The 57,671-nt window shown below is 42.3% G+C and carries 52 protein-coding genes (2 of these 52 only partly in view); 22 read left to right on the top strand and 30 right to left on the bottom strand.

The genetic code is table 11. From position 1 onward, the window contains the following. Together polA and GJU82_RS13585 are read right to left on the bottom strand one after the other, a co-directional pair. On the bottom strand, window positions 1-2,746 hold the 5' portion of the coding sequence (gene polA / locus GJU82_RS13590; protein WP_153632644.1) for a DNA polymerase I. It extends 44 nt beyond the left edge of the window; the window shows 2,746 of its 2,790 coding nt (coding positions 1-2,746); its start codon is at window positions 2,744-2,746; the stop codon falls past the left edge of the window. Window positions 2,747-2,901: 155 nt separating this feature from the next. Further along, window positions 2,902-3,204, bottom strand: coding sequence for a helix-turn-helix transcriptional regulator (locus GJU82_RS13585; RefSeq protein ID WP_153632643.1), 303 nt, complete (start codon window positions 3,202-3,204; stop codon window positions 2,902-2,904). Window positions 3,205-3,505: 301 nt separating this feature from the next. Here GJU82_RS13585 and GJU82_RS13580 point away from each other — a divergent pair, with 301 nt between their 5' ends. Continuing rightward, a complete protein-coding gene (locus GJU82_RS13580) occupies window positions 3,506-4,486 on the top strand; it encodes a polyprenyl synthetase family protein (protein ID WP_153632642.1) in 981 nt (326 codons plus the stop codon). Window positions 4,487-4,540: 54 nt separating this feature from the next. Here the strand turns inward: GJU82_RS13580 and deoC are convergent, their stop codons facing one another. The 3 genes from deoC to dtd are packed head-to-tail and all read right to left on the bottom strand — an operon-like array spanning window position 4,541 to window position 6,212. Then, window positions 4,541-5,413 (bottom strand): deoxyribose-phosphate aldolase, encoded by an 873-nt coding sequence (deoC, locus tag GJU82_RS13575; protein ID WP_153632641.1) that lies wholly within the window; start codon window positions 5,411-5,413, stop codon window positions 4,541-4,543. Window positions 5,414-5,423: 10 nt separating this feature from the next. Continuing rightward, the gene (locus GJU82_RS13570; protein WP_228488704.1) at window positions 5,424-5,759 is read right to left on the bottom strand and encodes a nucleotide pyrophosphohydrolase; all 336 of its coding nucleotides are present in this window, start codon (window positions 5,757-5,759) and stop codon (window positions 5,424-5,426) included. Then, window positions 5,760-6,212: a D-aminoacyl-tRNA deacylase gene (gene dtd, locus GJU82_RS13565; protein WP_153632640.1), complete on the bottom strand. Its 453-nt coding sequence runs from the start codon at window positions 6,210-6,212 to the stop codon at window positions 5,760-5,762. It lies immediately after the preceding gene. A 104-nt stretch (window positions 6,213-6,316) separates the two neighbouring features. Between dtd and GJU82_RS13560 the strand changes: the two genes are divergently transcribed. Next, entirely contained in the window at window positions 6,317-7,297 is a 981-nt protein-coding gene (locus GJU82_RS13560) for a lipoate--protein ligase (protein ID WP_153632639.1), read from the top strand. Between the two features lie 27 nt (window positions 7,298-7,324). Here the strand turns inward: GJU82_RS13560 and uvrC are convergent, their stop codons facing one another. From uvrC to hemW, 7 genes are all read right to left on the bottom strand, one after another. Next, complete coding sequence (uvrC, locus tag GJU82_RS13555) at window positions 7,325-9,157, bottom strand: excinuclease ABC subunit UvrC (RefSeq protein ID WP_153632638.1); 1,833 nt, start codon at window positions 9,155-9,157, stop codon at window positions 7,325-7,327. A gap of 9 nt (window positions 9,158-9,166) precedes the next feature. Further along, window positions 9,167-9,700, bottom strand: a complete 534-nt coding sequence (locus tag GJU82_RS13550; protein WP_228488703.1) for an adenine phosphoribosyltransferase — start codon at window positions 9,698-9,700, stop codon at window positions 9,167-9,169. Window positions 9,701-9,768: 68 nt separating this feature from the next. After that, complete coding sequence (gene mnmG / locus GJU82_RS13545; RefSeq protein ID WP_153632637.1) at window positions 9,769-11,655, bottom strand: tRNA uridine-5-carboxymethylaminomethyl(34) synthesis enzyme MnmG; 1,887 nt, start codon at window positions 11,653-11,655, stop codon at window positions 9,769-9,771. 12 nt (window positions 11,656-11,667) lie between these two features. After that, window positions 11,668-12,090 (bottom strand): rRNA maturation RNase YbeY, encoded by a 423-nt coding sequence (gene ybeY / locus GJU82_RS13540; RefSeq protein WP_153632636.1) that lies wholly within the window; start codon window positions 12,088-12,090, stop codon window positions 11,668-11,670. A 2-nt stretch (window positions 12,091-12,092) separates the two neighbouring features. Next, entirely contained in the window at window positions 12,093-12,503 is a 411-nt protein-coding gene (locus GJU82_RS13535) for an ATP-binding protein (RefSeq protein ID WP_153632635.1), read from the bottom strand. Beyond that, complete coding sequence (locus GJU82_RS13530; RefSeq protein WP_153632634.1) at window positions 12,493-15,771, bottom strand: hypothetical protein; 3,279 nt, start codon at window positions 15,769-15,771, stop codon at window positions 12,493-12,495. Before GJU82_RS13530 ends, GJU82_RS13535 begins: the two co-directional genes overlap by 11 nt. A gap of 37 nt (window positions 15,772-15,808) precedes the next feature. Next, entirely contained in the window at window positions 15,809-16,936 is a 1,128-nt protein-coding gene (gene hemW / locus GJU82_RS13525) for a radical SAM family heme chaperone HemW (RefSeq protein ID WP_153632633.1), read from the bottom strand. 32 nt (window positions 16,937-16,968) lie between these two features. On the opposite strand from hemW, the gene GJU82_RS13520 reads away from it, so the two are divergent. Next, entirely contained in the window at window positions 16,969-17,355 is a 387-nt protein-coding gene (locus tag GJU82_RS13520; RefSeq protein ID WP_153632632.1) for a VanZ family protein, read from the top strand. Here GJU82_RS13520 and GJU82_RS13515 read toward each other — a convergent pair. The 3 genes from GJU82_RS13515 to GJU82_RS13505 form a co-directional block, all read right to left on the bottom strand. Then, window positions 17,352-17,798, bottom strand: coding sequence for an Rrf2 family transcriptional regulator (locus GJU82_RS13515; protein WP_153632631.1), 447 nt, complete (start codon window positions 17,796-17,798; stop codon window positions 17,352-17,354). The two genes, GJU82_RS13520 and GJU82_RS13515, sit on opposite strands and share 4 nt — an antisense overlap. Beyond that, the gene (locus GJU82_RS13510) at window positions 17,795-19,174 is read right to left on the bottom strand and encodes an LUD domain-containing protein (protein WP_153632630.1); all 1,380 of its coding nucleotides are present in this window, start codon (window positions 19,172-19,174) and stop codon (window positions 17,795-17,797) included. The genes GJU82_RS13515 and GJU82_RS13510 overlap by 4 nt, the downstream gene beginning before the upstream one ends. A 657-nt stretch (window positions 19,175-19,831) precedes the next feature. After that, complete coding sequence (locus GJU82_RS13505) at window positions 19,832-20,731, bottom strand: IS1595 family transposase (protein WP_153631109.1); 900 nt, start codon at window positions 20,729-20,731, stop codon at window positions 19,832-19,834. A 161-nt stretch (window positions 20,732-20,892) separates the two neighbouring features. Here GJU82_RS13505 and GJU82_RS13500 point away from each other — a divergent pair, with 161 nt between their 5' ends. Both GJU82_RS13500 and ruvB read left to right on the top strand, forming a co-directional pair. Further along, complete coding sequence (locus tag GJU82_RS13500) at window positions 20,893-21,297, top strand: response regulator (protein WP_228488702.1); 405 nt, start codon at window positions 20,893-20,895, stop codon at window positions 21,295-21,297. A 56-nt stretch (window positions 21,298-21,353) separates the two neighbouring features. Next, window positions 21,354-22,379 carry a Holliday junction branch migration DNA helicase RuvB gene (ruvB, locus tag GJU82_RS13495; RefSeq protein WP_153632629.1) on the top strand — a complete coding sequence of 342 codons (1,026 nt, stop codon included), beginning with the start codon at window positions 21,354-21,356 and terminating at the stop codon, window positions 22,377-22,379. Between the two features lie 57 nt (window positions 22,380-22,436). On the opposite strand, the gene GJU82_RS13490 is transcribed toward ruvB, so the two are convergent. After that, on the bottom strand, window positions 22,437-23,516 hold the full coding sequence (locus GJU82_RS13490; RefSeq protein WP_153632628.1) for a glutaminyl-peptide cyclotransferase: 1,080 nt from the start codon (window positions 23,514-23,516) through the stop codon (window positions 22,437-22,439). Between the two features lie 288 nt (window positions 23,517-23,804). Between GJU82_RS13490 and GJU82_RS13485 the strand changes: the two genes are divergently transcribed. The 5 genes from GJU82_RS13485 (at window position 23,805) to GJU82_RS13465 (ending at window position 29,688) form a co-directional block, all read left to right on the top strand. Further along, window positions 23,805-25,274, top strand: coding sequence for an oligosaccharide flippase family protein (locus GJU82_RS13485; RefSeq protein ID WP_153632627.1), 1,470 nt, complete (start codon window positions 23,805-23,807; stop codon window positions 25,272-25,274). 83 nt (window positions 25,275-25,357) lie between these two features. After that, window positions 25,358-25,792: a dUTP diphosphatase gene (gene dut / locus GJU82_RS13480; RefSeq protein WP_153632626.1), complete on the top strand. Its 435-nt coding sequence runs from the start codon at window positions 25,358-25,360 to the stop codon at window positions 25,790-25,792. Window positions 25,793-25,828: 36 nt separating this feature from the next. Further along, window positions 25,829-27,598, top strand: coding sequence for a lipopolysaccharide assembly protein LapB (locus GJU82_RS13475; protein ID WP_153632625.1), 1,770 nt, complete (start codon window positions 25,829-25,831; stop codon window positions 27,596-27,598). A 176-nt stretch (window positions 27,599-27,774) separates the two neighbouring features. Further along, complete coding sequence (locus GJU82_RS13470; protein WP_194831059.1) at window positions 27,775-28,482, top strand: DUF4292 domain-containing protein; 708 nt, start codon at window positions 27,775-27,777, stop codon at window positions 28,480-28,482. A 3-nt stretch (window positions 28,483-28,485) separates the two neighbouring features. Further along, a complete protein-coding gene (locus tag GJU82_RS13465; RefSeq protein WP_153632623.1) occupies window positions 28,486-29,688 on the top strand; it encodes a murein hydrolase activator EnvC in 1,203 nt (400 codons plus the stop codon). A 13-nt stretch (window positions 29,689-29,701) separates the two neighbouring features. Here GJU82_RS13465 and GJU82_RS13460 read toward each other — a convergent pair whose 3' ends face one another. Next, window positions 29,702-30,400: a Crp/Fnr family transcriptional regulator gene (locus GJU82_RS13460; protein ID WP_153632622.1), complete on the bottom strand. Its 699-nt coding sequence runs from the start codon at window positions 30,398-30,400 to the stop codon at window positions 29,702-29,704. A 102-nt stretch (window positions 30,401-30,502) separates the two neighbouring features. Between GJU82_RS13460 and GJU82_RS13455 the strand changes: the two genes are divergently transcribed. From GJU82_RS13455 to folK, 4 genes are all read left to right on the top strand, one after another. Beyond that, window positions 30,503-30,793, top strand: coding sequence for an OsmC family protein (locus GJU82_RS13455; RefSeq protein WP_153632621.1), 291 nt, complete (start codon window positions 30,503-30,505; stop codon window positions 30,791-30,793). 77 nt (window positions 30,794-30,870) lie between these two features. Continuing rightward, window positions 30,871-31,590: an SDR family NAD(P)-dependent oxidoreductase gene (locus GJU82_RS13450; RefSeq protein WP_153632620.1), complete on the top strand. Its 720-nt coding sequence runs from the start codon at window positions 30,871-30,873 to the stop codon at window positions 31,588-31,590. A 73-nt stretch (window positions 31,591-31,663) separates the two neighbouring features. After that, window positions 31,664-32,014 carry a dihydroneopterin aldolase gene (locus GJU82_RS13445; protein ID WP_153632619.1) on the top strand — a complete coding sequence of 117 codons (351 nt, stop codon included), beginning with the start codon at window positions 31,664-31,666 and terminating at the stop codon, window positions 32,012-32,014. Further along, window positions 32,011-32,388: a 2-amino-4-hydroxy-6-hydroxymethyldihydropteridine diphosphokinase gene (gene folK / locus GJU82_RS13440; protein WP_153632618.1), complete on the top strand. Its 378-nt coding sequence runs from the start codon at window positions 32,011-32,013 to the stop codon at window positions 32,386-32,388. The genes GJU82_RS13445 and folK overlap by 4 nt, the downstream gene beginning before the upstream one ends. A 22-nt stretch (window positions 32,389-32,410) precedes the next feature. Here folK and GJU82_RS13435 read toward each other — a convergent pair whose 3' ends face one another. Then, entirely contained in the window at window positions 32,411-33,589 is a 1,179-nt protein-coding gene (locus tag GJU82_RS13435; RefSeq protein ID WP_153632617.1) for a DUF6051 family protein, read from the bottom strand. A 337-nt stretch (window positions 33,590-33,926) separates the two neighbouring features. Between GJU82_RS13435 and GJU82_RS13430 the strand changes: the two genes are divergently transcribed. The 4 genes from GJU82_RS13430 (at window position 33,927) to GJU82_RS13415 (ending at window position 39,557) form a co-directional block, all read left to right on the top strand. Beyond that, complete coding sequence (locus GJU82_RS13430; RefSeq protein ID WP_153632616.1) at window positions 33,927-34,784, top strand: LytTR family DNA-binding domain-containing protein; 858 nt, start codon at window positions 33,927-33,929, stop codon at window positions 34,782-34,784. Between the two features lie 96 nt (window positions 34,785-34,880). Continuing rightward, on the top strand, window positions 34,881-38,321 hold the full coding sequence (gene ileS, locus GJU82_RS13425) for an isoleucine--tRNA ligase (protein ID WP_153632615.1): 3,441 nt from the start codon (window positions 34,881-34,883) through the stop codon (window positions 38,319-38,321). Window positions 38,322-38,414: 93 nt separating this feature from the next. After that, complete coding sequence (locus GJU82_RS13420; protein WP_153632614.1) at window positions 38,415-38,792, top strand: TraR/DksA C4-type zinc finger protein; 378 nt, start codon at window positions 38,415-38,417, stop codon at window positions 38,790-38,792. A 114-nt stretch (window positions 38,793-38,906) separates the two neighbouring features. After that, entirely contained in the window at window positions 38,907-39,557 is a 651-nt protein-coding gene (locus tag GJU82_RS13415) for a lipoprotein signal peptidase (protein WP_153632613.1), read from the top strand. A gap of 223 nt (window positions 39,558-39,780) precedes the next feature. Here the strand turns inward: GJU82_RS13415 and GJU82_RS13410 are convergent, their stop codons facing one another. The 8 genes from GJU82_RS13410 to GJU82_RS13375 all read right to left on the bottom strand — a co-directional run bounded on the left by GJU82_RS13410 (window position 39,781) and on the right by GJU82_RS13375 (window position 50,363). After that, complete coding sequence (locus GJU82_RS13410) at window positions 39,781-40,239, bottom strand: toxin-antitoxin system YwqK family antitoxin (RefSeq protein WP_153632612.1); 459 nt, start codon at window positions 40,237-40,239, stop codon at window positions 39,781-39,783. Between the two features lie 335 nt (window positions 40,240-40,574). Continuing rightward, a complete protein-coding gene (locus tag GJU82_RS13405) occupies window positions 40,575-40,931 on the bottom strand; it encodes a carboxypeptidase-like regulatory domain-containing protein (protein ID WP_194831058.1) in 357 nt (118 codons plus the stop codon). A 315-nt stretch (window positions 40,932-41,246) separates the two neighbouring features. Continuing rightward, window positions 41,247-41,723, bottom strand: a complete 477-nt coding sequence (locus GJU82_RS13400) for a hypothetical protein (RefSeq protein ID WP_153632610.1) — start codon at window positions 41,721-41,723, stop codon at window positions 41,247-41,249. 12 nt (window positions 41,724-41,735) lie between these two features. Further along, a complete protein-coding gene (locus GJU82_RS13395; RefSeq protein ID WP_153632609.1) occupies window positions 41,736-44,567 on the bottom strand; it encodes a TonB-dependent receptor in 2,832 nt (943 codons plus the stop codon). 149 nt (window positions 44,568-44,716) lie between these two features. Next, window positions 44,717-46,438: a hypothetical protein gene (locus GJU82_RS13390; RefSeq protein WP_153632608.1), complete on the bottom strand. Its 1,722-nt coding sequence runs from the start codon at window positions 46,436-46,438 to the stop codon at window positions 44,717-44,719. 350 nt (window positions 46,439-46,788) lie between these two features. Beyond that, window positions 46,789-47,025 (bottom strand): hypothetical protein, encoded by a 237-nt coding sequence (locus GJU82_RS13385; protein ID WP_153632607.1) that lies wholly within the window; start codon window positions 47,023-47,025, stop codon window positions 46,789-46,791. Then, a complete protein-coding gene (locus tag GJU82_RS13380) occupies window positions 47,006-47,275 on the bottom strand; it encodes a hypothetical protein (protein ID WP_153632606.1) in 270 nt (89 codons plus the stop codon). The genes GJU82_RS13385 and GJU82_RS13380 overlap by 20 nt, the downstream gene beginning before the upstream one ends. Before the next feature lie 838 nt (window positions 47,276-48,113). Beyond that, window positions 48,114-50,363, bottom strand: a complete 2,250-nt coding sequence (locus tag GJU82_RS13375; RefSeq protein WP_153632605.1) for an inorganic phosphate transporter — start codon at window positions 50,361-50,363, stop codon at window positions 48,114-48,116. 198 nt (window positions 50,364-50,561) lie between these two features. On the opposite strand from GJU82_RS13375, the gene GJU82_RS13370 reads away from it, so the two are divergent. From GJU82_RS13370 to GJU82_RS17205, 3 genes are all read left to right on the top strand, one after another. Continuing rightward, window positions 50,562-51,614: a cell wall metabolism sensor histidine kinase WalK gene (locus GJU82_RS13370; protein ID WP_153632604.1), complete on the top strand. Its 1,053-nt coding sequence runs from the start codon at window positions 50,562-50,564 to the stop codon at window positions 51,612-51,614. Window positions 51,615-51,694: 80 nt separating this feature from the next. Further along, window positions 51,695-52,396, top strand: a complete 702-nt coding sequence (locus tag GJU82_RS13365; protein ID WP_153632603.1) for a response regulator transcription factor — start codon at window positions 51,695-51,697, stop codon at window positions 52,394-52,396. Window positions 52,397-52,476: 80 nt separating this feature from the next. Next, the gene (locus GJU82_RS17205) at window positions 52,477-52,917 is read left to right on the top strand and encodes an SPOR domain-containing protein (RefSeq protein WP_194831057.1); all 441 of its coding nucleotides are present in this window, start codon (window positions 52,477-52,479) and stop codon (window positions 52,915-52,917) included. Between the two features lie 178 nt (window positions 52,918-53,095). Here the strand turns inward: GJU82_RS17205 and rpoN are convergent, their stop codons facing one another. Together rpoN and asnS are read right to left on the bottom strand one after the other, a co-directional pair. Beyond that, on the bottom strand, window positions 53,096-54,553 hold the full coding sequence (rpoN, locus tag GJU82_RS13355; protein ID WP_153632602.1) for an RNA polymerase factor sigma-54: 1,458 nt from the start codon (window positions 54,551-54,553) through the stop codon (window positions 53,096-53,098). Window positions 54,554-54,670: 117 nt separating this feature from the next. After that, on the bottom strand, window positions 54,671-56,110 hold the full coding sequence (asnS, locus tag GJU82_RS13350) for an asparagine--tRNA ligase (RefSeq protein ID WP_153632601.1): 1,440 nt from the start codon (window positions 56,108-56,110) through the stop codon (window positions 54,671-54,673). Window positions 56,111-56,278: 168 nt separating this feature from the next. On the opposite strand from asnS, the gene GJU82_RS17560 reads away from it, so the two are divergent. After that, the gene (locus GJU82_RS17560; RefSeq protein WP_228488701.1) at window positions 56,279-56,626 is read left to right on the top strand and encodes a hypothetical protein; all 348 of its coding nucleotides are present in this window, start codon (window positions 56,279-56,281) and stop codon (window positions 56,624-56,626) included. A gap of 303 nt (window positions 56,627-56,929) precedes the next feature. Here the strand turns inward: GJU82_RS17560 and GJU82_RS17555 are convergent, their stop codons facing one another. Both GJU82_RS17555 and mgrA read right to left on the bottom strand, forming a co-directional pair. Further along, window positions 56,930-57,265 (bottom strand): DUF255 domain-containing protein, encoded by a 336-nt coding sequence (locus GJU82_RS17555; protein ID WP_228488700.1) that lies wholly within the window; start codon window positions 57,263-57,265, stop codon window positions 56,930-56,932. Window positions 57,266-57,473: 208 nt separating this feature from the next. Next, on the bottom strand, window positions 57,474-57,671 hold the 3' portion of the coding sequence (gene mgrA, locus GJU82_RS13340) for an L-glyceraldehyde 3-phosphate reductase (protein ID WP_153632600.1). The gene runs 792 nt beyond the window's last position; the window shows 198 of its 990 coding nt (coding positions 793-990); the start codon falls outside the window, past its right edge; the stop codon is at window positions 57,474-57,476.

Genomic DNA, 57,671 nt, shown 5'->3' with positions numbered 1-57,671 from the left:
TCAGTGGTACTTCGAGCTCAAACGCGTGTTCCATTTCCTGTTTTACCAGTTTTTTCAACACATCCAACTCATCTTTTCGCGCATCGAAGTTCAATTCGTCATGCACCTGTAGGATCATTTTCGATTTGAGCCCTTTCTCCTGCATTTTCCGGTGAATATTGATCATCGCTACTTTGATGACGTCCGCGGCTGAACCCTGAATCGGTGCATTGATGGCATTTCGTTCGGCTACGCCGCGTACCACCGCATTGCCCGAATTAATATCCGGCAGGTAACGCTTCCGGCCCATCAGGGTCTCCACGTAGCCTTTTTCGCGGGCATTGTGAATCTGTTCATCCATGAACTCTTTCACCCGGCTGAAATTCTCAAAATAGCCGTCAATAAGCTGTTTCGCTTCCGTTCTGGGAATATTCAGCCTTTGCGATAACCCGAAGGCTGAAATACCGTAAATGATGCCGAAATTGGCCGTTTTGGCCTTCCGGCGCATGTCGGATGTAACTTGATTTAACGGAATACCATAAATCTTCGCCGCCGTGGTTGCATGAATGTCCTCGCCATTGCGGAATGCTTCAATCATAGCTTTATCGCCCGAAATGGCTGCCATAATCCGCAATTCAATCTGGGAATAGTCGGCAGAGAGATAGACATGTTGGTCGTCCGACGGCACAAATGCTTTCCGGATTTCCCGACCGTTTTCATCCCGGATGGGGATATTCTGCAGGTTCGGATTATTGGAACTCAAACGCCCGGTAGCCGCAACTGCCTGGTTGAACGAAGTATGAATTTTTCCCGTACGGGAATTGATCAACTTGGGCAAGGCTTCCACGTAAGTACTCAACAATTTTTTCAGCCCCCGGTACTCAAGTACCTTTCTAACAATTTCGTGCTTATCCTGCAGCTTGGCCAATGTTTCTTCGTTGGTTGAATACTGCTTGGTTTTGGTCTTCTTCGCGTTGCTGTCCAGGTTCAGCTTTTCAAACAAAATTACGCCCAGCTGCCTGGGCGATGAAACATTGAATTCCTCACCAGCCAATTGATGAATATCTTTTTCCAGTGTAATGATTTGTTCACGGAGTTTTTCCGCGTAAGCGTCAAGCGCTTCTTTGTCGATTTTTACACCGGCCTGTTCCATGGCAACCAACACTTTCAGTAATGGCATTTCTACTTCGCGGAAAAGCTTTTCGACGCCGGTTTTATCCAGTTCTCGGGCCAGAATCGGTTTCAATTGCCAGGTAATATCCGCGTCTTCTCCCGCATATTCTTTTATTTGAGAAACCGCCACATCACGCATGGAGTGCTGGTTCTTTCCTTTTTTGCCAATCAGTTCTTCGGTAGCCACTTTCTTGTAGCCAAGGAACAACTCGCTCAGGTAATCCAGGTTATGGCGCAATTCCGGTTGAACCAGGTAATGCGCTATCATGGTATCGAAGATTTCTCCTTTTACCTCAATGCCGTAATTGCCCATTACCAGGATATCGTATTTTAGGTTTTGCCCGATTTTCACAATCCGTTCATCGGCAAAAATGGAACGGAATTCATCCACCAGTTCCTGTGCCTTTTTCTGATCGCCCGGAACCGGGACATAAAAGGCTTCGTGATCTTTCCAGGAAAAAGACATGCCGACCAATTGCGCATTGTGTGGATCGATATCAGTCGTTTCCGTATCGAAACAAAACTCTTTCAACACACACAAGTCGGCACGCAAATCGGCACGCAATTCCGGTGTATCCATCAGGAAATACTCGTGATCTGTTGAATTGATATCTGAAATATTTTCCGGCGCCATTTCCGGTTCCTGCGAAGATACAGGTAGGCCAAACAGCGTTCCCTGCCGGAAGTTATTATCCTGTTGAACCGGTACTTCTTCACCCAAAATGCGTTTGCCCAATGTGCGGAATTCCAGCTCACTGAACAAGTCCCTCAGCACATTCTTGTCCGGCCCGGTGCGCACCAGGCCATCCGGCGTTGCACCCAACGGAACATCCAAAATAATTTTCGCCAGTTTTCTGGAAATCCGAACCTGTTCTTCGTTTTCCACCAGGCGCTCTTTCTGTTTGCCTTTCAGTTTGTCGATGTTTTCATAAACGCCATCGATACTCGAGAAATCAGCAATCAGTTTCATGGCTGTTTTGGGACCAATGCCGGGACAACCGGGAATATTATCTGCCGTATCGCCCATCAATCCAAGAATATCGATTACCTGTTCGGGCTTTTCAACCTGGAAATTCTCGCTCACCTCTTTCAGTCCCCATACTTCCAAATCGTTTCCGCTACGTTTGGGTTTGTACATGAAAATGTTTTCCGAAACCAGCTGTGCGTAGTCTTTATCGGGTGTTACCATGAAAACTTTGTACCCTTCTTTTTCAGCCGATTTGGCCAACGTTCCGATCACGTCATCGGCTTCGAAACCTTCGCGTTCGACAATCGGAATGTGATAAGCTTCGATCAGCTGACGGATGTAAGGAATGGATTTCCGCAAATCTTCCGGCATCTCTTCGCGGTTGGCTTTGTACGGCTCGAACATCTCGTGCCGAAAAGTCGGTGCTTTCAAGTCGAAAGCCACCGCAATGTGACTGGGATCTTCCTGTTTCAGAATTTGCTCCAGGGTATTCAAGAATCCCATAATGGCCGAGGTGTTTAACCCTTTGGAGTTGTAGCGCGGATTTTTGATGAACGCAAAGTAAGAGCGGTATATCAGTGCGTATGCATCGAGCAGGAACAGTTGTTTCTGATTTTTTTCGGCCATCGTCTTAATTTTCTTGAGTTATCGGATTGAAGTTACTGTAAAGTCCCTGCTTTGTCAAGTATTTCAGCAAGGCTCAGATGGCCAAATCTACGGAAAGTTAAAGCAAAAAAAAACCGCCCCCGGTAAACAGGGCGGCGGTAATCGCAATTCGCTGTTTATTCGTCGCAGGTACACTGGTCAATACAATCAACCAGTTTACTCAGACTTTCGTGTTTAAGAAAGTAGAAGGTATTTTTGCCATCGCGCTGCGAGCAAAGCACACCTTTATCTTTTAAAATTCCCAAGTGGTGCGAGGTTGTAGACTGTTCAATTCCGAGTCGTTCGTGAATTTCGGTTACGGTAAGTTTCGTGTCCCCCTCTAAAAAGCTGAGAATGGCTATGCGCATAGGGTGCGCAATTGCTTTCAACATATTGGCAGCTTTTTCCAGTTTTTCGCTTTCAAGTTCAGTTATATTCATCTAAAAAGCATTTTAACAAGTTATCATTCAGGTTACGTAATATATATCATCAAGAAATGCAAATATATAAATATATTGTGCTGGTGTCACCTCCCCGATACCTGGGGAACTGTATAATTACTTTCCAGAATAAGAAAAATATATTATAAAACATTGAATATCAAAGCTTAACATTTATTAATAAAAACATTCTATTTTACTGTTAATCAGTAATTTAGAAAGTTTCAAAACAAGTTTACGTTCGCAGATCAAATTAATTCTTACCTTTGGACGTTGCGGATTATAAGGATAGTAGATAAAGATGCCAACTGTTTCGATTGATCAAATAAAGAATCCAATAGCCGAAGAGCTTAAAGGTTTCGAGCCGTTTTTCCGTAAGTCGACGAAAACGGATATTCCCCTGCTCAACTCGATTATCAACCATATTCTAAGGCGCAAGGGTAAGCAGATGCGCCCCATGCTGGTTTTTCTAACAGCCAAGCTGAACGGAACGTTCAATACCCGGACCTATCATGCTGCCCTGACCATCGAATTGCTGCACACGGCTACGCTGGTACACGATGATGTGGTTGATGAGTCATACCAGCGCCGTGGATTTTTCTCGGTAAATGCCATCTGGCGGAATAAGCTGGCTGTTTTGGTTGGTGATTTCATCCTGGCCAAAGGAATGCTATGGTCCATCGAGCACGAGGATTACGACTTTCTTCAATTGATTTCGAAAGCCGTAGGCGACATGAGTGAAGGCGAAATTCTTCAGATTGAAAAAGCCCGGAAACAAGACATAACCGAAGGGGTTTATTTTGAGATTATCAGGAAGAAAACCGCCTCGTTGCTGGCTACAAGCGCTGCTGTTGGCGCCAGTTCGGTGACAACCGATAAGGAAGTTATTTCGCGGATGTGGCAATTAGGCGAATTTGCCGGGATTGCCTTCCAGATTAAAGATGACTTGTTTGATTACGAAAAGACCAACCTGGTGGGTAAACCTACCGGGAATGATATTCGGGAGAAAAAAATGACACTCCCGCTCATTTATGCTTTGAGCCAATCGAAAAACGGAGAAGCGAAGAAAATTCAGAAGATCGTTAAGAAGCGCATTAAATCAGCAGAAAATATCGAGGAAGTCGTCAATTTCGTGAAAGCAAACGGCGGAATTGAGTATGCTCACCAGGTGATGCTCGATTACCGGGACAAAGCGCTGAATATTTTGGCTGATTACCCCGAATCAGACGTTAAAACGGCACTTCGGCAATACATCTACTACATTACCTACCGAAATAAATAAACCCCGTAAAAGCGCCTGAATGACATTTTACGGGGCATCTATCTTTTTCAGAAATCAGAAGTATTTCACTTCTTCTCCTACTAATTCCGTCAACACCCTGTTCGCCAGTCGGCTTGCTCCAATCCGGAAAAGTTTGTTATTCATCCACTCCTCACCCAGCACCTGGCCGACAACCGTCAGGTATTGCAACGCTTCGTCGGCTGTTGAAATTCCGCCGGCAGGCTTGAATCCCACTTTTCGTCCGGTTTCTTCGTAATAGTGACGAATGGCCGTTGTCATTACCCAGGCTGCTTCCAATGTCGCGGCCGGTTCCATTTTCCCGGTAGACGTTTTGATGAAATCAGCGCCGGCATGCATCGCAATCAAGGAAGCTTTCCAAATAGCTTCCGGCGTTTTTAACGCTCCCGTTTCCAGGATTACCTTCAAATGAGCATCGCCGCAGGCTTCTTTCAATTGCTTGATTTCATCGAACACAAATTCGTAATTCCCGGCCAGGAAATCCCCAATGGAAATAACAATATCGATTTCGTCAGCACCCATTTCAACTGTCTTTTTCGTTTCCATCACCTTCACATCGGTAAATGTCATGGAAGAGGGAAAGCCGGCTGAAACCGCTGCTATATTTACGCTTTCTGCTTTCAGGTTTTCCCGGACTACCGGAACAAGCTTCGGATAAACACAAATGGCACCTACATTGGCGAGACCTGGGAATTGTATACTGAAATTGGAAATATTGTCGGCAAATTGTTTCCCGCGTGCTTCTGTATCCGTTGAATTCAATGTTGTCAGGTCAATACAGGAAAAAGCCAGTTCCAACATTTCGTCATTCCTTTTTTCTGCATATTTATTTAGCACATTTTCAATGGCTTGTTTTACTTCTTCGCCCGCAAATTTGCGATCGAAACCGTTGATGGATTTCATTTCCATATCTTTATGTTTATAATTTTTTATTGTTCTTATGTCGTTCACTATCGCGAATTGTCTTCTTTTCCAGATTTTTCCGGAACGCAGATGTAATGTCCACTCCGGTTTGATTGGCCAAACAAAGTAACACCCAAAGCACATCGGCCATCTCGTCGGCTAATTTACTACTATCCTCTCCTTTCTTGAATGACTGATCGCCATATTTTCTAGAAATGACGCGGGCCAGCTCCCCCACCTCTTCCGCAAGGATAACCATATTGGTCAGTTCGCTAAAATAGCGGACGCCGTACGTTTTGATCCAGTCGTCAACCTTTTTTTGTGCCTCCTGCAGTGTCACCTGTTCTTCCATTTATTCCTTGTTTTTCGTATCAATTAAAATGGTTACCGGTCCGTCATTCACCAACTCGACGTCCATGTGTGCGCCAAATTCACCGGTTTGCACTTCTTTACCCAAATCCTTCGATAATTGTTCCACGAAGGCTTTGTACCTCGGAACTGAAATTTCCGGTTTGGCGGCTCTGATGTATGACGGCCGGTTTCCTTTCTTCGTCTTCGCGTAAAGTGTAAACTGACTAATCACAAGTATCTCTCCATCAATGTCTTTAACAGAACGATTCATTACATTATTGTCATCATTAAACACCCGTAATTGAGTAATTTTATTACTCAGCCATTGAATATCTTCTTGTCCGTCAGCCCCTTCAATTCCCAACAAAACAAGTAACCCTTTATTAATAAATGACTTAACATTTTCATCAATGGTTACTGAAGCCCGGCTAACCCGCTGAATCACTGCACGCATAATACCTTTGAATTTTGGAGCCCTAATTTAAGGATTTACCGCTGTATAGAGCAAGATTAAGCACAAAACCCTATTTTTGCCGGCATATTGATAAAATTAGAGCTATGTATTACCTGGTTTCATCGTCGAACAACCCGTATTTCAATATTGCATCGGAAGAATATTTGCTGAAGAATTTCACCGATGAGTTCTTCCTGTTGTACATCAACGAGCCATCCATTATCGTTGGTAAGCACCAGAATACGCTTTCGGAAATCAATCTGGATTATGTTGAAGCCAACGGAATCAAAGTGGTTCGGCGGTTGTCGGGCGGCGGTACGGTTTTTCATGATTCCGGGAACCTGAATTTCTGCTTTATCCGGAATATTGCCACCAATGAGGATATTTCGTTTACACGCTTCACTCAACCCATTGTAAATGCCTTGGCCACCCTTGGTATTGAAGCAACATTTTCGGGCCGGCACGACTTACTCGTGAAAGGCAGAAAAATATCGGGTAATGCGATGCATGTTTACAAAAAACGCGTTTTGTCGCACGGAACATTGCTTTACAATTCCCAAATCGGGACAATTTCACGTGCGCTGAAATCAAACCCTTCTTATTTCCAGGATAAGGCCGTAAAATCAAATCGATCGCGGGTTGCCAACATCTCCTCATTTCTTTCTTCTCCTCCTTCGATTGAAGCATTCACACAGCAGATTTTGGCACATATCCGTGAAGTTAATCCCCATGCAAAACCATATACTTTTTCCAGCGAAGATTTAGCTGCCATTGGACAATTACAAAAGGAAAAATTCGGAACATGGAAATGGAACTATGGCTATTCGCCGAAATATGTATTCCAAAAAGACGGGTTGGTTTCAGGCGGACCAGCATCACTAAGCCTAAAAATAGAGAAAGGCAGGATTAAAACGGTGGAATTGAGGTGTGAGATTTTATCAGTTGAATTGGTGAAAGTTCTATCCGGGAAATTGATGGATACCTTCCACGAACGAAACGATATCAGAGGGAAACTACAGCAGTTTTTTGAGGAAAATAATCTGAAGAAAATAAAACTGGGGGAATTACTGAACCTTTTCTTTTAGTTTAACTACTAAAAATTCACGTAATATTTATTTATTAGTTGATTTACTGCTATTTGAATTAAAAAAAGAAATTATCTTTTCAGCTTTTGACCGCCCAATTATCCCCGCTATTTTTTCTATCGAACGGCTTTTTATCTGCTCCAGCGACTTAAATTCCTTCAAAAGTGCTTCAACCGTTTTAGGGCCGATGCCCGGAATACTATCCAGTTCAGATTTAATAAAACCAGCAGAACGCTTATTCCGGTGAAAGGTAATTCCGAACCGGTGGGCTTCGTCGCGCAGGCGCTGAATGATCTTTAAAGTCTCCGAGTTTTTATCCAGGTAAATGGGAATGCTGTCACCCGGGAAGAAGATCTCCTCCAACCTCTTGGCAATTCCAATAATGCTGATTTTTCCCCTTAACCCAAGTTTTTCCAATGCATTTAAGGCAGCGCCCAGCTGTCCTTTCCCCCCATCAATCACGATTAGTTGCGGCAAATCTTTCTCCTCGTCCAACAATCGACGGTAGCGACGAAAAATAATTTCCTCCATTGAGGCAAAATCGTTGGGACCTTCCACTGTTTTTATATTGAAATGCCGGTAATCTCTTTTGGCTGGCTTTCCATTTCGAAAAACAACACACGATGCCACCGGGTAATTTCCCTGGATATTGGAATTATCGAAACATTCGATGTGAACCGGCACTTCCTTCAATCGCAGATCGATTTTCATCGTCTCCATAATCCGGTCTACTTTATTCTGTGGATTGCGAAGCGATTGCTGTTTTCGTTTTTCCAACTTATAAAAACGTGCATTTTTCTGCGAAAGCTCTAACAATTTTCGCTTATCGCCACGCTGTGGAACCGTAAAATTGATTTGACCAAAACCGGTGTCAGGGAAAAAAGGAACCACAATTTCCCGCGCATTAGAGAATACTTTTTGCCGGATTTCGACAATCCCCAGCGCCAATAATTCCTCTTTCGACTCATCAAGCCGCTTCCGCATTTCGATGGTGTGCGATTGAATAATCGCCCCGTCGACAACTTTTAGGAAATTAACGTACCCAAATTTCTCGTCTTCATCGAAAGAAAATACATCCAGGTCCGTGATGGATGAACCAACAATCGTCGATTTACTGCGGTATTTTTCGAGAATGTCGAATTTTGATTTTATTTCTGCAGCTTTCTCGAATTCATACAAAGAAGCATACTCATCCATGACTGATTGAAGGTGCGATGTGACTGAATTCAGATTTCCTTTCAGGATATTTTTAATCTGGTCAATCATTTCGTTGTACTCCCCTTCTTCCTGAAGCCCCTCACATGGCCCTTTACAATTTCCCAAATGATATTCCAGGCAAACTTTGTAATTGCCTTTCGCAATATTATCCTGCGCCAGATTATAGCCACAGGTCCTGATAGCATAAAGCTGTTTTATTACATCCAGAATGGTGCGCACCATTCCCACAGAAGTGTAGGGGCCGAAGTAAAGAGAGCCATCGCGCACTACCCTTCGGGTGGAAAACACCCGTGGAAAAGGTTCATTCTTGATACAAATCCAGGGATATGATTTATCGTCCTTGAGAAGGACGTTGTAGCGTGGCTGGTACTTCTTGATGAGATTATTTTCCAGTAGAAGGGCATCTTCTTCAGTCTCGACTACGACATGCTGAATATCTTCAATCTTACGAACTAAGATTGCTGTTTTCCGATTGTCGTGGTGTTTGGAAAAATAGGAGGAAACCCGTTTTTTAAGGTTTTTGGCCTTACCTACATAAATAATTTTCCCTTCGGCGTTGAAATACTGATAAACCCCGGGAGATTCAGGAAGTACCCGAACCAATTCTTTCAACCGTTCGTTCCGCAGGTTTTCCTCACTCATATTCTCTACTTAAAAATGAATCAATGACCAAACCGGTACTTGTTCATCGATCTTCCCACTCCCATTCAGCAAATCTAATTCAACGAAAAAATTAGCAAAAATTTTCTTCACACCAAACTTACGGACCAAATCAATGGTAGCACCAACCGTTCCACCAGTAGCCAGTAAATCGTCGTGAATTAAAACCACATCATCCGGAGAAAGCGCATCGGTATGCATTTCCAGTGTGTCGGTTCCGTATTCCAATTCATAAGATTGTTTATACGTTTTGGCCGGCAATTTGCCAGGTTTACGAACCGGCACAAAACCGGCGCCTAATTTATATGCCAAAGCACTGCCCAAAATAAATCCGCGAGACTCTACTCCCACAATTCGTGTTACCCCGAGATTGCGATAATGAGCGGCAGTCTCCTCCACAATAAAGCGGAAGAGATCAGGCTTTTTAAATGCAGTGGTTATATCTTTAAACTGAATTCCCGGCTTCGGAAAGTCGGGAACATTTCTGATAGATGCTTGTACAACATCCAAATTAATTTTTGTCATTTCAACTCTTTAATTGTAGGAAAACGAATAAGTCTGCAATATCTTTTCTTTATGTTCCACGTGGAACATCATCGTCCTAATAGCACCAAAAGTACATTGATATCACTAGGCGAAACACCTGAAATCCGACTGGCTTGTCCAATGGTGCCGGGTTGAATCCTATCCAATTTCTGTCGCGCTTCGGTCGACAAAGATTCAAGGGACATGTAATCAAATTTACGTGAAATATCAATATTTTCGAGACGGTTTAACTTATCTGCAATTCCTTTTTCTCTCTCGATATACCCAGAATACTTGATTATAATCTCGGCAGACTCCATTATTTCGTCTCTCCTATCTTCAGGCAAATTATCATACAATACCGTTAAGCCGCGAACTGCCCCAATGAAATCAAAAATCCGAAGTTGCGGACGCAGCACCAAATTATACAATTTTGTCCCTTGTTTCAGCGGCGCTGTACCTTTTGATTCGAGGAGATCGTTAATATATTGCGGCTTGATAGAATAGTCTTTACAAAATTCAATTAACTTATCCCGCAATGAAATTTTCTCTTGCATCAAAGTATAACGTTTCCCGCCGGCCAGGCCAAGTTTGTATGCTTTTCCAGTTAATCGAATATCAGCGTTATCCTGCCGAAGAAGAATTCTATACTCTGCGCGACTGGTGAACATGCGATAGGGCTCATCAACGCCCTTAGTTACCAGATCATCTATCAGCACGCCGATGTATGCCTCGTTCCGGCTTAACGTGAACGGGTCCCTACCTGCAATCTTCAGATGGGCATTAATCCCTGCAATCAAACCTTGAGCAGCTGCTTCCTCATAACCCGTCGTTCCATTAATTTGTCCGGCAAAATACAAGTTAGCGACCATCTTGGTCTCAAGTGTATGATGAAGCTGCGTCGGATCGAAATAGTCATATTCAATGGCATAACCAGGCCGAAGTATCCGCGCATTCTCCAATCCTTTCACTTTGTGGATGGCTTTAACCTGAACGTCCCACGGCAACGACGAAGAAAATCCATTTAGATAATACTCTATGGTACATTCTCCTTCCGGTTCCAAAAATAATTGATGCTCCTCCTTATCTGCAAACGTAACCAGCTTAGTTTCAATGCTCGGACAATATCTTGGACCCCGGCCTTCGATACTTCCATCAAATAACGGCGAAAAAGCAAAACCAATTGAAAGTTCTTCGTGAACTTCCTTGTTGGTATAGGTAATAAAACAACTCTTCTGCCTTAATGCAGTATTATCAGATTCCGGGAGATAACTGAATTTTCCATGGTTGCCATCTCCAGGCTGCTCTTCCAATTTTGAAAAATCAATTGAACGACCATCGATTCGAACCGGCGTTCCAGTCTTCATCCTTCCCACCTTAAAACCAAAATCGAAAAGCTGGGCAGACATACCTTTTGAAGAAGGTTCTGAAATACGTCCTCCCTCAATTTGAGTTTTTCCGAAGTGCATTAAACCATTTAAGAAAGTACCGTTTGTCAAAATAACCGCCTTCCCAAAAAATTCTACACCCAACTCAGTCCGCACGCCGGAGACCTTATTTCCATCAAAAATCAGGTCTTTTACGGTTCCCTGCCAGAAATCCACGTTCGGAATCCCCTCCAAAACGGTTCTCCAATTCTCTGAGAACCGCATCCTGTCGCACTGCGCCCGGGGGCTCCACATTGCAGGCCCTTTAGAGCGGTTTAACATTCTGAACTGAATTGTGCTTTTATCAGTGACAATTCCCATATAGCCACCAAGTGCATCTATTTCCCTAACTATCTGCCCTTTAGCAATACCTCCAACAGCCGGATTACAGCTCATTTGTGCAATCTTATTCAGATCCATAGTAATCAATAAAACTTTCGAACCCAAATTTGCCGCTGCTGCTGCAGCCTCACTACCGGAATGTCCGGCCCCTACTACAATCACATCATATTTTGGCAAGATTGTCATTATTTCTTAAATTTAAATATTATGATAATCTAATATTGACGCATTTTCCTGTTGCGTCATCACTTCCTGATCGGCTTCTTTTTTATCTTTAAATCCAATCAAATGAAGAATGCCATGAGAAATTACCCTTAACAATTCTTCCTCATAAGAAACATTAAACTCAATAGCATTATCAGCTACCCGAACGACGCTGATAAAAACATCGCCGGAAATCGTATTCCCTTCAGTATAATCGAACGTAATGATGTCCGTTAAATAATCATGACCGAGATATTGCTTGTTTACCTCCAACAGATACGAATCGCTGCAAAAAATATAACTAATCTCACCAACTTCCTTTTCATGCTTGCCAGCAATAAAAAGGAGCCATTGTTTTACGCGTCCAGTATCGAGATGGGGCAACTCCACATCCTCATTGTAAAACTCTATATTCACAGCTAAATACGGATTATTAATTTAACGATATTACCTTTACCAATAACCTGAAAATCATCGCAAAGGTTTTTAATAAAGAATATTCCCCTTCCATTCTCTTTTGTTAAATTATCGCCACAGGTAGGATCGGCAATACACTCGGGGTCAAAACCATTTCCCTCATCTTCAATAAGAACCTCAATAATAGAGTCTTCTACCGTCAACCCAATCTTAACTTTTTTACTGTCATCAAATTTATTCCCATGCACAATAGCATTCTCAACAGCCTCCAGCAACGAAGTTTGAAAAGAAAAATACGTATCACAATCAAGCGAAAGTAAATCACGCATCTCATAACAAACCTTCAGGCATGTCTTCAATTCTTCAATGCGCGAGTCAATCTGCAGTTGCCGTTTGATTATACTATTGGCCATTAATATTCTTAAGATAAGAATTAAACTTTTTGCGATAGAAATAGCTCATTCTCCACGTTGAACCTGACATTATGTCAAACTCATTTCCACTCTTCCCTTCGATTCCAAAATAGCTTTCCGGATGGCTAACCATTTGCCTTTTAGCTACTTGCGACCCTCGTTCATTATCAGAATTTCGCTGAATTTTGGCATTTTGCGCATCCAATAAATGTTCAAATATAAGATTTTGTCTGTTAACTGTCTGTTGGGTAACCTTTTTACTTAACAAATCATTTCGATTCTGATCAAGTAACCGTTGGGCCTCCTTTAATTGAGACTCGACATCCGGGCCTAAACCACCTTTCAACACCTGTTCACGAATAGCCTGTTGAAGAATTTCCTGCTGCATCAACATTTTCCCAATTTGTATATTTCCCGGTTGCACGCCATTCTTCAAATCATTCATCATACTTTGCATTTGCTTCTTCAACTTATCCTGGATAGCCTTTACGCCGGGTGCCGAACTACTATTTCCACCTGGTTTATTGCTACTTCCATCACCAGGCCGCGCATACTTCATCATGTTCATAACCTGCTGAAGCGCTTCCGATAAGTAAAGCGCCAAATTATTGGCGGTTGCCATTGAAAATTGCTGATTTACCCTTCCTTTCGCGTATTGACCCTCTTCCAGATTGGAAAGCGCTTTGTCCGTATAAAACTTCCAGTCGAGGGACTCTTTACCGATTTGCGCATTAATTTGCGGCGCCTGTTTCGACAATAGATAAAGTGTGTCCCGCAGTTGAGCTTCGTACAGCCCAAGATTCTTCTGCATATCAAGGTAGCTTGTCAAGGAAGGATCCAACGCCGAAACACCAGTCATATTCAACATCAATTTTTCCTGCTGAAAAGAAAAAGTCAGAATATTTTCAGCCAAATACTGTAAGCGTCTGATTTGAACCCAATCAACCTCTATTTGAGAAGACAACATACCCTGATTCAAATTATCAGCCATTTGCTTTAATGAGCGTGCTATACCTTCGGAAATTTCACTTTTCTTCCGTCGTTTCCCGTTTCCATCCAAATCAGAAAGAACATTCAAATCTTTACTGATTTTATCCTGCAAAGAACCTGATTTAATAATTGAATAAGGTCTGTCCAACTCATCATTTTGTTCCGCAACTGAATCCAGCGCTGAAAAAGCCTGATGAATATCTTCGCTTTGCCGTTGTAATAAATTCCTCAGTGAATCGCGCGTCGTATATGAAGAACGCTTAACCTCATCAGAAAATTTTTGCTGTCTTTCTGCCAACTTTTCCAGATTATTCCGGATACCGTGAATGGATTTTTCAACCTCCATTTTCTTCAACATCGCAATGCTGCGGTCCAACTGCTTATTCAGGTCTTCCAACCGATAATTAAGATCTTTTGTTAACTCATCAAATTTCTTCTGATCAAACTGGTTAAGCAACGAATTAAATTCATCAAACAATTTCTTCAACTCGTCGGAATACAACTGGTCCATCAACTGTTCGACCAGTTTCTGCTTCTCCAACAGGGCAGGAGATAATTGAGAAAAATTTTTGGAGAGATTATTCAGCCGGCGGTTCTCTTTACTCACATTTTGCATCAGTTGTTGAAGTTCCCCGCCCTGCTTTTTGATTCCCGCGGCTATTTGCTTCTTCTCCCAATCGGTTAACTGACCACTGAGCATTTGTCTGCGCATTTTCTCAAAATCCTGCTGAATATTCCGGGTTACCTCTTTTCCTTCATTTAAGTTTTCCTGAAGCCGGCTATATCCTTCTTTATTTTGCAACTCAATTTCTTTAAACCCTGGAAAGCGAAAAGTGAAAACCTTACTTTGTTTCTCTTTAAAGTGATTTAATACGTCATTATCAGCAACTGTAAACCAATATTGATAAACGTCAGGTTTCATGCTGATGAAATTATATCCATAGAAGAAATCCTGTGGGTTTTGATTAGGATAAATAGCAACATTTAAACTTGAATCTATATCACCGCCGGCAACATGAAATTTAACATTATTAATACCATAATCATCGGATATACGGCCATGAAAATAAAAGGAAGTAAGATTGACTGTATCCTGCACTTGATTTACTGCAATAATAGGCGGCCCATCATTCAAAACTTTCAGGTTATACACTAAGCCGTCGCTTTTAAAATATTGATTGCTTGCGCGGAAAAAATATTCCATTGGTGAAATGACCGAAGAATCCACGCTAAACGTATTCTTCCCTTTTTCTTTCATCGGTTTTAACAACTGCCCAAAGGACAGGAACGCAGAATCGGCATCAACAGAATTAACTGTCCAAAAAACATGGCTGCCGGAAGGAATTTCAGCATCTCCCTGATTTTCCAAAGTAAACTCATTTAAACCGGTATATTTGGGCGGGACAACCTCCAATGCAAACGAACGAACAATGGGCACCGACAAACATCTGACATGGTATACACCGGAGTAACAGCTACCGCCATTTAATTGAAACTGTAAATCATGGTACACATTACTGATAGAATAACTAAACGAACCATCTTCATTAGCCTTCATCGCCATCTGATTTCCATTCATAACGACATTGAGGTGCCCCGGAAAGTTTCTGCCTTGCAATCGTACCGCAATTTTTAGTGAACTGCCTTTTTTAACAGCAAGCGAATCATTCAATAAAACAAAGGTAAAATCAGGGGCAGGAGAAAACTCCTCAAGGTAATGCGTATACTGAAAGCACCCTTTGGAAACAAAATTTGGCTTAACTATAACAACCAATAACGCAAAACCCATTAAAAAAAACAGACTCCATTTTTCGAACCGGGGTAAGGCAAAACGAAAAGCATCTGCCAAAGGAAACCTTTTGACGATATCCAACTTTTGTTGAATACTGGCCTCCAGTAAATCATTAGCATCTTCATTACCGACATATGCATCGACCAATTCCAACATATTAAGAAACCGATCCGCTAACGCTGGAAAATGAAATTTCAGAATATTATTAATCTCCAACCGGCTGACACCCGAAATAAATCCGAATCGCCAGGCCAAAGGCCTGATAACCCATAAAATAAACAGCACAAGAGAAAGAAAAATAAAGAAGTAAAAAAGGAATGTACGCAACCAGGAATCAAAGTAGTAAACGTGCTGTAATCCAATGAAAAGAAAAAACAATCCAACCATTGCAACAACGAACCGAACTAGTCCCAATAATATCTTATTGCGGTAGTAATGGTTGCAAAGCGCCTGGTAAATTTCTTGTATCTCCCTCCAATCCTTCATTGCACCAAAATTTCACTTTACCAACTAAGTTAATGAATCATACGTAAAAGAAATCCTCCATAATCCGATCGGAAACAAAAATTCCTTTTTCAGTCAAACGTACGACTTGATTTTCGATATAAACCAAATCGGAACCAATATACTTATCCAGCTTTTGCTTAAAGTAGGCTGCCAAGACTTTGTTATATGTTTCCTCAATTCTCGTTACTTCAATTCCCCAAATCGTCCGTAAAGAGGTAATAATATATTCGTTATACCGATCAACTTCACTCAATTCCTCAATTTCGAAAAACTGCTCATTCCGGTTAATCAACTGAACGTATTCCGGATTACTCCTTATGTTCCACTGTCGGGACTTTCCGTCGTAGCTATGAGCGGCTGGCCCGATACCCAAATATTTTTGCCCTTTCCAATAAGCCGAATTGTGGCGTGAATAAAAACCTCCCTTAGCGAAATTACTCACTTCATAATGTTCGTAACCAGCTTTCTTTAATGCCTTGATGAGATATTCATACTGCCCGAGACTAACTTCATCCGGAACCTCACTTAATTTTCCGTCCTTTAACCGTTGATACAACACCGTTCCCGCATGGTAAGTAAGATGATATGCGGACAGATGTTCCACATCCAAATCTATCACCATATCAACTGAACGCTCCCAGGCTTCTTTACTTAAACCGGGAATACCGTATATCAGATCAACCGAGATATTCTGAAATCCCGCTTCTCTGGCCAGCAAAACAGATCTTATTGCCTGTTGCGCATCATGACGCCGATTTAAATACTTCAGAATTTCCCCATCGAAACTCTGTGTTCCGATGCTCAACCGGTTAAAACCTGATTTCTGTAAATCAAACAAATACTTTTGATCTAAATCATCAGGATTAGCCTCAAGTGTCCATTCCGCATCTTCATTAACTTCGAATATATGCCTCACCAAATTTTGAGTTTTCGTCAGGTATTCAAGATCCAACAGCGACGGTGTCCCGCCCCCAAGATAAACAGTATCGACTGCTTCTGGACCTAAATAATTCTTCCTGAGGGAAAGCTCTTTAAATTCTGCTTCCATAACACCAGGTAAGTCCGCCAGGCGGCAACTGGTATGGAAATCGCAATAATGACAATGTGTTTTACAGAAAGGTATGTGAAAGTATATGCCCGCCATTTTTGTATATTCGCAATTCAATCTAAATCAAAATGCAAAAGTACATTAAAATTATTGCCTGGTTTGTTGTTATTCTTTACCTAAGTTTAACTCCGTCCGCCGAAATTCCCAAGCTGTCGATATTATCCCTACCTGGTTTCGATAAGTTCGTTCATTTCACGATGTATTTCGTTATGTCCCTGCTTCTTGCAGTATATTTTTCCCAATTCAAAAAATATTCCAACAGGAAAATTATTCTCACTAATGCCTTCCTGCTAATCGTTGTAGGAGGCCTGCTTGAAATTCTTCAATACGAGTTACCCATCAACCGCGATTGCAGTTGGGGCGATTTCTTCTTTAATACCATGGGGGCCATAGCCGGTACGCCGTTTTACCTGTACTGGCTGAAGAATACATTTGTCGGTAAATGGTTGAGTTAGAATTTCATATTGCCAGGAAAACCGTCTGCTTCAGAAAGTAAATCAGAAATCATTTTCTCTTTAAATGTGAGTATCAGTTGTTTTCGGATATCGGAATAACTATCGTGAAGTGCACAAACGTGAGATGCTTCCCTACGCCCATCACAAGTATCATCGGAAAGCGCACAACTTTCAAACAATTCTTTTCCATCAATAATTTCGACCACTCTATATAACGAAATTTTATCCGGTGGAGCCGCTAGCGCAAAACCACCGTTAGGCCCTTTATTGGAAACCAATACATTGAAACGCGCTAATTTCTGAAGAATTTTACTTAAAAAGGGCGCTGGTATTTGTAACTCTTCTGCCAGGACTTTAATTCCACACTTCTGATTTTCATTATAATTTGCGGCCATATAAATGACTGAGCGAACTGCATATTTACACGTCTTTGATAACATCATCCGTTTTTACATTTTATTTTCCATTGCCGCGAAAAGGAGAGCTCTTCAAAAGTCGGCATCGATTTCTTTCTACCCATTAAGTTTTTTCCTGTTAACGAAATAGCTGAATTTTTTAAACAACCTTGTGTCAGGTCCATCAGTTTTCGGTTATAGCTAATGTATTCAAAAAATTTCATTCCTGTATCCCATCGCCAATCATTCCCCCCTTTTTCGTTTGTTAGTTTTCGGTTTAAAAGTAATAATCTGGGCAATGGAATCATAACGGGGCAAACTTCTTCACATTTTCCACACTGCGTACAGGCAGAACTAAGATGACCAAACTCTTTAAAATTGGTCATGTAAGGTGTAATAACAGAGCCAATAGGCCCACTATAAACTGTATTGTACGTATATCCACCAACTACTTTATAAATCGGACAAGCATTTAAACAAGCGCCGCATCGGATGCATTTTAATGCTTGCCAATGCTCATCCGTATCCAACAACGACGAGCGTTTGTTATCAATTAAAATAATAAACTGCTTCGTAGGTCCATCCTTTTCATTATCCTTCCCTGGACCGCTAAAAATCGTGTTGTACGCCGAAATTTTTTGCCCGGTTCCATGTCCAGCCAGCAAAGGCCAAATAAATCCCAGTTCTTTCATTGATGGAATGAGCTTCTCAATTCCGGAAATAACGATGTGCACTTTTGGAAAAGAAGTACTCATTACGGCATTTCCTTCATTTTCAGTTAACGCTACACTTCCATTTTCAGCAATAAGAAAATTAGCGCCGGTAATGCCGGCACCCGCTTGCTGATACTTAATACGTAGCTTTTCCCTGACAAAGTCCGTCAGTTCAACAGGAGTAGAATTGAGCGGTGTCTGAAAATGTTCATGAAAAAGCACTGCTACATCTTCTTTTGATTTATGCATAGCCGGTGTTACGATATGAAAAGGTGGTTCACCAGCAGTCTGAACGATAAATTCCCCTAAATCAGTTTCCTGACTTACCATACCCAGTTTTTCCAACTCTTCATTTAAATGAATTTCCTCGCTGAGCATGGATTTACTTTTAACTACCAATTTTACCTCCTCATCCAAAAGTATATTAGTAATCAACTGAATGGCTTCTTCTTTGTCATTCGCCCATAAAACCTGACTTCCATTTTTAGTAGCGTTTTCTTCAAATTGAACAAGAAAATCGTCAAGCTCAGAAACAACCGTATCCTTTACATCCGAAGCTCTTTTTCTGAGCGCTGTATGATTGTAAAAACGATTAATTCCCGTATGAAACGCTTTATCATACTGTTGAATATTGTACTTCAGCTTTTTCCTTAAATCCACATTATCGACAGCAATTTCAGAATCGATAATAAAGCGTTTTTTCTTCTTCATGGTAACATATTATATTATTGACTGAACATTTTCATTTCACTACTTTTCCAACCGAAAAATAACTGACTATAAAAACAAAAAACCAATTACAAATGGGATTTTAAACACATATTAACAATGTTAATAAACTCGCAAAATTCTGTTTTTCATATCACTTTTCAAATCAAACCACCAAAAACTGATTCATATACCGAAATAAATGTTTCAATCATGTTAAGAAATAAAAACAAAATCTGAAAAATAATTTTGGTGAATAGAAAATTAATTTCATTAAAACGGCCCATTGTAAGATCCAAAAAACTTAGCAATCAATTTCACTCAAAAAAATCAACTACTTTTACACAGAATTAACATCTTCCAACAAAACAAACAGCTATTCACAAAACGATCTTAACAAGCTGTTGAAATCCTCTTAAATTACTGAATAATACAACAAAGTTATGTTTATTACTTGTCAGGATTGGAAAAACGGGGGTTAATAAGGACTATTCATAGAAAAGAAATACGAACTTATGACCATTATAAACCGCATATCATTAACATCATTATTTTTAATTTTTAATCTTATATTAAATAATACTAAATGAAGATGTCTGTTCTGATTTGTTTATTTCTCTGCAATTAGATTTATAGGTATAGGCGTTTAGACATCCCAGGTTAATCAACTGATTGTAAGCGAATAGGCTTAGAATAAACCATCCTTCTTATGAGTACATCGAAGATTGTCTCCATATTTGATCGTCTATTGTGCCTAAAATGAAACTCATCAAGGTATCCTTGAAGTCGTTCTTCACTGCAATGTTGGTGAATTCCTCTTAGCCATCCCTTTATATTCATAATGTGAAAATGGAGATCTGGAAAATTTTTGCCCTTCTCTGATTTCATTTGTTCCATATTTGGGTAATCTTTTTTTAGAGGAATATATCCTTTCCATACATCAGTGACGATTTTTGCATCCTTGCTAATGTATGTTTCAAAAAATGGTTTAAACGAAGTATTCGAAGCATCGCTGATAACTTGGGCGTAAGCACGTCCAACCCCGCCTTTGACTATTTCTAAGGCAACAATGACAAGCTTTTTATCCCCTTTACTCCGGCCTGGTTTTCCTTCTTCTGGTCCGCCGATATAGAATTCATCTACATGAACTATCCCGTTGATAGGATGCAATTTACTGCTTTGCATAGCTTGTTGGATTTTCCATTTGAATTCCCAACAAGTCTTCTGACGAAGTTCAAACTCTCGAGATAATTCCAACGAAGACATTCCTTTCTTCTTTGTACTTATTTTGAATGCTATGTGAAAAGCCAGTAGTAATGGGAATTTACATTTATCAAACTGAGTCCCGGCTGTTGGACTTTCATCATATTTACATTTCATACATCGTCTTGAAAATGGCTTAACGCCTTTGCAGTATTTTGTATGGCCACATTTTTTACAATGGAATTCTGTTTCGTTCCACTTGATCCCTGCCAAGTACCGATAACAATCTTCATCTGTCGAAAATGTTTTATTGAATTTAATTGAGTTCACTCCTTTAAATTGATTTCTTTCATTCATGCTACAAAAGTAGCCATTATTAATTTATTGGGCGGTCTAAACGCCTATACCTATAGATTTATTTGCAGTACAACTTTGAAAATAATTTGAATTCAAAGGGTATCCTTTTAGATAAAAATAGTACTAATATGTAAACGGATTTTTTTTTAAACTCTGCTGATTTGAAAATTGAAGATAGAAATAAAGAAGGGCTGTCCATACTGCTGGTAGAAGATAATTTTCTAAATCAGAAAATTACTACTTACAATTTGCGTAAGTATAACCACAAGGTTTCTATTGCTAATAACGGACTGGAAGCGGTGAATCTTTTCAAAGAAAAGAAATTTGATTTGATTCTGATGGATATTATGATGCCGGTGATGGATGGATTGGAAGCAACCAGGGAGATTAGAAAAATTCAAAAAACGGACAAGCTAAACGAATATACTTCAATCATTGCTGTTACCGCCAATACGCTAGATAATGATCGGGAAAAATGCCTTTCGTGGGGAATGGATGAATTTATTGCCAAGCCTTTTGATATGAATCAGCTCAATGAGATTTTGATGAACCTTAAGATTGTCTGATTATTGTTTTCCTCCCTTCATTCACTAACTTTACCTGGTAAAGAATTCCTTATATTATGAGCGACTTCATTGATCTCAGGGGCAATCAGGTTTCTGAAACTGAACGTGAATTTGATAACCAGTTACGTCCGCTTCGTTTCGAGGATTTTAAAGGACAGGCTAAGATTGTTGGAAACCTTCAGGTATTTGTCAAGGCTGCGCTCATGCGGGGTGAAGCTCTCGATCATGTCTTGCTTCACGGCCCTCCAGGATTAGGAAAAACTACACTCTCAAATATTCTGGCTAACGAACTGGGAGTTAATTTAAAATTGACGTCCGGCCCGGTATTGGATAAACCGGGCGATTTAGCCGGATTGCTGACCAACCTGGAAACAAACGATGTGCTTTTTATTGACGAAATACACCGGTTAAGTCCTGTTGTGGAAGAATATCTGTATTCAGCAATGGAAGATTACCGGATTGATATCATGATCGATAAAGGTCCCAGCGCCCGTTCCATTCAGCTGGAATTAAATCCGTTTACATTAATTGGGGCGACCACCCGGTCGGGGTTACTAACTAGCCCGTTACGTGCACGTTTTGGAATCAATTCTCATCTGGAATATTACGATACGGAAATTCTGACGGGTATTGTTGAACGTTCTGCTTCTATTCTGAATGTTCCTGTTAATCGTGATGCTGCAGTTGAAATAGCCTCACGAAGCCGTGGTACGCCGCGAATCGTGAACGCTCTCCTTCGGCGGGTACGTGACTTTGCCATGGTGAAGGGAGATGGCAAAATAGATATCGAAATTACGCGTTTTAGCCTGGAGGCCCTCAATATTGACAAACATGGCCTGGATGAAATGGATAATCGTATTTTGACGACTATTATCGATAAATTTAATGGTGGCCCGGTTGGAATCAGTACCATTGCTACTGCAGTTGGTGAAGATGGCGGAACTATTGAGGAAGTATATGAACCTTTCCTGATTAAGGAAGGATTTTTAAAACGTACACCCCGTGGAAGGGAAGCGACAGAGCACGCTTATCATCACCTGGGAAGATCAAAAATTGACGGAGATAATCCATCTCTGTTTTAAAATAAAAAGGCCGGTACAAATGAAGTACCGGCCTTTCTTTTATTTTTTTCCCTTCAACTATTTCTTCACAGGGACAATTTCGAAAAGTTTTGGCCACAGTTTTCCGGTTACGTAAATGGCATTGGTTTTGGCATCCCAGGCTATTCCATTCAATACATCAATCGGTTTATTTTCATTGCGGTACATCACACTGAGTAATCCGGTTAAATGAATTCTTCCAAGTACTTTTCCATTGTTCGGGTCAATTCTGACAATCGTATTCGTCGTCCAGACATTGGCCCAAATTTCACCGGTAATGTATTCCAACTCATTAAGGTATTTAATGGGACCTTTGTTGTCGTAAACACTGAGATTTTTTACAACCTGAAGATTTTCAGGGTTGAGAAAACGGAGGTTTTCTGTTCCGTCACTCATAATGAGATTCGTTCCATCGTTGGTCAATCCCCACCCTTCTTTAGAGTCGTAATGCCACTCTCCGGTTTTGTCAAATGTTTTTACATCGTAAATAAAGCCGGTTTGTGCCTTGTAGGTAAGCTGGTAAAGTTTGTTGTTCAAAATGGAAATTCCTTCACCAAAGTATTTACTGTCCAGCTTCTTTTCCTGTATAATTTTTCCGGTTTTCATAATTTGTTTGGCAATTACCGATTGTCCTTTTTCCCCGGTCCCTTCGTACAAATAACCGTCGTGAATTAGTAAACCTTCAGTGAAAAATTTGGTGTTGTGAGGATAAGTAGCGGTAATTTCATACGTGTATTCAACCGGTTTGGTATCGGAAACAATGGTAAAATCGGAATAATTTTCACCCGTAACGCTGTCAGTTTTGATGGCGGTAACTTTTATGGAATGTTTTCCCATCGACATTTGGTCAGTTGCTACTTTAATTTCGTTTTCCAACGTTTTTCCGCTGAAGTAACTATTTCCGTCAACCTCTACAGTTATGTTCTGGATGGTACCGTTTTTTACATTGGTTTTTGTTTGAATGGTAATGGGGGTCCCCTGTGGATATAATTTGCTTTTGGGCAAAATATCGATAGCTGTTACCGGTTTTCGGGAACGCTTTGGTGTACTCGAACATTGAAGCAAAAGAATTCCCGTTAATGACAGGAAGAATGTGAGAACAGCTAACTTTTTCATCATATCAACTGGTAAACAAACAACGAAATTAAAAAATGGTATGGTTAGCGGCAAATTTTCAAATTTTTCGGCAGTTATTAACAATTTTGTCAGATTTATTAAAATTGCTTCACGTGGAACGCTCGTGTATGCTGCTTTTCACGATAGTGAGTAACCCCCAAATGTGGTGAACAAGATCTTCAACGTAGCATTTATAAAAAAAATGTTCCTTTCCGTCAAAGGCCCTCCTATGTATACCGGGTAACCTTATATTTGTAAAAATAAATAATGCATCGTTAATAAAGCACCGATTTGAGCGCACTGAAAAAACTGGCCGGAGAAACCGTCATTTATGGTGGTTCGAGCATCATAGGACGATTTCTTAACTGGTGGTTGGTTCCCTTTTATACCCGGATGTTTCTTCCGGAACAATATGGCATTGTCAGTAACGTGTATGCCTACGTGGCATTCTTACTGATTCTGCTCACCTACGGAATGGAAACTTCTTTCTTCCGCTTTGCCGGGAAAAGTAAAAAGCCTGACGAAGTTTATAGCACAACACTCATTTCATTACTGGTCACATCGATTTCTTTTGTGCTGGCTGTTTATGTCTTTTCAGAAAATATAGCCGACTGGATGGAATATCCCGGTCATCCGGAATATATCCGTTGGATGGGATTGACAGTAGCGCTCGACGCATTTACCTCCATTCCGTTTGCTCGGCTTCGCCTCAATAGCCGTCCGGTTCGCTTTGCTTTTGTGAAGCTGGCCGGAATATTTGTCAACATCGGTTTGAATATTTTCCTGATTTATTACTGCCCGAAAATTATCGATGGAAATCCCGATTCCATTTTCAGGTACATTTACAATCCTCATATCGGAATTGGGTATGTGTTCATCTCGAACCTGGTTTCATCGGCTGTTATGGTGCTGTTGCTTTTTCCCGATTTCATCGGAAAGAAAATGGTATTCGACAAGCAATTATTGCTGCAGATGCTTCGGTACGGCTGGCCCTTACTTATTGTCGGTTTGGCCGGAATGGCAAATCAGAATATTGAAAAAATATTGATGCCGAAATTGTTACCGCCATCAGTAGATGGTTTGAAACAATTGGGAATTTATGCGGCCAACTTCAAACTGGCTGTGCTAATGAACCTGTTTATTCAGGCATTCCGTTATTCGTTCGAACCGTTTTTCTTTTCCCACTATAAAGGAGAAGATTCGAAAATGACCTATGCATTGGTGATGAAATATTTTGTCATTTTCGGATTGACCATTTTTTTAGGGGTGATGCTTTATATTGGTATAGCAAAATATTTTATTGGTTCCGGTTATTACGAGGGTTTGAAAATTGTTCCATTCATTTTAATGGGATATTTCTTTCAGGGAATATTTTATACCCTCTCGCTTTGGTATAAGCTGACCGATAAAACGAGTTACGGCGCTAAGCTGGCGCTTTTGGGGGCCGTTGTTACTATTGGATTGAACGTGATGTTTATTCCGGTGTTGGGATATATGGCTTCAGCGTTGGCATTTTTGGCAGCCTCGGTTGTAATGACTGTTGCTTCTTATTTCCTTGGGCAAAAGCACTTTCCGGTTAAATATGATCTGAAGCGGGCGGCACTTTATTTTGTCGTAGCACTTGTTCTTTATTTCATTGGAGTGAACATCAACGTATCGAATGTTATCATTCATTATGTGCTTCGGACAATTGTCATTCTATTTTTCCTGGGATTTGTTGTTGTAAAAGAAAAAAAAGAGTTGAAACGTTTGTTTGTTTAGGACTTGGCAGGGCAAAACATTTTTTAACTAATTCGTTTCGCTTAAGTTTTATATCTTAGCGGGTTAAATACCGAAATGAACATATGGAAGTGAAAATTGTCAATCATTCAGGGCACCCTCTGCCACATTACAGTACCGGGCATTCGGCTGGTATGGATTTGAGGGCCAGCCTGAAACAAGATATTCTATTAAAACCTCTTGAACGTGCGCTTGTTCCCACCGGCCTTTATATTGAACTTCCGGTAGGATACGAAGCACAGGTCCGACCACGCAGCGGTCTTGCTTTGAAAAATGGTATTACCGTTTTGAATTCTCCCGGTACCATTGATGCTGATTATCGTGGTGAAATCCGGGTTGTCCTCATCAATCTTTCCTCCGAAGAATTTGTTATTTCCGATGGCTATCGTATTGCACAGATGGTGGTGGCCCAACACGAAAAAGTAGAATGGGTGAAAGTGACTGAATTGGTTGAAACAGCTCGCGGTGAAGGCGGATTCGGGCACACCGGGAAATATTAAATTATACATAGGCACACGGTGCTGTTAATTAACACCATGATTAGAAAAAATACGATTACCTATTGGGTTTTGTTTCTGTCCCTTGTTGGGTTGTCATCTTGTACAACAACGAAACAAGTGGCACAAAAGGCTCCTGAAAAACAGGTGGCACAGGGAACAACCCAGGTTACCAAAGACCAGAATCGGGAATTTCAATATTTGTTAATTGAAGGGTTAAAGCAGAAAGCATTGGGAAATATTGATAAAGCCATCCCGATTTTCTCGCGTTGCCTCGAAATCGATCCTACTTCTTCGACGGCCATGTTCGAACTGGCAAATATCCATATTGCCAAGGGCGATTTTACCAGCGCCATGTTGCTGCTCGAAAAGGCAGTTGCCAATAATCCCGAAAACGAATATTATCACTTAATGCTGGCGCGCGTTTATCAACAAAACAAACAGTTTGATAAAGCGGCAGATCAGTATGGACAACTGGCGGTTCTTTTCCCCGGGAACGATGATTACAAATACTATCACGCTTCCCTGCTGGCACAGGCCGGTAAGTACGAAGATGCACTGAAAGCATTTGATGTACTTCAGCAATCGACTGGCCCGCTGGAACAAATTGCGGTGGCGAAACAGCAGCTTTATCTCAAAATGGGAAAAAAGAAAGAAGCATTTGATGAAATTGAAGGATTGATTAAAACCAATCCGAAAGATACCCGCTACTATGGTTTGTTGGCCGATATGTACCTGGCCGATGGGGATAGCGCGAAAGCACTGGAGAATTACCATAAAATTTTGAAAATCAGTCCGGACAATGGTTTCGTGCAAATTTCACTGGCCAATTTTTATCGCGAAAGCGGAAAACCGGATGAAGCGTACAAGCATTTGTTATTGGCATTCAAAAATCCGAATCTGGACGTGGATACCAAGATCCAGATGTACGCGATGCTGATTCAGAAGGACAATCGGAAAGTAAGCGATGAGCAAGAGCTTGAGTTGCTGAAGGCAATGATGAATGCCAACATGGATGATGAGCGTCCGCGTGCGATGTTTGTCGATTACCTCATTCAGCAGAATAAGATTGAAAAGGCACGCGACGAGATGCGTATTGTGGTGGGAATGAACAAGGACAATATTCAATACTGGCAACGACTACTGTTCCTCGATAATAACCTGCAGGACTGGAAGGCTATGTACACCGATGGTGACGATGCCCTTAAATATTTTCCCAGTCAACCGCTGCTTTATGTAATGAAAGCGGTTGGTGCCTTACAGATGGAAAAATATAAGGACGTTATTTCTATTTTAGACAAGGGACAGCAGTACGTAGGCGATAATAATCAGGTAAGCTCACAGTTTTACATGTACCGTGCGGAAGCGCTTTACAAAATGAAGAAACTAAAGGAGGCGTATGCTATGTTCGATAAAGTGGTGCAGCTCGATCCGACCAACTACACCGCGATGAATAATTACGCGTACTATCTTTCATTGAGAAACGACAGCTTGCAATTGGCGGAAAAGTTGAGTGGTAAGGTTGTCCAGGCAAATCCTGATAATGCAACCTTTCTGGATACTTATGCCTGGGTGCTTTTCAAGAAAAAAGATTACAAGTTGGCTAAATTTTATATGGAGTCAGCAATCCGGAACGACGACGATAAAAATCCGGTATTGCTCGAGCACTATGGCGATATTCTTTATTTTCTTAATGAAAAAGACAAAGCTTTGGAAAATTGGGAAAAGTCGGAAAAAATGGGAAATGGCTCACCTATGCTGAAAGAGAAAATTGAGAAGAAAACCTACATCGAAGAAAATCCGAATTGACTGTGTTAAAGATTAGCAGGAGAGTTGTATTCCGTTTTATTTGGGTGAGCATTATAGCAATACTTTTATTTTCATGTAAATCGACTGAAAAAGTTACAACGGCTACGAAGATTAGACACATGAGCTGCGGGCGTATTCTGAAAAACGTTTCAGTGAATGAGCCATCTTATGAAACAATGGCTGTTAAACGAGTCTCAGTTAATGTGAAAGCGCAAGGTAAAAGCCATTCGTTGAGGGCTTCGTACCGAATAAAAAGGGACAGTGTTATACAGATTAATGCACAAAAAGCTACCATTCCGGTAGGTAAACTCGAAATTATCCCCGATACCTTCCGGGCGGTTTATTATATCAACAAAGCGTATTACGAAGGCGCTTTGAATTATTTATCAAAGCGGTTGGGAATGGACATTAGCTTTGATATGTTCGAAGCAATTTTTACCAATCAGCTCTTTTCCTTTCGGAATGATCCGAAAGACCGCGATTTTCGTGATTTTCATTGTACAATTGATGACGGAATGTACCGGATTTCGTCGATGAAAGATCGAAAGTTGCGGAAGGTTATCCGGAAGGAGGAAAAACTGGAACGATACCGAAACCGCTTTGATGAAGAACATTTAATAAGGCAGGACATCTATGTGGATCCCGACAGATTTGTGATACGAAAACTGGTGTTCAACGATATCGACTATAACCGTACCATGAGCCTGGATTTTTCCCATTTCGAAAAGATCGATGGCCGATGGTTTCCGGAGGAAATCCGTATCAACTATACAGGTAAGGAAAATTACGAGGTAAAAGTTAAACTTAGCCGTATTTCGTTTGATCAGCCTGAATCGTTTAAATTTAGAGTTCCATCGAAATACAAACAAATGTTGCTGAACTAATCCATGAAAAGGTGTACTGGCATTTTGATAGCTTTGTTTTTTGTGTTGGCAGGGGTCACATCGGCTTCAGCTCAGTCGCTTTCTGAGCTTCGGAAGAAAAAACAAAAAACGGCCGAAGAGATCAAGTATACCAATCAATTACTGGAAGAAACCAGCAAGCACGCGCAAACTTCGCTTAACCGGTTGGCCCTGTTAAACAGGCAAATCAAGTTACGTGCACAACTGATTGGTGAAATCAACGGTGAAATTGCTTACCTCGACAGTTCCATTTCCGATAATGCCTACGTTGTACACAGCCTGACTTCTGATTTGAAGAAGATCCGGGACAACTATGCTCAGATGATCCGGTATGCCCGGAGGAATGCTGATGCCAACAGCAAGCTTTTGTTTCTGTTGTCCGCCGAGGACTTCAACCAGGCTTACAAACGGTTTCTTTATTTGCGACAGTACGCCGATTATCGGAAAAAGCAGGTGGAAGCAATCGTTGCGGTGAAAAATATTTTGGACAGTAAACTGGCTGATTTGGAAAAACGCCGCAAAGAGAAGGAAGAGATGTTGGAGCAAAAACGGGACGAATCAAAGCAAATACGCCAGCAAAAAAGTCAGCAAAACCAGTATTATGCTAACCTTCAGAAAAAGCGGCGCGATTTAAAGAAGAAGTTGGAGCAGCAACGTAAGGTTGAGCAACGTCTTCAAAACGAAATTGAGCGTATCATCGCTGAAGAGGCTAAAAAAAGTGCAGCCAAAAAACAAAAGGGCTTTAGTTTAACGCCTGCTGAAAAAGAACTGTCGGACGATTTTGGCAAAAACATGGGACGTTTCCCCTGGCCGGTTGACCGTGGCCTGATTACAGAAGAGTTTGGTGAGCACCCGCATCCGGTATTGAAGCGTGTAATGGTGCGAAATAACGGTATTGATATTACAACAAGTGCTGGCGAAAAAGCGCGGGCGATTTTCAGAGGGACTGTTTCGCGGGTGGTGGCTATACCGGGCGGTAACATGGCCATAATTATCCGCCATGGAAATTACCTTACCGTTTATTCGAACCTGAGTGATGTGTTTGTCCGTGTAGGACAAAAAGTGGAAACGAAACAGGAAATCGGGAAAATATACACCGATCCGGGAGATAATAAAACTGTTCTGAAGTTCCAGCTTTGGCACGAGAACAAAAAGCAAAATCCAGAGGATTGGATAGTTAAAAAATAGCTGTCGTTTCATTTTATAAGTTGGCTACCCTTGTCAATCCGGGTAAATCCACAATTCGTATTTTTCTTCCGTGAAGCTCGATCAATTGGTCGTGTTTAAACTCAGAAAGAAGCCGAATAACCGATTCTGTAGCGGTACCAACCATATTGGCCAGTTCTTCCCGCGTAAGCGAAATTTGGAGTGTTTTATTGTCGTCCAGGTCGAAGTTGTCCTTCAGTAACAACAAAACTTCGGCAAGCCGCTCGCGAACCGTTTTCTGAGCGATATCCGTGATGAAATCGTTGGCATCTTTCAGCTCTGCGCAAACAATACGCAACATGGCAAGTGAAAACTTCGAGTTTTCGTCAATCAGATACAGCAAGGTCTTGTATGGAATGTGGCATAAAACGGCGTCTTCGATTACTTTGGCAGTCGTACATGCCGATTCCTGGCTCAGTAACGAACGATATGCAATGATGTCTCCCTTCTTTACAAAACGGATGATCTGCTCTTTGCCATCGATGCCGGTTTTATAAATTTTCAGAATCCCACGGGTGATGCAGTAAAATCCGGTCAACCGGTTACCTTCCCGATAGATTACGCTTCCCTTCTTGTAAAATGAACAGGTCTTTTCATAATTCAACCTTTCCATTTCGTCCGTCGTTAATGCCTGAAAGAAACGAAACTTGGAAAGATCGGCCTCCTCTTCTATGGGTTCATTATAATTTTTCATTCTGAAAATGCGATTGAATTGAATAGTTTTTAGATTTCGTAAATATACAATTTACGGTTCGAATAACTAAAAATGCTTGATTAATACTTAAAGCCTGATATCATGAAACATATGGTGGATTTAGCGTGGCATGAAAACATGTTTTTCGACACGGTTTTAGACGGACACCGCCTTTCGATTGATGCTTTGGAAGAAAACGGTGGCGCGGATAAGGGACCGCGGCCCAAGAAACTCATGCTATTGGCATTAGCAGGTTGCACCGCAATGGATGTCATTTCTATTTTACGAAAAATGAAAATGATACCCGATAAATTCAATGTTATCGTTGAAGCAGAAGTAACAGATGAACATCCGGAGAAATACGAATTGTCTGACTCATGGTTATACCGGTAATAGCGGTGAAGGTTTTTTTAACCTTTTTATATGATTCTGTTTCGTCGTACCTTTAATGAAAATAAAAACCACAAGGTATGCGAAAAGTGGCTTTAATTACCGGAAGTGCCAAACGTATCGGACGGGCTGTTGCTTTGCATCTGGCACAGTCAGGATGGGATTTGGCGCTTCATTTTCATCATTCGGAAACGGACGGGGCTGAATTAAAGAATGAGTTGAAACACATCAATCGTCACGGGACCTATCGTTTGTTTCAGGCCGATTTGAATCATGTTCCGGATGTCGAAAGTTTGATTTCCAACGTAATTAGTGTTTTTGCCCGGCTCGATTTGCTGGTGAACAATGCTTCCGTTTTTCAGACGGGAACGATAAAAGATACTTCTTCCATGTTATTGCAGCGAAATCTGCAGGTCAATTTTGTCGCTCCTTTCATTCTTACCCGCGAATTTGCCATTCACGCTGACAATGGCGTTATCGTTAATCTTGTCGACACCAGAATGAAGAAGAACTCCTTCTCGCATGCCGCTTACAGTTTGTCAAAGAAAGTGCTTTGGGAACTCACCCGGATGAGCGCTTTGGAATTGGCCCCGGCATTCCGGGTTAATGCCATTGCCCCCGGTGCTGTTCTTCCCCCGGAAGGAAAGGATGAAACTTACCTGGAGATGTTGGCCGGGTCAACTCCGATGAAAAAGGCAGCCGGTTTGAAGCCGGTTTTGCAGAGCCTTTCCTATATTCTGGAGAATGAGAACCTGACCGGGCAGGTTTTGTTTTGTGACAGTGGCGAGCAATTGCTTTAACTTTTCACTAATCATTTTGTTTTTGTTTATCGAAGTGCTATTTCTTAAGTTGCTAACTTATATGCTCCATTTTATGGCCCTGATACGCATTAAAGATTTGCTGATACGAACCATTATCGGATTTAATCCCGACGAGCGCAAAAATCGTCAGGACGTGCTGATTAATATCGAGATAGAAGTCAATACCCGGAAAGCAATAGAAACCGATGAATCAGAAGGTATTTACGATTATAAAGCGATTACCAAGCAAGTGATAAGCCTGGTACAGGAGAGCGAGTTTAATTTGCTGGAACGGCTAACGCACGAAATTCTCACACTCATTATGAACGACAAACGGGTAATGCGCGCCAGGGTGGAAGTGGACAAACCCCACGCGTTGCGATTTGCCGAATCGGTTTCTGTTGTAATGGAGGAACAGAGATGAGTGATAAAAACACCTGTGTGATTGGCGTCGGTTCCAATATTCAACCAGAAGAGAATATCCGGGAAGCGCTTCGCATTTTGGAAGAGGAACAAACACTTCTGTCTGTTTCAGCCATGGTACAAACCGAGCCCATTGGAGTTAAAAAGCAGCCCTCGTTTATTAACGGAGCGGTTAAGATTTCCACTTCGATGAACCAGGAAGAATTATCGACTTACCTGAAAAATATTGAAGATCGGTTGAAACGGGACCGCTCACAGCCCCGCTTCGGATCCAGAACCATCGACCTTGATGTAGTTGTGTGGAACGGTAAAGTAGTCGATCGCGATTATTATTCCCGTGAATTTTTAAAGAACGCCGTCGACGAAGTGCTCTGAATCAAAACCAATCTTTAATTTTCTAGCTCAGAAAAGCAGCCGCTTTACTGAATACCTGCCGGAAACGCTCATCTACATCCTTCGCTATATCGTTGTTACTTACCGGGAAAGGATTTTCGTGACTATACGGGAATGGAAAATCAAGTACCTCCATGGGAACCGGTACGTTGCCCTTTCTTCCGTGTAGTGTCCGATCGATGGCATCGGGTGGCATAACTTTATCTTTTTCCAGGGCGATTGAATAAATCTGGTGGTTGTATTTTTTGAAGAAATGCTCCCTTTTTCGTTGCTTTTTTTCAATTCGCAACATGGTCACAAATGATTTCCACATCTCGCGAAAGCGAAGAATACCGTACATTTTCAAGATGGCACGTATTTCCCGGTTTCGTTTGTAGAAAAACATCTGACGCAAGGAGAGAAATGCCTGGTTGTCCATGATGTATTTCGACGCTCCGTTCATCTGGTCGAAAGTCGGGCCACCGCAAAACATAAATAACCGCGCATCCTTCAGCAAGCCTTTCGGGTTGGAGAGAAAAAGGATTTCCGACAAGAATGCCCCGATGGAATAGGCAAAGAAATCAACTTTTGTTCCTTCCGGAAAGAGTTCATGTTTTCCCTTCGTTATTTGTTTCAGCAAACTGACGACATCCTGATAACTTTGTGCTCCGGATAGAAAGAATTGCTCAGGACACTCGTCCAGCCGCGTACTTAAGGCTGCATTGGCGAACGAAATCTCTTTCTGCCCGGCGGTTGTGGTTTTACGTTCTTTCACTACGGAACTCATTTCTCTTGGATTCGTCCACTTTTTCGGGGAGCGGTTCATGTGAAATGCGATGGGAAACAGAATGACAGCTTTCCCGGTATGTTCGGCCAAATAATTTGCCCATGAAAAATACTTGTCCCAGGTCCGTTCATTCAACCCATGCAGCAACAAAATGGCTTTGTTCTGTATTCTTTTTTCTTCGGGAAGGAAAACAGGATACCAAAACTGGTCATTTCCCGGATAACTGTGCGCCAGTAACTCATCATGATTGGACTGTGAAGCCGGTAATATATCCTTCCAGCTACGTTTTTTCCTGAATTCCGAGTGAAATTGAAAATTCCGAATGCTTATCCGGCTACCTTCTAATTGAATTTTCGGCGCATCTGCTACAAATTTTGCTGCAATCATCTGTTGCATTTCGGTATACTCCCTACCCATGGAATTTTTATTGGGATTGATAATTTGTATTTTCAATGGCAAGGTAGGTCGATATTCAGGCTTCGGCCTAATGATTTTGCCCCTTTGCCACGAATGCTTCCGATTTGGTATGGAATCTTCATTTTGGGGATGAAATTTCGTATTTAGGGATAAAAATCGGAGCAGATTGGTTGTACTTATTCTTATCTGAAGCGGCCGCCATTTTCAAATTTTGCGGATTTGTCGCGGAAGTGTAGTTTTGAATGAAAATTCGAATGGAATGCTGCCTGATTCGAATATGTCGGTTGAAAATATGTTTACGTTTATCAGCGTAATAAATTAGTATTACCTTCCATTTATGGAAAGATCCGGAAACATACCTGAATATTTTATCAGTAAGCGAAATATCTATGTTCAGATAGTTTTTACAACGGTCTTTGCATACGCTTTCATTAATATTTATGAGCCATTTGGAGCATCTCACTGGTATGCCATTACCAGGTGGCAGTTTTTGCTTTACTCCGGGTTGTTGGTTTTATTGGGAATGGTGGTGGTGATCGTTAGCCGGGCCATCATGTACCAGATCAATAAAGTGCGGCCGGTTTCCATTTTACAGTACAGTTTAATGGTGGCCGGTGAAATCATTATCATGGCCGCTTTTTTTGCATTCATCGAGGATTATGCGCTCGACGATTCGCGCAGTTACGTTGAACTTTGGTTTATTGCCATTCAAAATACGGCACTTATTCTCTTAATTCCCTATCTGATTAGTTGGCTCTATTTTGCTTTTCAGGAAAAGAAAATTAAGCTTGAAAATCTCACCTTCGATTACTTTCGGAAACCGGTGATTGATTTTATTTCCTTTCGGGATGAAAATGCGGTGATGCGCCTAAGCCTGAAAAGAAGTGATGTGCTTTTTCTCGAAGCCAGCGAAAATTACGTGCTGGTTCACTACCGTGTCCGGAATGAAATTAAACAATACCTGCTACGAAACAGCCTGAAAAAGCTCGAAAAGGAGATGAAAGCTCACCATATTTTGCGTTGTCACCGTTCCTACATGGTAAATATCGGGCAGGTGAAAATGATGCAAAAAGGAAAGAAGGGGCTGGAGCTTCATTTGTCGGGACCTGAAAATGTAGTTATCCAGGTTTCCAAAACTTACGAGCCGGTTATTATTGCCGAACTCGATCGGTTACCTGGTTCCGGCCGCTCCTGATGAATTTTATCATAATGTACCCATTGTGTAAAAGTCACTCCAGTGAAAATTTTCCTATATTTGTAGACTTTTAAAAACCGGAGGTTTTCAATCATTATGACGAGAAAATTCAGGGAATATAAGGAGCTTGATCTATCGCAAATAAACAAGGATATCCTGACCTATTGGGAGCAGGACGATACATTCCATAAATCCATGTCGGCCCGCGAAGGACGTCCGACGTTCGTGTTCTACGAAGGTCCGCCTTCGGCTAACGGTCAACCGGGAATTCACCATGTTATGGCCCGGGCTATCAAAGATGTATTTTGCCGCTACAAAACACAACAGGGTTACCTGGTAAAACGGAAAGCCGGATGGGACACCCATGGACTTCCGGTTGAGCTGGGCGTGGAAAAAATGCTGGGCATTACCAAAGAGGACATTGGCAAAAGTATTTCGGTTGAGGAGTATAACGCTGCCTGCCGCAAGGAGGTGATGAAATACACCGACGTGTGGGAAGATTTGACCCGCAAAATGGGTTACTGGGTGAACATGGACGATCCATACATCACGTACGATAACCGTTACATTGAAACGCTCTGGTGGTTGTTGCGCCAATTGTACGACAAAGGTTTGTTGTACAAGGGCTACACGATCCAGCCATACTCACCTGCTGCCGGAACCGGATTGAGTTCACACGAGTTGAACCAGCCCGGTTGCTACCGCGATGTGAAGGATACGACTTGTGTGGCTCAGTTTAAAGTTGTTCGCGATGAACAGTCGGAAAAATTTTTTGCTGGTGCCGATACGGATTTGTTCTTCCTGGCCTGGACCACCACACCATGGACTTTGCCATCCAATACGGCTCTGGCTGTTGGAGAGAAAATCCGGTATGTCCGGGTGAAAACGTTTAATCCGTATACCGGAATTCCGGTAACGGTTATACTGGCCAAGGATTTGGTGAGAAGCTATTTCCCTGAGAAAAACGAAGAACTTGCGCTGGAAGATTATCAGCCCGGCGACAAAAAGATACCTTTCGAAATTACAGCCGAATTTACCGGCGCTGATTTGGAAGGAACCAATTACGAGCAGTTAATTCCGTGGGTAAAGCCAATGGGGGATGCCTTCCGCGTTATCACCGGTGATTTTGTTACCACGGCTGATGGTACCGGAATTGTGCACATCGCTCCTACATTTGGTGCCGATGACGACCGTGTTGCCAGGAAATCGGGTATTGCACCGTTGATCCTGATTGACAAAGAAGGGCGTCGTCAACCGATGGTCGACAAAAAAGGCCGTTTCTTCCGAACGGAAGACCTGGATAGCTCTTTTGTTGACGAATTCGTTTCTACTGATTTATATGCTGAATACGCAGGCCGCTATGTGAAGAATGCCTACGACGAGAGCCTGGATGACGATGATGCGACATTGGATGTGGATATTTCAGTCATGCTGAAGAAGGAAAATAAAGTTTTCCGTGTGGAAAAGCACGAGCATAGCTATCCGCATTGTTGGCGTACCGATAAGCCGGTCCTCTACTACCCGCTTGATTCCTGGTTCATCCGTACCACTGCGGTCCGCGATGATTTGATTGCGCTGAACAATACCATCAACTGGAAACCCAAATCGACCGGAACCGGCCGTTTTGGAAACTGGTTGGAAAACCTGGTTGACTGGAACCTTTCGCGTTCCCGCTACTGGGGAACACCGCTGCCTATCTGGCGTTCGGAAGATGGAGCTGATGAGAAGTGTATCGGTTCTGTCGAAGAACTTTACGGAGAAATCGAAAAGTCCGTTGCTGCCGGATTCATGGATAAAAATCCTTACGAAGGATTTGTTCCGGGCGATAACTCGAAAGAGAATTACGACAAAATCGATTTGCACCGTCCGTATGTGGACAACATCGTGCTGGTTTCTGCAAAAGGTGAAAAAATGTTCCGCGAGCCCGATCTGATTGACGTTTGGTTCGATTCGGGCGCCATGCCGTTTGCACAAATGCATTACCCGTTTGAAAACAAAGAGATTTTTGAACAGGTGTTCCCAGCCGATTTCATTGCAGAGGGTGTTGATCAGACGCGCGGATGGTTCTTTACATTGCATGCCATTGCAACGATGACGAAGAAGTCGGTTGCATTCAGGAATATTATTTCCAACGGCCTCGTTCTCGATGCCAAAGGAAACAAGATGTCGAAGCGGCTCGGCAATGCAGTCGATCCGTTTGAAGCGATAGAAAAATACGGTTCCGACCCATTGCGTTGGTATATGTTGACCAACTCGCAACCCTGGGACAACCTGAAATTTGATATTTCGGGAGTGGAAGAGGTACGTCGTAAGTTCTTCGGAACGCTGTACAATACCTATAGTTTCTTCTCGCTTTACGCGAATGTAGATGGCTTTACCTACAGCGAGCCGGACATGGCTGCAACCGACCGCCCGGAAATTGATCGTTGGATACTGTCGTTGCTGAACAGTTTGGTACTGGAAGTAAGTGATGCATTGGAAAGCTATGAGCCAACCCGTGCCGGACGCGCTGTTTCGGAATTTGTTACCGAGAATTTATCGAACTGGTACGTGCGACTGGGGCGAAAACGTTTCTGGGGTGGCGATTATGGTACCGATAAGATTTCGGCTTACCAGACGCTTTATACTTGTTTGGAAACGGTTGCCAAAATGGCCGCTCCTATCGCACCATTTTACATGGAACAGCTGTTCCGTGATTTAAATGCGGTAACCGGACGTGATGAAGATATCTCGATTCACCTGACCGAGTTTCCGAAGGCAGACAGTTCGCTTATCGACAAGTCGCTGGAAGAGCGGATGGATATTGCACAAAAGGTTTCGTCCATGATCCTCGGCCTTCGCCGGAAGGAAAAACTGAAAGTGCGTCAGCCGCTGGCAAAAATCATGATTCCGGTGCTGAACGCGCATTTCCGTGAGCAATTTGAGGCCGTCCGGGATATTATTTTGACGGAAGTCAATGTTAAGGAAGTAGAATATATTGATGATACGGCTGGTGTTGTCAAGAAAAAAATAAAACCGAATTTCAAGACGTTGGGTCCGAAGTACGGCAAAATTATGAAACAGATTGCCGGCGCTATCAACCAGCTGTCGCAGGACGATATCGCCCGCTTCGAAAAGGATAGCGCTTATGAACTCGTTGTTGGTGACGAAAACGTTCATCTCGGACTTGAAGATGTGGAAATTCTTTCGGAAGATATCCCGGGATGGTTGGTTGCCAGCGAAGGTGGGCTGACTGTAGCTTTGGATATCGAAGTGTCGCCCGAATTGCGGCAGGAAGGAATTGCCCGCGAGTTCATCAACCGTATTCAGAGTCTCCGTAAGGAAAGCGGTTTTGAGGTAACCGACAAGATTAACCTTCAGATTGCCCGTCACGAAGAGATTAATGAAGCGGTCAATAATTTTAGTGATTACATCAGTAACCAGACCTTGGCTGCGAACCTCGAACTGGTGGAGGCCATCGAGGATGAAAAAGCCCGGCTGGTTGGGATTGATAAAGGAGTCGAAACCTATATTATGGTTGAGAAGGTGGGAAAATAATTTCCCCTGCTATCAGCCATGGTAATATAAGCTGAAAAAAGTTATATTAGTCAGCTTATTTTAAGCCTGTATTCACCTTAATACTTTTACATTATGGCTGAAAAAAAGAGATATTCAGATGAAGAGTTGTCCGAATTTCGGGACATCATTCTGAAGAAACTTGAGAAAGCGAGGAAAGATTACGAGTTGTACCGTAATGCCATAACCCACGGCGACGGGAACGACACACAAGACACTTCGCCTACATTTAAAGTGCTGGAAGAAGGAGCTGCCACGCTTTCGAAAGAAGAAGCCGGAAAACTGGCTCAACGGCAGCAAAAATTTATTCAGCACCTGGAAGCGGCATTAATTCGTATCGAAAACAAAACCTACGGTATTTGCCGCGAAACAGGAAAACTAATTTCGAAAGAACGACTGCGTGCCGTTCCTCACGCTACGCTCAGTATCGATGCAAAAAACAAGCAACGGTAATTGATCGTACAGAGGGAATTGGATGAAAGTTGTAAGAAATAAATGACTTATTTTGTCCGGAGTGGAATTCTACGCTCCGGATTTTTTATAATGGTTAGTTGAAAAACTATGATAATGGGTAAGAAAACCAGCTCGTTGTTGATCGTATTCCTGATTTTATTGGCCGATCAGTCGTTGAAGTTTTGGGTGAAGACGCATATGATACTTGGACAGGAGTTTTCCATTTTCGGGAAATGGTTTGTCATTCATTTTGTAGAGAATAACGGAATGGCCTTTGGGTTTGAGTTTGCCGGAAATTATGGTAAGATTTTCCTGAGTGTTTTCCGTATTGCTGCAGTGGGCGGTATTGCCTGGTACCTCACTAAACTTTGGAAGCGAGATGTACCTTTCGGTTTGACTGTCAGTGTTTCACTTATTATGGCGGGGGCGATTGGCAACATCCTGGACAGCGCATTTTACGGGATGATTTTCAACGATAGCTATGGACAGGTGGCCACACTTTTCCCTCCCGATGGAGGTTACTCGACCTTTTTGCATGGAAGGGTAGTCGATATGTTGTATTTCCCGATTCTTGAAGGACATTATCCGATGTGGTTTCCGTTTTGGGGCGGACAACAATTCATCTTTTTCCGTCCGGTTTTCAACTTAGCCGATTCCTCGATTACCATCGGTATTTTTATGATTTTGTTTTTTTACCGTCGTTTTTTTGATCGGCATGAAACTGCAGGTAATCCTTCTGTTGCCCCAACTGAAAATGTTGAATAAATGATATAGAAAAAGCCGGTGTTTAAACCGGCTTTTTCATGCGTTTAATATTTATAATTGGTCCATAATTTAATTCTAAATTTGAGAACGTATGGAACCGCTTCGCTCTTACATGAACTTTTTTTAATCATTGCCTTTGGCGAACTTTTGATTAAAAAAGTTCATGTTCGTTTCATTCCATAAGATGTAATCTGTTAACCCGAATTTTCGATCCAGAGAATCATTAAAAGGTACGTTCGCCCAGCAATTTTTCTTCCGGGCCATATTTTTTCCATGTACCTGATTTCTCTCCATTCACATAGTTCATTTCATAAATAAGACTTCCCTGGTCGTCCCAGATTTTCCATTCACCATCTTTCTTCCCTTTTTTGTAGTTGGCAACAGCAACTTTAACCCCCTGCTGGTTATAGGTTATCCAGGTACCATCCATTTCGTTGTCCTTATACGAACAAATTCCTTTCAGTTTACCATCTTCGAAATAGAGTTTTGCTTTTCCATCCTTTAAACCTTCTTTCAGGTTCATTCTCATTTTCGGATTTCCATTATCGTAGTACTGGATATATTCGCCGGAATACGGTTCCGAGCCAGCGTAGTACATCCCATCAATTTTACGGATATCCTGTGCGAATGTATTGGGTAAAAGGAAAAGTAATATCGCGATTAATCCAATTAACTTCTTCATAACAGCCTCCTTATCTTCTTATATGTTTTATTATGCTAAAGTTAAGTAAAAGTTAACTGAATTGATTTCTGGTTAACAGAAAATTAATGTTAAATATTTATTTCAAAGTGAAAACGAAGGGTAAAGTAAAGAGATTGTATTGGTGGGATTATGCCGCAATGGAATTACCATGCAAAACATAATGGTAATAAAATTAATTTTTTGTGCGCTATAATTACTTTGATATGTTGACGGGTAGGGATGGTTAAAACGGTGTTTCGGGCGTGAATTCTTTCAGTGGAGTCATAAAAAACCCGTTCCGGGAACAGAACGGGTTAGCTTGTTTGAAACAAATTTTAGTTCGAATTCTTCAGACTAAAATCAACTTCATTGGCTTTTGGAGTGAGTAGGATATTTTCGACTGTCGAATTTTCGTAAGAAATATAAGAAGCTGTTAGCTTGTATTTGCCAGGCTTCAAATTGTCGAAACGGTATTTCCCGTCAAAATCGGTGTAGGCAACTTTATCGGTCCCGTCGATGGTTACTTTTACGCCGACCAGTGTTTCATTTGTGTTCTTGTCAATTACTTCACCAGACAATTGGGTTGGTGCAGTAGTATTAGTCGAAGTATTTTCCGGCTTACTCTCTTTGTTGGCAGCCATTGCGAGAACTGTGCTTCCAATCAATAAAACGGATAAAACAAATTTTTTCATTTTTTGCTTGTGTTTATTCATCTGGAAAAATATGGCCAAATAGTTACAGGGTGGTTACAAAAAAGTTAAAATCTTATTAAATTCAGAATATGTGTTTGTCCATATTGGCTTGCTTATAAGCATGATTTTGAACGTTTCTTACTAATGCAAAAAACGCCCGCTCTCTTTTAAAAGCCGGCGTTTTCGGGTTTTAAGAATGAACCAGGCCTGGTTGAAGATACTGGTTCACTCATCCTGTTTAAGCGCCATCAATTCGGTAGAATTTTACAATTCCGCATGCTGTATAAATAAATTGAAGGCGTAAACAGTAAGACTTTAGTCCTTCAGTTTGAAGTATATTTTGAAATTTTGTTTGGTTCCCTTCTTCTTGCTTCCAACCAAATAGAAGTTCACTACTTCATACTCGGGGTAAATGTTCTTCCACATGAAATAAGCGCTACTGTCGCTGTTGGTTGGCTGCTGAAAGGGTAAACCAAATTTAGTAATGGTCTGCGGTGTATAATCTACCGAAGGGCTATTCACGATGATTTCAATCAGTTTGTTATGCTTGAAACGGAACTCGGCAGAGTCCATCGAATTGTAGAGTTGGATGAACCTGCGCTGACCGAAATACCAACGGTAATAACTCGTATCAGGTTGAGCATGCAAAAGCTTTTTGACTTCCGTCGTATCCGGATTCCCTTTTATTTTCGTCGCGTCGAAAATGAGGCTGTTTCCGGGCCTATTGTTGCCGCAGCCAAATACCACTGCCGTTAATCCGACAAAAATGAAAATTTGAGCGAATTTCCTCATCTGAATCATGTTTTACTGTTTACTTAACCGGTAGTTGAATGTAAGGGCGTATGTACGACCTTGCTGGTATTTGGTGGTGTAGTAAATGTTATCGCCAAGGGTGATTTGCTCCTTGTAGGTATTATCCAGGATGTTTTTGGCTTTAAACATCAGCGAACAGCGCTTCGACAGATCTTTTTTCAACGTGAAGTTCATGTCGGGCATAGGCTGCAGATAAATCGAAGGGAGGTCTATCTGGTATACAATCAATCGTTTCCCACTTACGTTAAAACTCAGTGTCGATTCCCATCCTTTTTCAGGATTGTCGTATGATAAACTTCCGTTGAATGTGTAAGGTGCCTGGTTGTACATCGGCCTTGTATCGCTTGCGCCCGGATCCCAACTGCGAATGGCCAGCAGTTCAGCAGGTGTGACATTCACGTACGAATAGACGTAGGTGAAATTAGCCGAGACACGGAAGTTTTTTAGCGCTTCGGCGAGGGAACCAAGGTTCTTCCGAACTTCTACTTCGGCTCCATACAAACTGGACTTATCCACATTTTTAAACTGGAATTGGCTGGTGGAACCGCCGGCCCGTGGCAGCTGTGCATTTTCAATCGGATTGAAGAATCTTTTGTAAAAAAGGCTGGCCGAAAGATATTCTCCCGGGCTCGGGAATTTTTCCCAACGCAGGTCGAAGTTGTTCACCAGCGTCCGTTTCAAATCCGGATTCCCGTTCTGGATGTAACCGCCGAAAAAATCGTAGGTGGCCAAAGGTGCAAATTCCCTGAACGATGGGCGTGCGAGCGTTCGGTTGGCCGAAATACGAATATTGGTTTTGTCGCTGACGTTATAGGTCAAAGCCAGCGACGGAAGCAAATCATTGGTGTTAATTGTCCCGGTCGAATCATTGAAGGCGCGCAGGTTCATATCGGTTTTTTCCATTCGAACACCGGCCGTAAGATTCAGTTTTTTGGCAATTGGGCTTTCAATCATGGCATAGGTTGACAACAATCGCTGATAGGCATCGAAGTTGTTTCCATCAATGTTAATTATCATCAGATAGTTTTTCAGCACACCATCCACATAACCGAGATTTTGATCCTGGAAGAAGACGTTGATGTTGCCATCGAAGTTTTTATTTGCCTGAATGTTGTACTGGTAAATATTCTCCCTGAACGTACGGTTTTTATAAGTGTACAATCCACCGAACTTTACTTTCGACTCGCGTCTGCCGAATAATTTCACCGGAAGGGTAAAATCAAGTTTCGAGCTATTGTTAATCTCTTTCAGGTCACGGTAGAAGCGCGAAGGGCGGTCGAGGTTACCCATGTAATACAGCGTATCTCCCTGCGGGTTGATGGTGTATTGGTTCCTGATCATTCGCGTATCGGGTTGCTTTATGGAAGAGGTCGTAAATGAATTGCTCCATTTCACATTCAGGTTGTGCAGATGAGGAAATACATGTTCACCTCTCAACTGTCCATTCCGGAAAGCTCTTTGGGTATATGTGATCGTGCGGTTTTGCAGGCGGGTCGTTGAGTCCGGGTTGGCGTCCAGCAGGTAGCCTTCCTGGTAGCGCGCTTCGCTGGTTCCGCTTTGGTTGGTCAACAGGCTCAACCCAATTTTGTTGTTATTGTTGAACTTGTAAGAAGTATTGAACATCGCTCCCAACAGTATTTCATCTTCCGATTTCTGCTCTACGCTGGATGTATGGATATCTCTGTTCAGTGTCGTTTGCCCTTGGCTAATACCTTCATAGGCATTCTGAATTCCATCGGTATAATTGGAATATTTCCGGTTATACGAAAGGCCGAAAATGTATCCTAACGGTTTATTGAACAGTTTTACCTGATCGCCTACTGAGAAGCTGAAACTATGATTCATAAACTGCGAAGCCTTTCCCGGATTGAACTGCTTGTTCCTGAATGCTCTGGAAACATTTGTGATTTCCGTTTTATTTATATACGGATCGGGAAAATCGCTGGCGCTGTATTGACTGATTTCTTTGGGCAAATCCCGGAAACCATTGTCATAACCAAGGAAATCAGTCGGACTTCCCTTCGGAGCCAAAAAGTCGCTGTTAAAGTTGGCTTGCGGATTGTATTCAAGCCCCAGCGAAAAAGTAAGATTAAAGGATGTCGGAAAATCCTTGGTGTTGATATCAACCAATCCGCCGGTAAAATCGCCGGGCAGATCGGGTGTGAATGTTTTATATACGATAATATTGTCAATCAGGTTGGTGGGAAACAGGTCAAGCTGGACCGAGTTTTTATTCGGATCCAAACTGGGAACATCCGCTCCGTTCAGTACTGATTTACTGTAGCGGTCTCCCAAACCTCTGACAAACACATATTTTCCTGATTCAATGGTAACACCGGTTACCTTTTTTAATGCCCCGGCTGCATCGCTTACGCCCATGCGCGAAAACTGGTCAGCAGTAATTGCATCGAATAGTTTCGGCGATTTTCGTTGCAGGGTAAGTAAGGCATTTTCACTATTCTTGGCGGCTTTGGCCGTAATGACTACCTCATTAATTTCGAGATCGGCCGGCTTTAGATGAACGGTGAATTTTTCGCTTTTCCCGGCTTCCACTTTCACATCGCTAATGACGATCGTTTGGTATGATATGTAAGACACCCTGATGTTGTAGGCGCCTGAATTAATATCGTTGAGTGTGGCAACTCCATCAAAATCAGTAATGGTCCCTTTGGAGGTCCCTTCCATCATGACCGTTGCTCCAATCAATGTTTCACCGGTTTTATCGTCAACCACTGTCAACCGGATGGAACCTGTTTGAGCAAAGGCAGTAAAAACACTACCAATTACCAACATTAGACTGAATACAGCATGCTTAAAATTCATAATAAATCTGTTAAATTCTGAGATTGTGTAAGGATTGGACTAGCTATGTTGGTTTATTATTAAGGTGTTTTTATGTAAAGGTTTTGTCATATGTTATTTTAAAAAAAGGGCCAAAATGAATTGGCCCTTTTATCTATAACCGCTGGGTTTTACTTGTTAATAACTTCCCATGTGTACGACCAGTTGGCAAAAAACGGAGTGCCCGTTGGGTCAACTGCTCCTTTGTAAGCAGGAGTGGTAAGGCCGAAAGATGAAACATCAGCCAGGTTGCTGGTTACATCAGCGGAGCTGGGAGTAAATTTGTCAGCACCGGTTCCAAAGCCCGGGTCACCAATTTTGTTGTGAGCCATCAGGTATTGCTCTACTTCGTATTCTTTTGCTGCGTCAGTTTCGTCGCTGAGCTGGAATACATTGGCAAAACCAGTAGAATCGTTTGAGAATGAATTGTTGGTGTAAATCAGGTTATTTTCAATTTTCAAATAGCCATAACCACCATTGGCAACCGATACCCACATGTCGTAGCTACTTGCTGATTTGTTATCGTCAGCGTTGATTTTGTCGGTTCTTCTTTCCATGTCAATCGGGCCATCGAATCCGTAGAAAATGGAATTGTAGAAGCTACCACCCCAACCGTCGCGCATGTAGAAAGTCTGCTTATTGCTGGCAGTCAGGTTGTCATTGGTACCTTCGTTGAAGAGCGTAATGTTGGACATTTTCGGAATAGCAAACGGTTTTGCAGCTTCGTTGGCACCTACACCGCCGTCAAGCTCTGCACCGCGTGGGTCGCTACTTTCGTTGGTTGAAGCTTTTTTCCATACCAGTGCATACTGAACCGTTCCGTGGAAACCTTCGTCTTCGTCCAGGCCATCATCACCGGTGTACGAAAGTACAACGTTAGTCAGGTTCGGGTTACCACCGAAGAACTCAATTCCATCGTCGAAGTTGGAGAATACCTCGATGTGGTCGAGAGTTGTTCCTGAACCGATAGCACCCAGTGAAATACCATTGATTTCGTTGTCGGCGCCAATCACACTACCTCCGTGACGAACCGATACATATTTCAGTACACCTGAATTGTCAGCGTCATCTGTACCACCGTACAATCCGCGTGATTCAGTTTCGGGAATACCTTCGATTGATTTTTCGCCACCTTCAGCTACGTTGTTGGTAGTTGCTCTACCGAGGATAATCAATCCACCCCAGGTTTGGTTGGCATCGTCCGGTACTGAACCTTTGAGGTCATCAGCCAGGCCTGTCATGATGATAGGGGCTTCGGCCGTACCTTCAGCCATGATTTTGGCACCGCGGGCAATGATCAGGGCAGAAGCACCTGCACCCTGGCCGGGCTGTCCTTTAATAACTGTACCAGGCTCAATGGTCAGGGTCTGGCCATCGTTAACGAAGATGAAACCACGCAATACATATACTGTGTCCGCGCTCCAGGTTACTGTTCCTGTCCCATCAGCACTAGCGTAAATGTCTTTCGTGGGCATGGTGGTTTTACTTACGGTAAGGGTAGCATTGCCTGATTTCTGGTTGGCATCGGTAATAGTCAGACTTACTGAACCGGAACCGGCATCATTGTCAGCAGTAAAAGTTACAAGCACATCGCCACTGGTTGCAGCAGCGGTTGGCTCGCTTTTTACGGTTGCCGTACCACCGGTCGCGTCAACCTGAGAAGATCCGTAACCTCCGGGAACAGCAACAGAGAAAGTTACATCAACCGATTCTCCAATCTGTACTTCAGCAGTAGTAGGAGCTGTTATTGCCGGTCCATCAGGAACGGCAGGGTTGTCATTGTTTGAGCAGGAATTCAGAGCTGACGCACCAATAATTAGCGACATGAATACCCATAGTTGTAATTTTTTCATAATCCTCTTCATTATTTAATTTAAAATTCGGGCCCGTTTTACGTTTTAAGGCTTGATATTTTATGTTCACTAATTACTTCTTTTTTCCCGCCCTAAAGCAGTTTTTTGTGAAGAAATCAGTTGTTACATTTTTTGTCATATTTTCGAATATCAATCCCTTTCGAATCCGATGTGAAGAACGACGTAAAATATTACACAGTGATTAAGGAATATTAACTTTTGTGTTACAATCCGTGAAAGGCTGTTACATTTGAAGAGTAGTGTAAGTGATAGGAATACAGGACGTATACGGCGTTTGGGAAGGGGTTTGCCGATTGGTTTTGTAACAAGAAGATCAGTCAGGTTGGAAATTAGATTTGGGGTTGTTTTTTCTCATCGTTTTGTGGATAAGAGTTTTGTCCGTAGCCCGGATCTGTTCCTTTCCCGGTTACAATTGTCATCCCGATATTTTCGGCGTCGCTATCTTCCAGGTATTTGCCCTGCGGATATCGTGATGCTACCTCGCACCGGAAAATAGCTCCGGTAACATTCTCTCCCGATAGGTTAGCCGGAACTTTGAATTTGTATTCAAAATATCCGGTACCCATGCCCCAGACTTTTTTCCCGTCTTGTGGTTTCCGGAACCTGTTCCGATAACCCGAAGGCTTTCTTACTCCGGTCGAATCGATAGTAGCCGTTCCATTCATTAATCACATCATGGAATTCAGTGAACAGGAACCCTGCAATTTTCGGCCTGCGCCGGAATTCGTTCATCATGATATGGTATTCCCGGGTTAGGTCGATGTTGCCGGTACTGCCGGCATAACCCCATGCCGCACCACATTCCGGGTTGAACATCGGCACATCACCTTGTTTGGGGCCTATTTCCTTAGTTTTGTAGTACCAGTCAGCGGCCCATTGTTGGGCTGCCGGTGTGTATTTCCGGTTTTTCCCTTTGCCGGAAAAAAGTCCCCAGGTTTCGTTGAACAGTACCCAGGAAAAAATGGAAGGATGATTGAAATCGAAGGGTGTGTAACCTCCTTTGTGCTCTCCTATTTTATGATCATTCAGCCAAATGGTTGTATGAAAATCACTGGCCGTGAAAATGGAACCAGGATTCGCTTTTCAAATTTTCCCGGGTGTTTCTGGCACTGTTGTTTCAGCCCGGTATTCATTTTATCGCTCCGGAAATTCCACGTTCCATTCAGATTTTGAAATGTCCTAAGATGACTACATTCTGTGTTGGAATGAAGTCTGATTTACTGCCGACATAAAAAAAGGGCACCCGACGCTTCAGGTACCCTTTTTGGAAAGGAAAGTTACTCGCCATCTAACAATGGCCTCTTTAAAAATTGTTCGTCTTAGTTTTTGCCCTTTGTCCCTGGAAGTGGGATCTACCAACGCAAGTTTATGAACCTACTTCGTATTATAATGGGTTTCCAACCGAATTATTCCCTCAATAAGGGAACGTGATTTATCAAATCTGTTTTCTATTACCGATCCTTAATTACGGTGGTACATAGTTAGAGATGAAATGATAAGTGAATGCTAATTCAGATTAAATAAGTGTTTAAAGAAATGTTTCACGGGTATTACGGGTTAATGATTTGTTAACAAAAGTCACTGTGTTAGGCTTAAATAAAGAAAACCCCTCCCGAGGTGGGAAGGGTTTAACTTATTTGGTCAACCAGTTTTGCTATTGGTCCATTGGAGTATGGGTAATAAAGTCTCTGGTTGATTTTACCATATTGACAGTTTGCAGCAACAAGTTCTTGGTTTCTGACATGATATTGAAAAACAGGACCGAGTTGCGGCTGTTGACTTCTTTTTTCTTGATTCGGCGAATCTGATTTTTCTCCAAATCACGAATGTTATTGATGATGACTTGTCTTTTTTCGATCAGTTCTTCAATGTGATCGAATTCACTCTCTTTAATAATGTGAAGGGCAAAATTCATGAAATCGGTAATCTGTGAAGTGAATTGGGTTAAATCTTCAACCTGGTCATCGTTAAAGGGCTTGTGATTATTCTCAACGTGCTGGTGCAAGGGGCCAACGACATACTTAATAGAGTGAGCCATTTCACGCAGATAATCCATTATTTGGACATAGAAGTGCCCGGTTTCAACCGAATCTTTCTGCAGCTTCTGCACGACTTTCGAAATATTGGCTTTCAGCTTTCTTGCTTTTTGGTTGAATGCTTCAACGTCTTGATCGATCTTGGCCAATTGCTTGCGGTTTTGTGCAAAGAAGCTTTCCAGTCCGAGAAAATAAGCTTTCGATGTGGAAATGATAGCGCTGATTACTTTCTGATTGGATTTATCGAGCACTTTCTCTACTTCAACGGTTGCTTCAGGGAAATCTTCCTCTTCCAGCTTACTTGCTTCGCGCTTACGGAAGAATACATGCGTGCGGATTACCATAACGGCGGCCACAGCTGCAAACACGAAAATCATGATTTTACCCCCGAGCGAAATCAGCGTAGCAATAATCAGTGAAACGGTAAAGGCAACAAAGGCTGTCAGGAACCATCCACCGACTACCGTGAAAACACCCGAAATTCGGTAAACTGCTGATTCTCGATCCCAGGCACGGTCGGCCAGTGAAGTACCCATGGCTACCATAAAGGTGACATAAGTTGTCGAAAGTGGTAGTTTCAGGTTGGTACCGATGGTAATTAAAACAGAAGCAACAACCAGGTTGCTGGCTGCCCTGATTTTGTCAAAAGATGGTCGATCGGGATTGGCATCATCTCCCGGAACTGCTTCGAACCGACTGTCGACCCAGCTGGTAATTCTATTACCCAATATTTTTTTCATGCGGTTGCCGGTGCGGATAGAAGAGCGAACCAATGCACGTGACGCAAATGAAGAACCAAACCGTTCATCTCCTTCAGACTGGCGGGCTAAATCAACCGTAGTGGCTACTACCGATTTGGCTTTTCGTGAAATGATAAGGGTTCCAATCATGATCAAACCGGTAATTAACAGCATATAGGTATCGGTTTTAACCGGTTGGTTCAGGATGCTCATCGTATATCCATCGGGATTGATTGCGCCAGCCGCCACCCAGGCCTTAAACGACTCGAACCCGGCAAGTGGTACCCCGATAAAGTTCACCAAATCGTTTCCGGCGAAAGCCATGGCTAATGCAAAAGTTCCGACGAGAACAATGAACTTAGGGATATCGAATTTCTTGAAAACGAATTGCAGGATTTGCAACAAAATGGCCCAGCCGATGAAACTGAAAAGCAAGATCAGCCACATGTTGTTTTTGAGGTAAGCAATATTCTCCGGTGTTAACCACGATGCACCTTTTGCTCCTTTAATTACAATGAAATAGGTAATAACGGCAATTGCGAAACCTCCGAAGATGGATCCGATATAGCGAATTTTTTTTTCGTATTTAAAAGTGAAAACCAGTCGGGTAAACCACTGGACAATTGTACCGACAGTAAATGCGATGACTACCGAAACCAGAATTCCGGAAATAATAGCGAGCGCTTTTTCAGTGTTAATATATTGAGCCAATTCAACCATCGAACCCGAAGATTCTTTGATTTTAACAGCGGCCACTGCTACAGCGGAGCCCAACAACTCGAACACGATGGATACCGTTGTGGATGTAGGCAACCCAAATGTGTTAAACAGGTCCAGCAGGATGATGTCCGTTATCATCACCGCCAGGAAAATGGTCATGATTTCGGAAAAAGCAAACATGTCGGGATGGAAGATCCCTTTCCGGGCTACTTCCATCATACCACTGGAAAAGGTTGCACCAATAAGAACACCTAAACCGGCGACGCCCAAAATGAGCCATTTGGGAGCGGCTTTGGAACCTATGGCTGAATTCAGGAAGTTAACCGCATCGTTACTTACCCCGACAATCAGGTCGGAAGCAGCCAGGGCAAACAGGATAATTACAAGGATTAGATAAAAGTTTTCCATTGATTGGACTTTTGTAAAAAACTCATGCCAAAGATATTGTTACAGAGTTGTTACCCGCGTTAAGATATGTTAAAATAATGTTAACTGGTTATCATTGTCCCAGCTTTCTTATTTATTGTTTGGTTTAGCTTTAGTGGGTGAACAATTCCTATATTTGCTGATATTTAGAGTGTAATAAAACTGAAAAACGATCAATTAATGAATACTTCTTCTCCAAGAAGGATGTCGGTACTACTGTCGGTATCCCTCACACTTGTGTTCACCCTTTTGTTGGCAGGCTCATTTTTCATGGATGTAACTTACTGGTACTGGAGTTTTCTCTTTGTTCCGGTTTTCTTTGGCGTTGCCCATTTGCTGATTCACTATATTTTGAATCACCTGATATACGATAAAATCACCCCCATATACAAAACCATTCGGGAAGTTCCGGTGGAAGGGAAAAAACAATTGAAGCGGCAGGAAGGCAGTAGCGATATTATTTCGCAGGTGAACATGGAAGTGAAAGCGTGGGCCAGCGAAAAGCTTTCGGAAATTGAACGTCTTCGCGATTTGGAAAAATACCGGAAAGATTTCCTGGGAAATGTTTCGCACGAGCTGAAAACGCCTATTTTCAATATTCAAGGGTATGTCCTCACGTTGCTTGATGGAGGAATGGACGATCCGAAAATCAACCGGTTGTACCTGGAACGTACTGAGAAAAGTATCGACCGGATGATTAGTATTGTAGAAGATTTGGAATCGATTACAAAACTGGAATCGGGTGAACTGAAGCTGAATTGGCAGACTTTCGACATTGTAAAACTAACCGAAGATGTATTTGAGATGGAGTTGATGGAAGCCCAGGAGCGCCGTATTTCGCTTCTTTTCCAGCAAACCAATACCAAACCACTTTGGGTGTTGGCCGACAAAAAACGCATATTCGAGGTTGTTAGCAACCTGGTAATGAACGGCCTTAAATACGGGAAAAAAGGCGGTTACGTGAAAGTCGGATTTTTCGATATGGACGACCATGTACTGGTGGAAGTTAGTGACAACGGTATTGGTATTGCTAAGCAGGATTTACCTCGTATTTTTGAGCGCTTTTACCGTGTCGATAAAAGTCGTTCGCGGCAGCAGGGTGGGACCGGCCTGGGGCTCGCCATTGTAAAACATATCATCGAAGCGCACGACCAAACCATACAGGTGCGAAGTGTACTCGATAAAGGAACAACCTTTACCTTTACGTTAGAAAAGGGCGCTCCGGGGAAATAATCTTTCCGGAATGGTCCAAACCAAATTAACATTTTGTAATTTGGGACTGAAAAAACCTGACCGGCATAATCATTATCATTATGGCAGAAAAAGAAAACAACTACAAAATTCTCCTGGTAGACGACGAAGAGGATATTCTAGAGTTTATCAGTTATAATCTTGAGCGTGAGGGATTTAAGGTTTACTCGGCGCGAAATGGAGTGGAAGCCATTAAAATGGCCGAAAAGAAAAAACCGGATCTGATTATTCTCGATGTTATGATGCCTGAAATGGATGGTATTGTGGCCTGTGAAGAGATACGCAAGATTCCATCCTGTAAGGATACAGTGATTGCCTTCCTGACGGCACGTGGTGAAGATTATTCGCAGATTGCCGGTTTCGAGGCTGGCGCCGATGATTATATTACCAAGCCCATCAGGCCAAAGGTGCTCATCAGCCGTGTAAAAGCTTTGCTGAAGCGCTCAGGTGTTGTAGCTGCTGATATGGCGGCCCCGGAAAAGGTTATCGTCATTGGTAATCTGACGATTGATAAGGAGCGCTATCTGCTGAAAATTGATGACAGGGAGATGATTCTTCCCCGAAAGGAATTTGAATTGCTTTCGCTGCTCGTTTCAAAACCGGAAAAAGTATTCACCCGGGAGGAGATTTACAATGCGGTGTGGGGAGAGAATGTCATTGTGGGTGATCGCACCATCGATGTGCATATCAGAAAATTACGTGAAAAAATAGGTAACGACCATATCAAAACATTGAAAGGTATTGGTTATAAGTTTGTGAATTAAGCCCGTTGTCCGGATAGTTTTCATAATGGAAATCAACCGGATAATTATTACATTTGTTTTAATAACGTAAATTCGCGCTTATGAAGAGATTTGTGATTGCCGTGATGGTTATCGTCGTCGCTTATTCCTATTCCTGTAAAAATAAGGAAAAGCCGGCACCACCACCACCAGCTCCTCCAAAAATTGAGGCTCCTAAGCCAAAACCAAAACCCGTAGCCAAGCCTAAACCGGTTGTTAAAGACGAAGGAGTTAATCTTAATGACAAATTTTTTGTCATTGTAAATAGCTATACGATTCCTGAGTATGCCCGTGAAAAAAGTAAGGAATGGAGCAAGAAAGGCTTCAAACCGCGTGTAATTATGCGAAATATGGATGGCTATTACCGTTTGGCGATCAAATCATTTAATGATTCTTCAGATGCAATGGCTGCTGCATTGAAACTTCGAAAAGAATATCCGGAGTTTAAAGATGCCTGGGTGATGAACCGCTCAGGCAAAATTGAAGATGAGGAACAAAATTGAAAATCCTAAGATATACCCGGCATAAACCTGTGCCGGGTTATTTTTTCTTATTACCAGCCGGGCATAACCGGTGAACCCTCGAACTCACGCCGGAAATCAGATAGTTAACGTTTGTACCGGCATTTTCTCCCAGGATTCAACTCCATTTCTAAGTGTTTATTGTCGTTTGCCTTTGCCTTTATAACTCCTTTCGCATCCGGGCTACCGGAATATCCATTTGCTCGCGGTATTTGGCAACAGTGCGACGTGCAATCGGGTATGATTTCTGTTTCAGTATTTCGGCCAACGCCTGGTCGGTTAATGGCTTGCGTTTGTCCTCTCCCTCAATGCATTCCTTGAGAATTTGTTTGATTTCTCTGGTAGAAACTTCCTCGCCGGTGTCTTTTTGCATCGATTCGGAAAAGAAATATTTGAGTGGAAAAATCCCGAAATGTGTTTGGATATATTTGCTGTTCGAAACGCGCGAAACCGTAGAAATATCAAGTCCGGTCCTTTCGGCGATATCTTTCAGGATCATCGGATGCAAGCGGGTTTCATCTCCTTCCATGAAGTATTCTTTCTGATAGTCGATGATTTCATTCATCACCAGAAGAAGCGTTTGCTGCCGTTGGCGAATCGCATCAATGAACCACTTGGCCGAGTCGAGCTTTTGCTTCATAAACATCACGGTATCCTTATCCTGCCGGCTCAGGTTCTTCTTGTTTTCCTGGTAAGCCTTGAGCATGTTGGCATAATGCCCGTTAATGTGAAGATCGGGTACATTACGCTGATTCAGCGAAAGCTGAAGGTCACCATCCACCAGTTCCAAAATAAAGTCCGGAATAATGGTTTGGTTGGTGCGGTTGATGGTATTACTGAATGAACTGCCAGGCTTGGGATTCAGCTTCAATATTTCATCAATTGCCTTTTTCAACTCGTCTTCGGAAATACCAAACTTCCGGGTTATTTTGTCATAATGCTTGCGCGTGAATTCATCGAAGGTGTCGCGAAGAACACGGGAAGCCAGTTGTATTTCCGGTTTCGACAAGTCTTTTCGTTCGATTTGCAGCCTTAGGCATTCGCGAAGGTTACGCGCCCCAACGCCAGGCGGATCAAATTCTTGAATTACCCGAAGAATGCGAAGTAGTTCAGGCTCATCGGTGGTGACATTCTGCATGAATGCCAAATCGTCCATAATCGACTCCAAATCGCGGCGCAAATAGCCATCTTCATCGATGTTCCCGATGATTTGCTCAGCTAGTACTAATTCGTCTTCCGAAAGCGATACTTCGGTCAATTGCTGTTCAACAAATTCATGGAATGACGCGCCGGCTGAAAACGGGATTTCGGTAAACTTATCGTCTTTTGAATAATTCTGTGATGTGTACTTGTACGAAGGGTAATCTTCGTCATTCAGGTAATCGTCTACCGAGAATTCTTCATTATCCTTGTCATCGTTGGATTTTAGTTCATTATCGTACTCTTCTTCTTCGGAATCCGAACTTTCATTGTCGAGATCCAGTACCGGATTCTCTTCCAGCTCTTTCTTGATGCGCTGCTCCAACTGCATCGTAGGAACCTCCAACAGCTTGATAACTTGTATCTGCTGTGGAGAAAGCTTTTGCAGCAATTTTTGTTGAAGACTTAATTTTTGCATCTCTGGCTGATTTTAATCTGTCCGAAATTTATAAAATAAAGAACAATAATCAGTGAAAATAAAACCCCGCTAATGCATTAATTAACGGGGTTCATGTATTTTAAGTTGTTAACTTAATTAAAATTCACAGTTTTTTGGCGTCCTCGGGAACGGAATGACATCCCTGATATTTCCCATTCCGGTAACGAACAGGACTAAGCGCTCAAAGCCCAATCCAAATCCTGCATGCTGACATCCGCCAAAGCGACGGGTATCGAGATACCACTGCATTTCATCGGTAGGAATGTTCATCTCTTCCATACGGCTTTCCAATACATCTAAGCGCTCTTCACGCTGAGAACCTCCAATAATTTCGCCAATTTGCGGGAAAAGCACGTCCATGGCTGCTACTGTTTTATTATCCTCATTCATCCGCATGTAGAATGCTTTGATTTCTTTCGGATAATCGGTCAGGATAACTGGTTTTTGGAATTTTTTCTCTACCAGGTAACGTTCGTGCTCGCTTTGCAGGTCGGTTCCAAATCCTTTGATCGGATATTGAAATTTGCCTTTTTTATTCTGTTTCGAATTCTTCAGAATATCAATTGCTTCGGTATAAGTCAGCCGGACAAACTCGTTGTCGGCTACAAACCTGAGCTTTTCGATTAACTCCATCGAACGTTGGCCGGCCGGCTTGTTTTTCTCTTCCTCCTGAAGGCGCTTGCTGAGGAACAGCAAGTCGTCCATGCAGTTATCGAGCGCATAGCGGATGAGGTACTGCAGGAATTCTTCGGCCAAATCCATATTGTCGTTCAAATCGAAGAAAGCCACTTCCGGCTCAATCATCCAAAACTCAGCGAGGTGACGCGAAGTGTTTGAATTTTCGGCGCGGAATGTTGGTCCGAATGTGTATATGCGCGACATGGCCATGGCAAATAACTCGCCTTCCAGCTGGCCGGAAACGGTCAGATTGGCCGATTTTCCGAAGAAATCTTCGCGGTAATCAATCTGGCCATCTTCCGTTTTGGGAAGATCGTTCATGGGTAACGTGGTTACCCGGAACATTTCACCGGCACCTTCAGCATCCGAACTGGTGACAATGGGCGTATGTATGTTGTAAAATCCACGCTCATTAAAGAAATTGTGAATGGCGAAAATCAACTTGTGCCGAATGCGGAAAATGGCGCTGTAAGTAGCCGTCCGAGGACGTAAATGCGCTACCTCGCGCAAAAATTCAAGCGAATGGCGTTTGGGCTGAATCGGGTACTTATCCGGATCGGCTTTACCGATGATTTCGATTTCCCCGGCCTGTAATTCTAGCGACTGACCACTTCCGTCCGATTCGACCAGCTTTCCGGTAGCTGCAATGGCTGCACCCGTATTGATGTGCTTCAGAATCTCTTCTCCAAAATTTTCAGCATCAGCTACCACCTGCAAATTATTGATGGTTGAGCCGTCATTTAAAGCGATGAAACTTACATTTTTGCTGCCGCGACGGGTCCTAACCCAACCTTTCACTGTAATTTCGGCGCCAACCTTGCCCGATTTCAGAATGTCAATAATTTGATTCTTCTTCATTGTAAAATATTTTATAGCTGATTGAACAGAAATACAAAAGTAAGATTTTTGTTTTTTACAGGGTGGGCACAACTTTAATTCTTTTTAATTGTCAGGGGACAGAGACGCAGGAAAACAGTATAGCCGACTTTAAGGTCTTTTTTTACCTTTGCAAAAAAGAATAAGAAAATGAGTAAACCGCAAAATTGGAAAGAGTTGTGTGACCGGCTGAGTGATATGTTTGCCATGGATGTTGACCTGAACGGCGTGTTGTACCTGGTTGGAGTGAGGGAGCGCGGATTGACTCTACGTAAATTCTCTAAATTTGAGAAATGGAGTCTGATAAATTTGGGTAGTTGTGTTTTGTATAAGGAAATTGGGATGGTGGAAGAGATGGGAACCGATCGGGATGGCTGGCCGATGTTTCGCGAAAAATCTCTTCTGACGAACTGGACCGAAGAACGAAAGCAAAAAACGCTTCAGGATTGTGCGATTCGTTATTTCTCCAAGGTTTTTGAAGACAATGTGGCAGATTAAGCCCTTTGCTATATAAAAAGATGGAGGCATATTCCAATATTCCTGGTCAATATCATCGATGATATTCTTCAGAACTGCATCAAATTCTTTTGGCGTGATGGATTTATTTTCTGCAGGCCCTGAAGCCAGTGACGTCTGGATAATGCCTTGATTGAGTTGTTCGGCGTATTCAACGGTTTTTCGCCGGTTATCACGATATAATCCTGCAACGGTATTCAGGTAATGGGGCCATTGTTCTTTTGGGAAATAGGTACCACCCCAAATTGGGCGGCCATCGGGAAGGGCAATGCAGTTCAAGGGCCATCATCCCTGTCGCGTCAGCAATTGAACAGCCGTCATATATATTTTGTCGATGTCTGGTCGTCCTTCCCGGTCAACCTTAATACGCACATAGTTTTGGTTCATCAAAGTTGCAACCTCTGTGTCCTCTAAATTTTCGTGCTCCATCACATGGCACCAGTGACAGGCTGAATAACCGATGCTAATGAGAAGCAGCTTATTTTCCGTTTTCGCTTTTTCGAGAGCCTTATCTCCCCACGGGTACCCGTTAACCGGATTGTGGGCATGCTGAACCAGATATGGGCTACTTTCGTTGATAAGTTCGTGGCTGAATTCAGGTTGCTGAGAATCGGGTTTCATTTTATTCCTCCACTAGCTATTCATTTGTATCGCCGCTTTTTCAAACGAAATCAGGGATAATGTGTTTACGTTTGGTGGTAATCGTATGAAACGGGTTAAAATTGGTATGGCATCATACTTGGTATATTATTTACCATTTTGTAAAATTGTTATTCCCTGCCCTGAAGAACTGGATGAGCTAATGAAAATTATCTTTCTTTTTCTATTTCTATTTCAGAATTTCTTCGATTTTCGTCAATTCAGAATCACTAAACGAAAGAATTTTTAGTGCGGCCAGATTATTCTGTAGCTGTTTTACCGAACTGGATCCGATAAGTACGGATGTTGTTCGCGGGTCGCGCAGTAACCAGGCAATCGCCATTTGTGCCAATGACTGACCGCGTTGCTCAGCGACCTGATTTAATTT

Origin of the sequence: Prolixibacter sp. SD074, assembly GCF_009617895.1 — a bacterium.
Taxonomy (GTDB): domain Bacteria; phylum Bacteroidota; class Bacteroidia; order Bacteroidales; family Prolixibacteraceae; genus Prolixibacter.
Note: the sequence above shows the minus strand (reverse complement) of the source record. Positions and strands in the feature narration are given on the sequence as shown.

Excerpts from the sequence above, each read along its gene's own strand:
- GJU82_RS17205 (WP_194831057.1), top strand. The coding sequence starts at position 52,477 with ATGAAGAGATTTGTGATTGCCGTGATGGTTATCGTCGTCGCTTATTCC.
- dut (WP_153632626.1), top strand. The coding sequence starts at position 25,358 with ATGGAAGTGAAAATTGTCAATCATTCAGGGCACCCTCTGCCACATTAC.
- dtd (WP_153632640.1), bottom strand. The coding sequence starts at position 6,212 with ATGCGTGCAGTGATTCAGCGGGTTAGCCGGGCTTCAGTAACCATTGAT.
- GJU82_RS13365 (WP_153632603.1), top strand. The coding sequence starts at position 51,695 with ATGGCAGAAAAAGAAAACAACTACAAAATTCTCCTGGTAGACGACGAA.
- GJU82_RS13375 (WP_153632605.1), bottom strand. The coding sequence starts at position 50,363 with ATGGAAAACTTTTATCTAATCCTTGTAATTATCCTGTTTGCCCTGGCT.
- GJU82_RS13470 (WP_194831059.1), top strand. The coding sequence starts at position 27,775 with ATGGCTGTTAAACGAGTCTCAGTTAATGTGAAAGCGCAAGGTAAAAGC.
- GJU82_RS13410 (WP_153632612.1), bottom strand. The coding sequence starts at position 40,239 with ATGAAGAAGTTAATTGGATTAATCGCGATATTACTTTTCCTTTTACCC.
- GJU82_RS13585 (WP_153632643.1), bottom strand. The coding sequence starts at position 3,204 with ATGAATATAACTGAACTTGAAAGCGAAAAACTGGAAAAAGCTGCCAAT.
- GJU82_RS13580 (WP_153632642.1), top strand. The coding sequence starts at position 3,506 with ATGCCAACTGTTTCGATTGATCAAATAAAGAATCCAATAGCCGAAGAG.
- hemW (WP_153632633.1), bottom strand. The coding sequence starts at position 16,936 with ATGGCGGGCATATACTTTCACATACCTTTCTGTAAAACACATTGTCAT.
- GJU82_RS13490 (WP_153632628.1), bottom strand. The coding sequence starts at position 23,516 with ATGATGAAAAAGTTAGCTGTTCTCACATTCTTCCTGTCATTAACGGGA.
- ruvB (WP_153632629.1), top strand. The coding sequence starts at position 21,354 with ATGAGCGACTTCATTGATCTCAGGGGCAATCAGGTTTCTGAAACTGAA.
- GJU82_RS13450 (WP_153632620.1), top strand. The coding sequence starts at position 30,871 with ATGCGAAAAGTGGCTTTAATTACCGGAAGTGCCAAACGTATCGGACGG.
- GJU82_RS13465 (WP_153632623.1), top strand. The coding sequence starts at position 28,486 with ATGAAAAGGTGTACTGGCATTTTGATAGCTTTGTTTTTTGTGTTGGCA.
- GJU82_RS13560 (WP_153632639.1), top strand. The coding sequence starts at position 6,317 with ATGTATTACCTGGTTTCATCGTCGAACAACCCGTATTTCAATATTGCA.
- GJU82_RS13505 (WP_153631109.1), bottom strand. The coding sequence starts at position 20,731 with ATGAATGAAAGAAATCAATTTAAAGGAGTGAACTCAATTAAATTCAAT.
- GJU82_RS13515 (WP_153632631.1), bottom strand. The coding sequence starts at position 17,798 with ATGATGTTATCAAAGACGTGTAAATATGCAGTTCGCTCAGTCATTTAT.
- GJU82_RS17555 (WP_228488700.1), bottom strand. The coding sequence starts at position 57,265 with ATGAAACCCGATTCTCAGCAACCTGAATTCAGCCACGAACTTATCAAC.
- GJU82_RS13520 (WP_153632632.1), top strand. The coding sequence starts at position 16,969 with ATGCAAAAGTACATTAAAATTATTGCCTGGTTTGTTGTTATTCTTTAC.
- GJU82_RS13535 (WP_153632635.1), bottom strand. The coding sequence starts at position 12,503 with ATGGCCAATAGTATAATCAAACGGCAACTGCAGATTGACTCGCGCATT.
- GJU82_RS13380 (WP_153632606.1), bottom strand. The coding sequence starts at position 47,275 with ATGTTCAACCCGGAATGTGGTGCGGCATGGGGTTATGCCGGCAGTACC.
- folK (WP_153632618.1), top strand. The coding sequence starts at position 32,011 with ATGAGTGATAAAAACACCTGTGTGATTGGCGTCGGTTCCAATATTCAA.
- GJU82_RS13385 (WP_153632607.1), bottom strand. The coding sequence starts at position 47,025 with ATGGGTACCGGATATTTTGAATACAAATTCAAAGTTCCGGCTAACCTA.
- GJU82_RS13435 (WP_153632617.1), bottom strand. The coding sequence starts at position 33,589 with ATGGGTAGGGAGTATACCGAAATGCAACAGATGATTGCAGCAAAATTT.
- GJU82_RS13455 (WP_153632621.1), top strand. The coding sequence starts at position 30,503 with ATGAAACATATGGTGGATTTAGCGTGGCATGAAAACATGTTTTTCGAC.
- uvrC (WP_153632638.1), bottom strand. The coding sequence starts at position 9,157 with ATGAGTGAGGAAAACCTGCGGAACGAACGGTTGAAAGAATTGGTTCGG.
- rpoN (WP_153632602.1), bottom strand. The coding sequence starts at position 54,553 with ATGCAAAAATTAAGTCTTCAACAAAAATTGCTGCAAAAGCTTTCTCCA.
- GJU82_RS13475 (WP_153632625.1), top strand. The coding sequence starts at position 25,829 with ATGATTAGAAAAAATACGATTACCTATTGGGTTTTGTTTCTGTCCCTT.
- GJU82_RS13460 (WP_153632622.1), bottom strand. The coding sequence starts at position 30,400 with ATGAAAAATTATAATGAACCCATAGAAGAGGAGGCCGATCTTTCCAAG.
- deoC (WP_153632641.1), bottom strand. The coding sequence starts at position 5,413 with ATGGAAATGAAATCCATCAACGGTTTCGATCGCAAATTTGCGGGCGAA.
- GJU82_RS13445 (WP_153632619.1), top strand. The coding sequence starts at position 31,664 with ATGGCCCTGATACGCATTAAAGATTTGCTGATACGAACCATTATCGGA.
- GJU82_RS13570 (WP_228488704.1), bottom strand. The coding sequence starts at position 5,759 with ATGGAAGAACAGGTGACACTGCAGGAGGCACAAAAAAAGGTTGACGAC.
- GJU82_RS13400 (WP_153632610.1), bottom strand. The coding sequence starts at position 41,723 with ATGAGGAAATTCGCTCAAATTTTCATTTTTGTCGGATTAACGGCAGTG.
- GJU82_RS13510 (WP_153632630.1), bottom strand. The coding sequence starts at position 19,174 with ATGAAGAAGAAAAAACGCTTTATTATCGATTCTGAAATTGCTGTCGAT.
- GJU82_RS13405 (WP_194831058.1), bottom strand. The coding sequence starts at position 40,931 with ATGAAAAAATTTGTTTTATCCGTTTTATTGATTGGAAGCACAGTTCTC.
- GJU82_RS13395 (WP_153632609.1), bottom strand. The coding sequence starts at position 44,567 with ATGAATTTTAAGCATGCTGTATTCAGTCTAATGTTGGTAATTGGTAGT.
- asnS (WP_153632601.1), bottom strand. The coding sequence starts at position 56,110 with ATGAAGAAGAATCAAATTATTGACATTCTGAAATCGGGCAAGGTTGGC.
- GJU82_RS13430 (WP_153632616.1), top strand. The coding sequence starts at position 33,927 with ATGGAAAGATCCGGAAACATACCTGAATATTTTATCAGTAAGCGAAAT.
- GJU82_RS17560 (WP_228488701.1), top strand. The coding sequence starts at position 56,279 with ATGAGTAAACCGCAAAATTGGAAAGAGTTGTGTGACCGGCTGAGTGAT.
- mnmG (WP_153632637.1), bottom strand. The coding sequence starts at position 11,655 with ATGACAATCTTGCCAAAATATGATGTGATTGTAGTAGGGGCCGGACAT.
- GJU82_RS13420 (WP_153632614.1), top strand. The coding sequence starts at position 38,415 with ATGGCTGAAAAAAAGAGATATTCAGATGAAGAGTTGTCCGAATTTCGG.
- GJU82_RS13530 (WP_153632634.1), bottom strand. The coding sequence starts at position 15,771 with ATGAAGGATTGGAGGGAGATACAAGAAATTTACCAGGCGCTTTGCAAC.
- GJU82_RS13415 (WP_153632613.1), top strand. The coding sequence starts at position 38,907 with ATGGGTAAGAAAACCAGCTCGTTGTTGATCGTATTCCTGATTTTATTG.
- GJU82_RS13370 (WP_153632604.1), top strand. The coding sequence starts at position 50,562 with ATGAATACTTCTTCTCCAAGAAGGATGTCGGTACTACTGTCGGTATCC.
- GJU82_RS13550 (WP_228488703.1), bottom strand. The coding sequence starts at position 9,700 with ATGACAAAAATTAATTTGGATGTTGTACAAGCATCTATCAGAAATGTT.
- GJU82_RS13390 (WP_153632608.1), bottom strand. The coding sequence starts at position 46,438 with ATGAAAAAATTACAACTATGGGTATTCATGTCGCTAATTATTGGTGCG.
- ileS (WP_153632615.1), top strand. The coding sequence starts at position 34,881 with ATGACGAGAAAATTCAGGGAATATAAGGAGCTTGATCTATCGCAAATA.